Source organism: Micromonospora qiuiae, assembly GCF_016863555.1.
Classification (GTDB): domain Bacteria; phylum Actinomycetota; class Actinomycetes; order Mycobacteriales; family Micromonosporaceae; genus Micromonospora; species Micromonospora qiuiae.
Map to the genome: position 1 here is coordinate 1 of NZ_BOPC01000038.1, position 57,671 is coordinate 57,671.

Annotated in this window: 42 protein-coding genes, 1 pseudogene and 1 riboswitch (1 of these 44 running past the window's edge); of the genes and pseudogenes, 21 read left to right on the plus strand and 22 right to left on the minus strand. The window is 70.8% G+C overall.

All coding sequences use genetic code 11. The features are described from left to right. The 3 genes from Vqi01_RS14830 to Vqi01_RS14840 all read right to left on the minus strand — a co-directional run. Positions 1-2,316, minus strand: a 2,316-nt coding sequence (locus Vqi01_RS14830) for a condensation domain-containing protein (RefSeq protein WP_239098405.1), incomplete at its 3' end; no start/stop codon positions are given. Beyond that, entirely contained in the window at positions 2,313-4,094 is a 1,782-nt protein-coding gene (locus tag Vqi01_RS14835; RefSeq protein WP_204035373.1) for a carbamoyltransferase family protein, read from the minus strand. The genes Vqi01_RS14835 and Vqi01_RS14830, both read right to left, overlap by 4 nt. Further along, positions 4,091-6,067, minus strand: coding sequence for an amino acid adenylation domain-containing protein (locus tag Vqi01_RS14840; protein ID WP_204035374.1), 1,977 nt, complete (start codon positions 6,065-6,067; stop codon positions 4,091-4,093). The genes Vqi01_RS14835 and Vqi01_RS14840 overlap by 4 nt, the downstream gene beginning before the upstream one ends. A 416-nt stretch (positions 6,068-6,483) precedes the next feature. Between Vqi01_RS14840 and Vqi01_RS14845 the strand changes: the two genes are divergently transcribed. From Vqi01_RS14845 to Vqi01_RS14855, 3 genes are all read left to right on the plus strand, one after another. Next, the gene (locus Vqi01_RS14845) at positions 6,484-7,734 is read left to right on the plus strand and encodes an MFS transporter (protein ID WP_204035375.1); all 1,251 of its coding nucleotides are present in this window, start codon (positions 6,484-6,486) and stop codon (positions 7,732-7,734) included. A gap of 36 nt (positions 7,735-7,770) precedes the next feature. Beyond that, positions 7,771-9,090: a cation:proton antiporter gene (locus tag Vqi01_RS14850; RefSeq protein WP_204035376.1), complete on the plus strand. Its 1,320-nt coding sequence runs from the start codon at positions 7,771-7,773 to the stop codon at positions 9,088-9,090. Positions 9,091-9,534: 444 nt separating this feature from the next. After that, positions 9,535-9,677: riboswitch (cyclic di-AMP (ydaO/yuaA leader) on the plus strand. A 65-nt stretch (positions 9,678-9,742) separates the two neighbouring features. Then, positions 9,743-10,603, plus strand: coding sequence for a C39 family peptidase (locus tag Vqi01_RS14855; RefSeq protein ID WP_204035377.1), 861 nt, complete (start codon positions 9,743-9,745; stop codon positions 10,601-10,603). A gap of 57 nt (positions 10,604-10,660) precedes the next feature. Here the strand turns inward: Vqi01_RS14855 and Vqi01_RS14860 are convergent, their stop codons facing one another. Then, complete coding sequence (locus Vqi01_RS14860) at positions 10,661-11,314, minus strand: TetR/AcrR family transcriptional regulator (protein WP_239098406.1); 654 nt, start codon at positions 11,312-11,314, stop codon at positions 10,661-10,663. 105 nt (positions 11,315-11,419) lie between these two features. On the opposite strand from Vqi01_RS14860, the gene Vqi01_RS14865 reads away from it, so the two are divergent. Continuing rightward, on the plus strand, positions 11,420-12,442 hold the full coding sequence (locus Vqi01_RS14865) for a glycoside hydrolase family 113 protein (RefSeq protein ID WP_204035378.1): 1,023 nt from the start codon (positions 11,420-11,422) through the stop codon (positions 12,440-12,442). Positions 12,443-12,504: 62 nt separating this feature from the next. Here Vqi01_RS14865 and Vqi01_RS14870 read toward each other — a convergent pair whose 3' ends face one another. The 4 genes from Vqi01_RS14870 to Vqi01_RS14885 form a co-directional block, all read right to left on the minus strand. Further along, the gene (locus Vqi01_RS14870) at positions 12,505-14,202 is read right to left on the minus strand and encodes a CDP-glycerol glycerophosphotransferase family protein (protein ID WP_204035379.1); all 1,698 of its coding nucleotides are present in this window, start codon (positions 14,200-14,202) and stop codon (positions 12,505-12,507) included. A gap of 34 nt (positions 14,203-14,236) precedes the next feature. Next, entirely contained in the window at positions 14,237-15,742 is a 1,506-nt protein-coding gene (locus Vqi01_RS14875) for a bifunctional cytidylyltransferase/SDR family oxidoreductase (protein ID WP_204035380.1), read from the minus strand. Between the two features lie 146 nt (positions 15,743-15,888). After that, positions 15,889-16,689: an ABC transporter ATP-binding protein gene (locus tag Vqi01_RS14880; protein ID WP_204035381.1), complete on the minus strand. Its 801-nt coding sequence runs from the start codon at positions 16,687-16,689 to the stop codon at positions 15,889-15,891. 10 nt (positions 16,690-16,699) lie between these two features. Further along, on the minus strand, positions 16,700-17,596 hold the full coding sequence (locus Vqi01_RS14885) for an ABC transporter permease (RefSeq protein ID WP_204035382.1): 897 nt from the start codon (positions 17,594-17,596) through the stop codon (positions 16,700-16,702). 156 nt (positions 17,597-17,752) lie between these two features. Here Vqi01_RS14885 and Vqi01_RS14890 point away from each other — a divergent pair, with 156 nt between their 5' ends. The 5 genes from Vqi01_RS14890 (at position 17,753) to Vqi01_RS14910 (ending at position 25,149) form a co-directional block, all read left to right on the plus strand. Continuing rightward, entirely contained in the window at positions 17,753-18,382 is a 630-nt protein-coding gene (locus Vqi01_RS14890) for a TetR/AcrR family transcriptional regulator (protein WP_204035383.1), read from the plus strand. Positions 18,383-18,528: 146 nt separating this feature from the next. Continuing rightward, positions 18,529-19,638, plus strand: coding sequence for a DegT/DnrJ/EryC1/StrS family aminotransferase (locus tag Vqi01_RS14895; RefSeq protein ID WP_204035384.1), 1,110 nt, complete (start codon positions 18,529-18,531; stop codon positions 19,636-19,638). Then, a complete protein-coding gene (locus Vqi01_RS14900; protein ID WP_204035385.1) occupies positions 19,635-20,675 on the plus strand; it encodes a Gfo/Idh/MocA family protein in 1,041 nt (346 codons plus the stop codon). The genes Vqi01_RS14895 and Vqi01_RS14900 overlap by 4 nt, the downstream gene beginning before the upstream one ends. A gap of 117 nt (positions 20,676-20,792) precedes the next feature. After that, positions 20,793-23,327, plus strand: a complete 2,535-nt coding sequence (locus Vqi01_RS14905) for a glycosyltransferase family 4 protein (protein ID WP_239098407.1) — start codon at positions 20,793-20,795, stop codon at positions 23,325-23,327. Positions 23,328-23,346: 19 nt separating this feature from the next. Further along, positions 23,347-25,149 (plus strand): DUF6311 domain-containing protein, encoded by a 1,803-nt coding sequence (locus Vqi01_RS14910; protein WP_204035387.1) that lies wholly within the window; start codon positions 23,347-23,349, stop codon positions 25,147-25,149. A gap of 14 nt (positions 25,150-25,163) precedes the next feature. Here the strand turns inward: Vqi01_RS14910 and Vqi01_RS14915 are convergent, their stop codons facing one another. Next, positions 25,164-26,348 carry a putative hexosyltransferase gene (locus Vqi01_RS14915; RefSeq protein WP_204035388.1) on the minus strand — a complete coding sequence of 395 codons (1,185 nt, stop codon included), beginning with the start codon at positions 26,346-26,348 and terminating at the stop codon, positions 25,164-25,166. Between the two features lie 448 nt (positions 26,349-26,796). Here Vqi01_RS14915 and Vqi01_RS14920 point away from each other — a divergent pair, with 448 nt between their 5' ends. Together Vqi01_RS14920 and Vqi01_RS14925 are read left to right on the plus strand one after the other, a co-directional pair. Further along, the gene (locus tag Vqi01_RS14920; protein ID WP_204035389.1) at positions 26,797-28,368 is read left to right on the plus strand and encodes a glycosyltransferase family 2 protein; all 1,572 of its coding nucleotides are present in this window, start codon (positions 26,797-26,799) and stop codon (positions 28,366-28,368) included. A gap of 4 nt (positions 28,369-28,372) precedes the next feature. Further along, the gene (locus Vqi01_RS14925; protein ID WP_204035390.1) at positions 28,373-29,656 is read left to right on the plus strand and encodes a nucleotide sugar dehydrogenase; all 1,284 of its coding nucleotides are present in this window, start codon (positions 28,373-28,375) and stop codon (positions 29,654-29,656) included. A 138-nt stretch (positions 29,657-29,794) separates the two neighbouring features. On the opposite strand, the gene Vqi01_RS14930 is transcribed toward Vqi01_RS14925, so the two are convergent. Further along, on the minus strand, positions 29,795-30,337 hold the full coding sequence (locus Vqi01_RS14930) for an acyltransferase (RefSeq protein WP_204035391.1): 543 nt from the start codon (positions 30,335-30,337) through the stop codon (positions 29,795-29,797). Between the two features lie 128 nt (positions 30,338-30,465). Between Vqi01_RS14930 and Vqi01_RS14935 the strand changes: the two genes are divergently transcribed. From Vqi01_RS14935 to Vqi01_RS14950, 4 genes and pseudogenes are all read left to right on the plus strand, one after another. Continuing rightward, on the plus strand, positions 30,466-31,122 hold the full coding sequence (locus Vqi01_RS14935) for a response regulator transcription factor (RefSeq protein ID WP_204035392.1): 657 nt from the start codon (positions 30,466-30,468) through the stop codon (positions 31,120-31,122). 10 nt (positions 31,123-31,132) lie between these two features. Beyond that, positions 31,133-32,557 (plus strand): sensor histidine kinase, encoded by a 1,425-nt coding sequence (locus Vqi01_RS14940; RefSeq protein WP_204035393.1) that lies wholly within the window; start codon positions 31,133-31,135, stop codon positions 32,555-32,557. Positions 32,558-32,750: 193 nt separating this feature from the next. Further along, positions 32,751-33,179, plus strand: a pseudogene (locus Vqi01_RS14945) (ATP-binding cassette domain-containing protein); the annotation flags it as partial. A 234-nt stretch (positions 33,180-33,413) separates the two neighbouring features. Further along, positions 33,414-33,668 carry a helix-turn-helix transcriptional regulator gene (locus Vqi01_RS14950; RefSeq protein WP_204035394.1) on the plus strand — a complete coding sequence of 85 codons (255 nt, stop codon included), beginning with the start codon at positions 33,414-33,416 and terminating at the stop codon, positions 33,666-33,668. A 15-nt stretch (positions 33,669-33,683) separates the two neighbouring features. Here Vqi01_RS14950 and Vqi01_RS14955 read toward each other — a convergent pair whose 3' ends face one another. The 4 genes from Vqi01_RS14955 to Vqi01_RS14970 all read right to left on the minus strand — a co-directional run bounded on the left by Vqi01_RS14955 (position 33,684) and on the right by Vqi01_RS14970 (position 37,927). Further along, positions 33,684-34,673, minus strand: coding sequence for a TAXI family TRAP transporter solute-binding subunit (locus tag Vqi01_RS14955; RefSeq protein ID WP_204035395.1), 990 nt, complete (start codon positions 34,671-34,673; stop codon positions 33,684-33,686). A gap of 47 nt (positions 34,674-34,720) precedes the next feature. Further along, entirely contained in the window at positions 34,721-35,392 is a 672-nt protein-coding gene (locus Vqi01_RS14960; RefSeq protein ID WP_204035396.1) for a hypothetical protein, read from the minus strand. Between the two features lie 97 nt (positions 35,393-35,489). After that, complete coding sequence (gene yaaA / locus Vqi01_RS14965; protein WP_204035397.1) at positions 35,490-36,284, minus strand: peroxide stress protein YaaA; 795 nt, start codon at positions 36,282-36,284, stop codon at positions 35,490-35,492. A gap of 62 nt (positions 36,285-36,346) precedes the next feature. Next, the gene (locus Vqi01_RS14970) at positions 36,347-37,927 is read right to left on the minus strand and encodes a glycosyltransferase family protein (RefSeq protein WP_204035398.1); all 1,581 of its coding nucleotides are present in this window, start codon (positions 37,925-37,927) and stop codon (positions 36,347-36,349) included. A gap of 260 nt (positions 37,928-38,187) precedes the next feature. Here Vqi01_RS14970 and Vqi01_RS14975 point away from each other — a divergent pair, with 260 nt between their 5' ends. After that, positions 38,188-39,228 (plus strand): App1 family protein phosphatidate phosphatase, encoded by a 1,041-nt coding sequence (locus tag Vqi01_RS14975; protein WP_204035452.1) that lies wholly within the window; start codon positions 38,188-38,190, stop codon positions 39,226-39,228. A gap of 226 nt (positions 39,229-39,454) precedes the next feature. On the opposite strand, the gene Vqi01_RS14980 is transcribed toward Vqi01_RS14975, so the two are convergent. The 4 genes from Vqi01_RS14980 to Vqi01_RS14995 all read right to left on the minus strand — a co-directional run bounded on the left by Vqi01_RS14980 (position 39,455) and on the right by Vqi01_RS14995 (position 44,979). Beyond that, complete coding sequence (locus Vqi01_RS14980; protein WP_204035399.1) at positions 39,455-39,985, minus strand: hypothetical protein; 531 nt, start codon at positions 39,983-39,985, stop codon at positions 39,455-39,457. Between the two features lie 147 nt (positions 39,986-40,132). Next, positions 40,133-42,235 carry a 1,4-alpha-glucan branching protein GlgB gene (gene glgB, locus Vqi01_RS14985; protein ID WP_204035400.1) on the minus strand — a complete coding sequence of 701 codons (2,103 nt, stop codon included), beginning with the start codon at positions 42,233-42,235 and terminating at the stop codon, positions 40,133-40,135. Next, positions 42,223-44,346 (minus strand): alpha-1,4-glucan--maltose-1-phosphate maltosyltransferase, encoded by a 2,124-nt coding sequence (locus tag Vqi01_RS14990; protein ID WP_204035401.1) that lies wholly within the window; start codon positions 44,344-44,346, stop codon positions 42,223-42,225. The genes glgB and Vqi01_RS14990 overlap by 13 nt, the downstream gene beginning before the upstream one ends. A gap of 405 nt (positions 44,347-44,751) precedes the next feature. Then, the gene (locus tag Vqi01_RS14995) at positions 44,752-44,979 is read right to left on the minus strand and encodes a winged helix-turn-helix domain-containing protein (RefSeq protein WP_204035402.1); all 228 of its coding nucleotides are present in this window, start codon (positions 44,977-44,979) and stop codon (positions 44,752-44,754) included. Between the two features lie 416 nt (positions 44,980-45,395). On the opposite strand from Vqi01_RS14995, the gene Vqi01_RS15000 reads away from it, so the two are divergent. After that, on the plus strand, positions 45,396-46,583 hold the full coding sequence (locus tag Vqi01_RS15000; RefSeq protein ID WP_204035403.1) for a helix-turn-helix domain-containing protein: 1,188 nt from the start codon (positions 45,396-45,398) through the stop codon (positions 46,581-46,583). A gap of 168 nt (positions 46,584-46,751) precedes the next feature. On the opposite strand, the gene glgA is transcribed toward Vqi01_RS15000, so the two are convergent. Further along, complete coding sequence (glgA, locus tag Vqi01_RS15005) at positions 46,752-47,948, minus strand: glycogen synthase (protein ID WP_239098408.1); 1,197 nt, start codon at positions 47,946-47,948, stop codon at positions 46,752-46,754. 72 nt (positions 47,949-48,020) lie between these two features. Here glgA and glgC point away from each other — a divergent pair, with 72 nt between their 5' ends. Both glgC and pgm read left to right on the plus strand, forming a co-directional pair. Then, on the plus strand, positions 48,021-49,253 hold the full coding sequence (gene glgC, locus Vqi01_RS15010; protein WP_204035404.1) for a glucose-1-phosphate adenylyltransferase: 1,233 nt from the start codon (positions 48,021-48,023) through the stop codon (positions 49,251-49,253). A gap of 52 nt (positions 49,254-49,305) precedes the next feature. Beyond that, positions 49,306-50,964, plus strand: a complete 1,659-nt coding sequence (gene pgm, locus Vqi01_RS15015) for a phosphoglucomutase (alpha-D-glucose-1,6-bisphosphate-dependent) (RefSeq protein WP_204035405.1) — start codon at positions 49,306-49,308, stop codon at positions 50,962-50,964. On the opposite strand, the gene Vqi01_RS15020 is transcribed toward pgm, so the two are convergent. Genes Vqi01_RS15020 through gmd form a run of 3 tightly spaced genes read right to left on the minus strand, consistent with a single transcriptional unit; the run spans position 50,939 to position 54,275 of the window. Beyond that, positions 50,939-52,036, minus strand: coding sequence for a DegT/DnrJ/EryC1/StrS family aminotransferase (locus Vqi01_RS15020; RefSeq protein WP_239098409.1), 1,098 nt, complete (start codon positions 52,034-52,036; stop codon positions 50,939-50,941). The two genes, pgm and Vqi01_RS15020, sit on opposite strands and share 26 nt — an antisense overlap. Positions 52,037-52,068: 32 nt before the next feature. Continuing rightward, a complete protein-coding gene (locus tag Vqi01_RS15025) occupies positions 52,069-53,265 on the minus strand; it encodes a glycosyltransferase (protein ID WP_204035407.1) in 1,197 nt (398 codons plus the stop codon). Further along, the gene (gene gmd / locus Vqi01_RS15030) at positions 53,262-54,275 is read right to left on the minus strand and encodes a GDP-mannose 4,6-dehydratase (RefSeq protein WP_204035408.1); all 1,014 of its coding nucleotides are present in this window, start codon (positions 54,273-54,275) and stop codon (positions 53,262-53,264) included. The genes Vqi01_RS15025 and gmd overlap by 4 nt, the downstream gene beginning before the upstream one ends. Before the next feature lie 379 nt (positions 54,276-54,654). Here gmd and Vqi01_RS15035 point away from each other — a divergent pair, with 379 nt between their 5' ends. Beyond that, entirely contained in the window at positions 54,655-55,848 is a 1,194-nt protein-coding gene (locus tag Vqi01_RS15035; RefSeq protein ID WP_204035409.1) for a hypothetical protein, read from the plus strand. Positions 55,849-55,886: 38 nt separating this feature from the next. Continuing rightward, positions 55,887-57,671 carry the 5' portion of a glycosyltransferase gene (locus Vqi01_RS15040; protein ID WP_204035410.1) on the plus strand. Its footprint extends 618 nt past the window's final position, so 1,785 of the gene's 2,403 nt are visible here — the first part of the coding sequence; its start codon is at positions 55,887-55,889; its stop codon lies beyond the right edge, outside the window.

A 57,671-nucleotide genomic window follows, 5' to 3' on the forward strand; every position in this document is an offset into this window, starting at 1 on the left:
CTGCCCGGCGGGGTAGTCGCGGGCGCGGCCGGCCCAGCCGAGAACCAGCCGTTCCTCCTCAGGAGGCAGGGCGGATACCGACGTCACCGGAGCATCGACGTCGGCGAGCAGGCGGTTGAGCAGGACGAGCCACTGTCGGGCGAACCGGTCGGCCGTGGACTCGTCGAACAGGTCGGTCGCGTACTCGAGCTCCACGCCCATGTCGGGACCGCCGGTGTCGACCACTGCGAGGGTGAGATCGAACTTGGCCGTACCGGTATCGACCGAGTCCAACTCGGCGACGACGCCGCCCGGCTCCCACCGCCCGCGCGCGTGCTGGTTCATGCCGAAGGCGACCTGGGCGAGCGGCGCGCGACCCTGATCGCGATCCGGGTCCAGGGCAGCCACCAGTGAGTCGAACGGGATCTGCTGGCGTGCCTGCGCGGCGGCCGAGACGCCACGGACTCGGGTGACGAGGTCAGCGAAGGCGGGGGCGCCACTGAGGTCCGCCCGCAGCACGACGGTGTTGACGAAGAAGCCCACCAGGGTGTCGAGTTCGGGCAGTGGACGCCCGGCGGCCGGAGTCGCCACCACCACGTCGGTACGCCCCGACCAGCGGCCGACCAGCAGCAGGTACGCCGTGATCAGCAGGTCGAAGACGGTGACCGAGTGGCTTCTCGCGGTGGTACGCAGCGCCGACACCGCCGACTCGGGCAGCCGGTAGCGCAGCGTCCGACCGGCGTGGCTCGCCACCGCCGGTCGGCGGCGGTCGGCGGGTAGTTCCAACAGAGCCGGCGCACCGGCCAGCCGCTCCCGCCACCAGGCGACCCCGTCGGCGATCACCTCCGGGGTGAGCACGGCGCGCTGCCACGCCGCGAAGTCGGCGTAGGACAACCCGGTGGCGGGCCGGTCGGCGGGCCGGTCCGCCGAGTATCCGGCGAAGATTTCGGCGAGGAGGATGTCCAGGGACCAACCGTCGCAGGCCACGTGGTGGATCGATATCCAGAACAGCCACTGCTCGTCCGCGATGCGGACCAGTCCGGCCCGCAGTAGTGGGGCCGCCGCCAGGTCGAACGGCCGGGCGACTCCGGCTCGGGCCAGTCTGCGCCCCTCCTGCTCGCCATCCGCGCGGGCGTCCGACACGGTCCAGTCGATCTCGGCGGTGTCGGCGAGGCGGGGGACGGGACGACCGTTGACGGTCTTCAGCGCGGTACGCAGCACGGGATGGGCGTCCACCACCGCCTGGGTCGCGGCGCGCAGCCGCTGCGGGTCGACCCGGCCGGCCAGCCGCACCAGCACCGGGATGTTGTAGAGAGCCGAGCCGTGACGCAAGCGGTCCATGTACCACAGCCGTTCCTGCCCGAACGACACGGCGATGTCGTCGCCGGCGCGCGGGGTGAGCGCCGGCAGCGCGGCGGCCGGCTCGCCGGCGTCGACCAGGGCGGCGAAGTCGGACAACACCGGGTGCTCGAAGAGCTGGTCCACCGTGAGGGCCACGCCGTGCCTGGCCGCTACCTGGGCGACGACCTTGGCGGCCAGCAGGGAGTGGCCGCCAAGGGCGAAGAAGTTGTCGTCCGCGCCGACCCGGTCGAGCTGGAGGGCGTCGGCCCAGCTGGCGGCGACGGCGCGCTCGGTGGGGGTGCTGGGCTGGACCAGTCCGTCGGCCGGCGTGGGTCCCGCGGCCGTGGCAACCGCAGCGCTTCCTTTCACACCCGGAAGTGCTCCGGTGCCCGCAACCAGGTCCGCCAGGAGGCCGGCGAGACGTGCCAGGTGCGCGTCGATGCTCACCGCGCCGTACCGGTCCTCGTCGTGGTCGCAGCACACCGCCAGCCGGCCGTCCCGCGCCGTGATCTCCAGCGTGATGTCGCACCACATCAGCTCGTGCCCGAGGTCGGCGACGTCCCGAGCGTCGAGCCCGTCGCCGAGCGCGCCGAGCGGGGCCACGGCGATTCGGACCTCACCGTCGGCCGCCGGCGCCGCCGGCAGCGCCGTCGCGGCGCGTTCGGCGAGCCGCCGCAGCGGCAGCCCCGCCTCGACCGACGACCGCACCGCCCGCAGCGAGGCGCTGTGGTCGGCGTCCCTGACGATCACTCCGATCACGGCCGCCGTCGCGGACGTGCTTCCCCGGTCGGCGGCGACCAGTGCCTGCGCCGCGGCGACGAGGACCGCGGGCGGAGTCGTACCCAGCTCGCGCGCGAGGGCGACGACGGCCTCCGCCCCGATGTCCAGGACCCGCCGGACCTGGCCGCGACGGAACGACAGGCCGGGCATCACCTCGTCGTCTGCGGCGAGGGTCGCGGCGACGACCTGGTCGGGTTGGCTGACCTCGACGGTCATCGCCCGTCCTCCGCGGCCGGCAGCGGCGTGACGACGTACCCGCCGATGACCAGGCGGTTCAGCCCGCCCCGCAGGAGGGTGTCGACCGCTGTCTCCGGGGTCCGGACGATCGGCTGCCCGCGCAGATTGAAGGAGGTGTTGAGCAGGACCGGGATCCCGGTACGGGTGGCGAACGCGGTCAGCAGCTCCCACAGCAGGGGGTTGCCCTCGCGGCTGACCACCTGCACCCGGGCCGTGCCGTCGAAGTGGGTGACCGCGCCCAGCGAGGCACGGTGCTCCGGCCGGGTCCGGGTGGTGAAGAGCATGTGCCGGAAGCGCTCCTCATCGTCCGGCTCGACCTCGAAGTACGTCGATGCCGCTTCCGCGGTGACCACCGGCGCGAACGGGCGGAAGTCCTCCCGGCGCTTGATCAGCGCGTTGATGTGGTCGCGCATCCGTTCGTCGCGCGGGTCGGCGAGGATGCTGCGGTTGCCCAGCGCGCGCGGTCCGAACTCCATCCCGCCCTGGAACCAGGAGACGACCTCTCCGCCCTCCAGCGCCTCGGCGGTCTCGGCGAGCAGGCTGGCCCGGTCCGGCACATGCCGTACGACGACGTCGGTCCGGCCGCCGATCGCCGCGCCGATCTCCTCGTCGGTGAACGACGTGCCCCAGTACGGCATCGACATCGCCGGTACGCGGGTGCCGGGCTCCTGCTGTGCCTGCACATAGAGCGCGGCCCCGATCGCCGACCCGTCGTCCCCCGCGCCGGGCGGGATGAAGATGCGGTCGAACAGCCGGCTGCGGGCGATCACGCCGTTGGCGGAGCAGTTGAGTGCTACGCCGCCGGCGTAGCACAGGTCACGCAGGCCGGTCTCGCGGCGGAAGTGCCGGAGCACGTGCACGAGGCAGAGCTCGATGACGGCCTGCAGGGCGGCCGCCACGTCGCGGTGGCGCTGCTCGATCGGCGTTCCCGGCTGGCGTGCCGGCCCGAACCGCTCGGCGAGCATCGACAGCACCCCCCGGTGCGTCTCGCGCTCCAGCAGGTTCCGGTCGGCGGCGAGCCCGGCGACGGTGAAGGTGCCGCCGTCGAGGAGGTTGACCAGCCGCGACATCTCGGTGAAGTGCGCCCGCCGGTCACCGAAGGCGGCTAGGCCCATCACCTTGTACTCGTCCATCATCATGTCGAAGCCGAGGTACATGGTGAAGACGCCATAGAGCGTGCCGATGGAGTGCAGCGCGGGGATACGGTGCAGCACCTCGATCTTGCCGCCGGTCCCCACCGCGACGGTAAGACTTTCGGTCTCGCCCATTCCGTCAGCGACCAGGACCAGTGCCTCGTCGTACCCGCTCGGGTAGTAGGCGCTCGCCGCGTGCGCGAGGTGGTGGGGGACCGGCAGCAGCCTGTCGGCCCAGTCCACGCCGGGGAACTCCTGCCGCAGCCAGGTCAGCTGCACGTCGGGGTCGTACACCTCCGCGTACCGGGCCGCCAGGTAGGGGTCGGACAGGTCCAGGTCCGCGGCCCGGTGGGCGAAACCGTGGGCGACGACGTCGATCTCGTCGGCTTCGACGGCGACCCGTCGCAGGGCGTCGCGGATCGCGTGCACCGGGAAACTGCCGGTCGCCTTCTGCGCGGTGTACCGCTCCTCCGCCGCCGCGGCTCGCACGACGCCGTCGACCACCAGCGCCGCAGCGGAGTCCAAGCCCTGCACGATCCGGTACTCCCGGGCGCTCAGGCCCGGCAGCTCGCGTCGTTTGAAGTCCACGCTGTTGTGCAGGCCGCTGATGCCCAGAACCTTCATGACGCCTCCTCGGAACCGGTCCGACGGTGGATTTGTGCCTGTGCCGCGTCCCGCAGCGCCCGCCGGTCGACCTTCTGGCTGGGGGTGAGGGGCAGCTCTGGTAGGGCGACGATGCGTTGCGGCAGCAGCGCGGCGGGCAGCATCGCCGCCAGGTGCTCGCGGAGGACCGCGTCGGATACGACCGGCCCGTCCACGGTGGACTGGACGTACAGGACGAGGCGCTGGTCGTCCGCTGCGGCCTCGACGACGACCGCCGCCGCCTGGGCCACCGACGGATGGCGCTCGGCATACGTCTCGATCTCCTCGAGCTCGATCCGATGCCCTCGGATCTTGACCTGGTTGTCGGCCCGGCCGTGGTAGGACAGCGTGCCGTCGGGCCGCCAGGCGCACAGGTCGCCGGTGCGGTATGCGCCGTCCCCAAAGGCCGCGCCGGTGCGCTCGGGGTCACCGAGATACCCGACGGCGAGCTGCGGGCCGCCGACGTGGAGCTCGCCGACATGCCCTACCGGCACGGGCCGGCCGTCGCGCCCGAGCACGGCGGCGACGGTCCCCGGTAGCGGCGCGCCGATCGGCACCGGATCGGCGACGGGCTGCCGCAGCCGGTACGCCGTGCACCAGATGGTGGCCTCGGTTGGGCCGTAGACGTTCCAAACGGCAGCGCCGGTGTTGACCAAGCGCTGGGCCAGGTCGGCGTTGACCGCCTCGCCGCCGCAGAGCAGCGTCACACCGTCGAGATCCGGGGGCAGGTGCGGCAGGATCAGGCGCCAGCCCGAAGGGGTCGCCTGAATCAGGTCGGGTCGGCCGACGGACAGGTGCGCGCCCAGCCGCGCCGGGTCGCGGCGCAACGCGTCGTCGACCAGTAGCAGCCGACCGCCCGTGGCCAACGGGAGGAAGAGCTCCAGCAGGGAGATGTCGAAGGTCAGCGCGGTCGTGCCAGCGACGGTGGGGGCCCGGAGTTCCAGCAGTTCGGTGAAGGTCGTGACGCAGTGCGCCAGCGCAGCGTGCGACACCCCGACCACCTTCGGGCGGCCGGTCGAGCCCGACGTCGACATCGCGTACGCCAGCTCGCCGCCGGTCGGCCCGTCCTCTCCGGCGGCCGCGCGGCCGCTGCCCGGCTCATCGGTGGCCGGTAGGTCGCCGTCGAGGGAAGTGATGACCCGACAGCCGTCCCGGGTCACCGTGGCCAGGTCGGCGACGACGGCGAACCGCGCGCCCGCGGTGTCGAACAGGGTGTCCAGCCGGGCCCGCGGATGGCTGGGATCGACAGGCAGGAAGGCGGCCCGCAGCGACCAGATGGCCAGCAGCGCGGCCACCAGCTCGGCCCGGCGGGGAAGGCCGATCGCGACGACGTCGCCGGGACGCACGCCCTCAGCGCGCAGCACGTCCGCGTACCGGTCGGCCAGCGCGACGAGCGCGGCGTAGTTGACCGTACGCCGGGCGTCCTCGATCGCGATGGCGTTCGGTTTGGCGGCCGCCACCGCGCGGATGAGCGCCGGCACGCTTCCGGCCGGGGTGCTGCCCGGGCGGTGGGCGGACGCGATGATCCGGGTGTCCTCCTCGCCGCACAGGTCGATCGCGCCGACCGGGCAGTCGGTCTCGGTCGCGCCGTCGAGCACCCGGTTGACGCGGCCGGTCAACAGCGCCGCGTCCGCCGACGGCTCGACGTGGCGCCCGGTGACCAGGATGCGCGGGCCGTGACCGTGCCGGACCTCGATCGCGGTCGGGCGGCGCCCGCCGTCCGGACCGAGGCGGCGCAGGTGCCTTTCGACGGTCGCGGTGAGCACGGACAGGGGTGCCCGCCACGGCAGTGACACCGTCATGCCCGCCCCGGTCGCCGGGTCAACCAGATGTCCCGTGACGGTCTCCGCGGCCGCTGCGCGGGCGAGCACCAGCAGGCTGGCCACCACCCGGTCGACATTGACCCGGGTGCTATCCCCGGTGGGTGCGTGCGCGGTTTCCAACGATCGCGTCATCGCGCACTCCCTAAAATGCGGACGGGGCACGAAGAAAGGATTTCATCGCGCCGCCGTTCATCCCATTCATGCCCGAAGAGGGATCTCCAAGCACTATCCGTGGCCGGCAATTGATGTCCGGCCGGCCGGTCGTGAAGCAGCACGCTAGGAGTGACCGATTGAAGGTGTCAACGGGTGGAGCCAGCCATGGATCAAACCGGGCATGCCGCTGAAGATGGGGCAGATACCCCTCGCAGCGATGCATTTTCTCGCGGTTTGCCCAGTTCGGGCATTGAGGTGCCACACCGCCAGGCGGACCCACGCTGGCAGGAGTGTGCCAAGTGGAAACGGGATCATCCCTTCACATGGTCTTTTGTGTGACCCTGAAGATGCCTTTCACCGGACCGCATCGGCGCCACTCAGCCAAGGAGAAGGACATGTCACGGATCCTCGCCACGCGCAGGATGCGGCTGTACGTATTGGCCGACACGGCGTCCAACCTCGGCGACTTCGCGCTGTTTCTCGCGATGGCGATCTGGGTGAAGACGATAAGTGGGAGCACGTCGGCGGCGGCCCTGGTGATGTTCTCGTTCGCCGCCGGCAGCCTGCTGCTTCCCGCGGCGGGTCTAATCACCGACCGGGTACGCCGTCGACCCCTGCTCATCGCGGCGAACCTCGCCCTCGCCGCGGTGGTCCTGCTGCTGCTCCTGGTCGGTGGCGCGCACCACGTCTGGCTCGTGTACGCGGTGATGTTCGCCTACGGCGCGCTGGGCAGCGTGACCGGGCCGGCCCAACTGGCGCTGCTGCCCTCCCTCGTGCCCAAGGAGTCGCTGGGCGACGCCAACGGCCTGATCCAGTCGGTCCGCGGCCTGCTGCGGGTCTTCGCACCCGTCATCGGCGCGGGCCTGTTCGCCTGGCTCGGCCCGGAAGCGGTCATCGTCATCGACGCCACGCTGTTCGTGCTGGCTGCCCTGGCGCTCCTGGCGATCAAGGTCAACGAGCCGGCGCCCACGCCGTCCGAGGGGCACTGGCTGACCGAGATCACCGCTGGCCTGCGCTTCATCAGCCGTACGGTGACCCTGCGCCAGCTCGTCACCTCCTGCGGCCTGGCGATGCTGGTGCTGGGCTTCTTCGAGTCGATCGGGCTGGCGGTGGTCACCTCGGGCCTCGGGCACGCACCGACGTTCCTCGGCGTGCTCGGCGTGGCCCAGGCAATTGGGACCATCGCCGGGGGGATCTCCGCGGGCGCGGTGATGCGCAGGACCAGCGAGGGCATGATCGTCATCATCGGCCTGGTGCTGGTCGCCGTCTCCAGCATGCTCCTGATGATCCAGGTGACGGCCCTGGTGATTGCCGCGATGGCACTGCTCGGCCTCTGCATCCCGTGGCTGGTCGTCGGTGCCACCACCGCGTTGCAGCGCCGTACGCCGGAGAACCTGCTCGGCCGCGCCTCCGCCGCCTTCGAATTCGCGGTGACGGTGCCGCAGACACTGTCGATCGCCGTCGGCGCGGCGCTGATCGCCCTGCTGGACTACCGGTTGCTGCTGGGCATCGTGGCCGCCGCCGTGACGGTCTCGGCGGTCTACCTGGTCACCCGCTCCGAGCAACGCCCACGCCCCCCCGAGCAGCCCACCGATGTGCTCGTTGCGGCGGACGATTCGGTTGCCGCGCAGGAGTCGGTCAGATAGCCAGCACGGCTCACTTTCCTCGGGAGACGAACCGCGATGGCTACCCATCAGGTGTCGGCGCTACTTCTCGCCCTGGCAGCGATCTCGCTACTGGCCGCCATGGCGGGAGCGGCGGCCCGACGGCTGCGGCAACCGCCCGTCATCGGCGAGGTGGCCTTGGGTATCCTGCTCGGCCCGACGCTGCTGAACGGGCTCGTCTCGGACACGCTCTTCCCGGCCGACATCCGCCCGTTCCTCAGCGCCCTGGCGGCCCTCGGCGTCGTCCTGTTCATGTTCACCGTCGGGGCGGAACTGAACGCCGGCCTGCTCCGGGGACGACGCATGGTCGCCGGGACCGTCGCCGCCGGGTCCGTCGCCGTCCCGTTCGGGCTCGGCGCGCTGTTGGCCCTCTACCTGTTCAACAGACATCCGACCGACAACAAGACCGGGTTTGTGCTGTTCATGGGAGCCGCCGTGGCGGTAACCGCGTTCCCGGTGCTGGCTCGCATCCTCACCGACCGTGGCCTCAGCCGCACCTGGCTCGGTAGCGTCGCGCTGGCCTGCGCCGCCATCGACGACATACTTGCCTGGTCGCTGCTCGCTGTCGTCGTCGCCATCTGCACAGCCGGTTTCGGGTCGCCGTTGCTGCTGCTGTTCCTGCCGTACATGCTGCTCATGCTCACGGTCGTCCGGCCCATGCTGAGGCGCCTGCTCAAGGAAGGCGGGGCCAGCTTCGCGCGGCCGGCACCCATGGTCATCACGCTGGTGGGCCTGCTGACTTCCGCGGCCTTCACCGAGTGGATCGGCCTGCACTTCATCTTCGGTGCCTTCTTCTTCGGGGCGATCATGCCCCGCGCGGCCTCAGCGCCCGAGGACGACGTCACCGCGCAGGTGAGTGACCGGATCTCGCACCTGAACGGCCGCCTGCTGCTGCCGGTCTTCTTCGTCGTCGCCGGCCTGAGCGTCGACCTGTCCAAAATGGATGTCGACGACCTCGTCGAACTCGTTCTCATCCTGGTCGTCGCGGTGGGCGGAAAGTTCTTCGGCGCCTTCACCGCCGCCCGTCTCGGCGGCGTACCCACCCGGCCGGCGAGCGCGCTCGCCATCCTGATGAACACCCGCGGCCTGACCGAACTCGTCATCCTGAGCGTCGGCCTGGAACTCGGCATGCTCGACAGCCCGCTCTACTCCTCGATGGTCGTGATGGCCCTGATCACGACAGCGATGGCCGGGCCGCTCCTGCAGCTCATCTACCCGTTGCCGGCCGCACCCGCCACGCCCGCGAAACTCCAGGCCGCGTGGCAGCACCAGTTCCGCGGCACCGAGCGCGTCGGCGAACGTGAGCTTGGCCGGACAACACCCGCCCAGGTCGAGTAGCCGGGAGGGTGCCACTCCCGGCATTCGTCTGGCCCGGGTGGCACGCGACGGCTGTCCGGCCGCAATCCTGCTGGCCCGCCCCGCCCTGCCCGGTTGGGCTGATCGGCTGACCCCGCGGTCCTGCGGTCGGCCCGATCTCGCGTCCGCGATCGGGCCGCCGCCCCCGCACCCTGTTGGCCCGGTCGTCTCGTCTGCCGAAACGGTCACCGGACGCGCTGGGGCGGATCGGGCTGACAATGTCCAGGACATTTTTGTGCGCCGGTCCGGTTGTCGCCTGCCGGCGTGCGGATTCCCCCTAATCCCATTGAGTGGGGCCAGTGGCCGAATACCCGAAAATAATCGAGCCGGATCAGGTTTAAGCAGGTCAGCGAGGGGTGGCGTGCTCTTTGACCGGCCAGTAGCCTCAGCCCGGCCGGTGCGGTAACCGATCGCAAAAGGCGACGCCGCGCCGACCCGCTCAATCGTGATCTCACGAACCGGGGACCCACTGCAACACCTGGGGTGAATCCGCGAGCCTCGGCCCGCGGTAGGGCGATCTTCCCGCCCGAATCCGTCAGCTAACCCGGTCGGCGGTGTCGGAAGGAGTTCCATCCCCGTGCAACACGATCCCCCCGTTGATCCCACGCCTCCACGGCCCTCGTGGAGGAATGTCGTGAAGCACCACGTCAAACGTCAGCTCCGCCGCCTGGCGGCGGAGCGTCCGTACCAGATCGTCGCCGCGTCGGCGGTGGCGCTCGTGCTGGCGACCGGCTCCGGTGCGGTGCTCGCCGGCACCGGGAACGCCCCGCCCACCGCACAGATCACCACCGTCGCCGAACTGCGTGGCGACGCGGCGGCCTCCCGTGGTGAGGAGCGGGTCGCGCCGTCTCCCTCGACCACGCCGAGCGGCAAGGCTGCGCCCAGTGCCACCGCCTCGCCGTCGCGCAAGGCCACCTCGGCCGCGCCGGATCCGGACGTGACCAGTAAGAAGGTCGCGCCGAAGAAGCCGAAGAAGCCGAAGCCGCCGAAGAAGAAGGTGCTGAACTACGCCCACCAGGCCCAGATCAACGGTTACTTCTGCGGCCCGGCCGCCGTGCGGAACGCGCTCAGCGCCGGCGGCGTCGAACGCGACCAGGACACCCTGGCCACCCAGCTCCGCACCACCTACGCCGGCACCCACTCGGCGGAGGACACCACCCGCGTCCTCAACGCCGTGGTCAAGGGCAAGCCGTACCAGACCCGGTGGATCCGTGGCGCATCGGCCACTCCGGCCCAGATGGACCAGCTCCAGGCCGACGTCGTGGCCGCCGTTGCCGACGGGCGCGGCATCGTGGTGAACGTGGCCGGCAGCGCCACCGACACCAACGGCCGCTGGCACTCCTTCCCCGGCGGGCACTACGTCGCCGTGGTGGGCTACGAGGACGAGGGCCGGCTGGTGAAGATCGCCGACTCGGCCGACGCGTCCTACCCCTCGTACTGGATGACCACCATCGACCTCGCGAACTGGGCAGCCACCCGGGGCTACTCGGCCTGACCGATTTGCGACGCGCCGGGCGCCGGTCTCCGACTCGGGGACCGGCGCCCGGCCGTTTCACCTCGGGTCCGCAGCAGGTGGGCCGACCGCAGCCGCATCGAGCGCCGGTGCGAACGGCGTCAACGCGGCCCGGACGAGGTCGGGCAGCGACCCCGACGGCACCACGAAACCCGGCATCGACGGCGCCACGTCCGCCGACTGCAACCACTGCCGAAGCGCGACCTTGGCGGCCGCACCGAGCCCGGCGGCGAGGACCTGCGCGGTCAAGCGGTCGACGTCCGGGCAGCGCTCGGTGATGGCCTCGGCGAGCGGACCCTCGATCGTGGTGACGGTGTCGACGTAGCAGGCGCGCAGGGCGGGACTGGCCGCGATCATCAGCAACGCCTCAGGCGCGTGCTCACCCTGGTCGGCGTACTGCCCGACGACGGCGTCGATGACGGCGTCGGCGAGGCCGACCTCGGCGGGACGGGCGAGCACGGCCGCCGCGACCTGTGACGCGCGCTGCGCGGTGACCGCCGCGACAATCGCCTGCTCGCGGCTCGAGAAGTAGTTGTTGTACGTCCTCGGTGAGACGCCGGCCGCCTCGGCGATGTCGTCGACGCGAACGTTGTCCGGTCCGTGTTTCAGTGCGAGGCGCAGCGCCGCCGTCCGGAGCGCCTCTCTGGTCGCCTGCTTTTTCCGTTCGCGCAACGTGGGCTGGCCTGCTGTCACCCGCCCACCATCGCACACTCGATGCGTGCGCGCAAACCTGCGTGCACGCAAAAATGTGCTAGCGTCGCGCCAGCCCAACTTTCTTCAGCGAAAGGACCGACCACCATGCGCGCCAAGGGCATGACCTACGACACCGGCTTCGTCCGAGACGGCCGCAACTCGGTGCCGCGCCTCGACCCCGAACTGGTCCGACGCGAGCTGACCATCATCCGTGACGATCTGCACTGCACCGCCGTGCAGATCGTCGGGGGCGAACCCCAGCGACTGGAGCTCGCCGCCCGCGCCGCCGCCGACCTCGGGCTGGAGGTCTGGTTCTCGCCGTACCCGCTGGATCTGTCGGCCGACGAGATCCTCGCGCTGTTCCTCGACTGCGCCGAGCGGGCCGAGCGACTGCGCGCGGCCGGAGCCGAGATCGTGTTCGTCGCCGGTGTCGAGCTGAGCATCATGAACCGAGGCTTCCTGGCCGGCGACCGCATCGACGAGCGCCTCGGCAACCTGCTGGTTGCGGACGGCCGAGCCGAACGGATCGCCGAAGTCCGTGCCCGTCTCGACCGATTCCTCCGTACCGCCGTGGCGGCGATCCGCGAGCGTTTCCACGGAAAGGTCACCTACGCCGCCATCCCGTTCGAGGGCGTCGACTGGGACCTGTTCGACTTCGTGACCCTCGAACTCATCCGCTCCGCGGAGGTCGCCGACCGGTTCCGAGACGGCGTACGCGAACTCGTCGCGCAGCCCAAGCCCGTTGCCGTCACCGGCTTCGGTACCGCGACGTGGCGCGGTGCCGGCGACGTCGCGCCGCGCAGCATGGAGATCATCGAGTACGACGACGTCACCGGCGAACCGGTGCGTCTCGACGGGCGTTACCAGCGCGACGAGGCCGGCCAGGCGACCTACCTCAGCGAGCTGCTGGAGATTTTCGACAGCGAGGGCGTGGACAGTGCCTTCGTGTACCTCTTCGCGCTGTACAACCTGCCGCACCGCCCCGATGGGGATCCCGTCGACGACCTCGACCTCGCCAGCCTCGGAATCGTCAAGGTGCTCGACGGGCGCACCGGCGACACCTACCCCGGCCTGCCCTGGGAACCCAAAGCCGCCTTCGCCGCCGTCGCCGAAAGTTACTCCGGCTGACAGCGGGCGCGGTCCCGGGCCGCGATCACCGGCAGCAGGTGCGGCGGGTCCGACGACACGCCTCAGGTGGTCGGGGAGAGCGGCTCGGTGGCCGCGACGCGGGGCGTCGGCGGGGCCCAGGTCGGGTCCAGCTCGCGCCGGGCAGCGGTCAGGAACGCCTCGGCGTACGTCTCGGCGGGGAAGTCACCCAGGTAACGCCGCCGGGTCGCCCAGCGGGCCTCGGCGAGCGGGTCGGTGTCGAGCAGCCGGGTCAGCACGTCGTCCAGGTCGGCCAGGTCCCGGCGCAGCACATAGCCGGAGGCGGCCAGCGGGAACCGTTCGGTGAACCGCTCCCCGTCGGCGCCCGTGTCGGTGACCGCGTACGGCTTGCCCGAGTACAGCCAGTCGGAGACGACCCCGGAGACGTCGGAGACCAGGGCGTCGGCGCGGTTCACCGACTCGGCCAGGGTCAGCCGGGCGGCCGCGGCGCCGAACAGGTGCGCTCGGCCGGTGCGGGACCGGTCGGCGGCGAGCAGGTCGTGCAGCCGTGCCAGATGACGGGCCGAGATCGGGTTCCGCGTGGTGTAGGGGTGCGCCCGCAGGATCACCGTGGCGCCCCGGTCCAGCAGCCGCCGCAGCAGCGCCTCGGCCATCGGCAGCGAGCAGTAGTCGGCGTCGGCGTGGTGCCCGGTCCAGGTGGGGGTGTAGAGCACTGTCGGGTTCACCAGGCCACGGGCCGGTTCGGCGCGTACCTCGATCGTCTCGACCTGCGGGCGGCCGACCACGACAAACTTCTCCGCCGGGATTTCCACTCCGGCTCGGGCGTACCGGTCGATGGCCGCCTCGCCGGCCACGAAGATCCGGTCGAAGATCGCCGACACCGGGTTGGCGCTGGACGCCTTGTCGCTGTCGCCGTGATGCAGCTGGATGTGGGTGAGCTGGGTGAAGCGGAGACAATGGGCGTTCTTCGCGCCGTGGTTGACGTAGAACGCGACCCGCAGGCTGGGCACGAGCACCTCGTCCATGCTCCGCAGAGTGGGGCAGTAGAGCACCGGGGCGGTGGTGGCCGCCGCGATGGTGGCCAGCGACTCGGGCTCGCGCACCATCACCACGAACGGCCGGCCGATCCGCGCAAGGTACGGCAACCACATGGTGACCTGGTACTCCGAGCCGGGCGGGGCGGAGAAGTGCAGCACGAACTCCGGCCGGTGCCGGCGCAGCGCCCGGGTGACCGGCGATCCACCGGCGGCCGGCCGGAACCGCCGCCGGGCCACCTCGAGCGCGACCGCGCCGGCGACGGCACCCACCAGCAGGGCCGCAGCCAGCGCGACCAGGCCGGGCAGGGCCGCCAGGGCGGCCAGGGCCAGTACGGCGAGCAACCCGGCCACGGCATCGCCGAGGCTGGCGGCGACCCGCGGCACCCAGGTGCGCACCGGCAGGTTGGCCGCGCGGATCTCCAGGTTCCCGGCGTCCCGCAGCGGGCCGGCCAGCAGCAGCAACCCCAGCAGCACCAGAGCGGCGGCGGCCAGCGCCGGGTCGAAACCGGGGCCGAGCTGCCGGGCGTAGCCGACCAGGATTCCGGCCGCGATCAGGGTGGTTTCCGCGGCGCTGTCGGCGCCGGGGCGTACCCGGCGTTCCCAGACGGTGGCCGCGAGCGCAGCCACCGCCAGGCCGAGCCCCCAGCCGGTCGCGCTGGTGAACGCGACCACGAGGAACGCCAGCACCGCCCCACCGGTGGCCAACCCTCGGGCGGCCAATTTCCTGACCAGATCACCACGCATCTCGGTGTCGCCTTCGCGCTACGGTGCCGGCCGGTCAGCCGACGGCTGCGGTGTTGATCGGCCGATCGGCCTGGGCGGGCGCGGGGACGGCGAGCGGCGCCTCGCCGGGCGGCCGACGGACGTCGATCACCTGGCCGGTGAGGTCGGAGATCAGCACGTCGAGCGAGGCCTGGGCGACGGTCTCGGCGGCGAGCAGGGTGTGCTCGGGCTCCTCGCCGAAGGCCTTCGTCCGCATCGGGGTGGCGGTTCGTTCGGGGTTGATGACGTTCACCCGGACGCCCAGCTCCGCCCACTCGTCGGACAGGGCCTGGGTGAGGTTGACCAGGGCCGCCTTGGTCGCCGAGTAGAGCGCGTAGTCGGCCCGCCCCCGGGTGTACGAGCTGGAGGTGTAGAGCAGCAGCTGGCCCTTGGTGTGCTTCAGGTAGGGCAGGGACTGCCGGGCGACGGTCACCGGGCCGACGAAGTTGACCTGGAGCACCCGGTCGATGGTGTCCTGGTCCATCTCGGCCAGCGCGCCCTTCTCCAGGATCCCGGCGGTGACCACGACGTGGTCGATCCGGCCGGTGGCCTCGAAGGCGGTCCTCAACGCGGCCTCGACGTCCTCGGGCCGTTCCACGTGGGTGCCGGTGCTGGAGCGGCTGAACGGGTAGACCTGGGCGCCGTAGCGGCGGGCCAACTCGGTCAGGTCGTGGCCGATGCCGTAGCTGCCGCCGAAGACGACGATGGTGCGGCCCGCGATCTCCTCGCTGTAGGCGCGATGGTCGGCCAGCCGGGGCACCTTGGCGGCGGCCAGTTGGAACAGCTTGTCGGCCAGGTGCACGTCGACCGGGTGGGTGACCTTGATGTTCTCGTCCGAGCCGTCGATCACCTTGATCGGCGTCTCGGGCAGGTACTGCAGCACCACGCCGCAGTCGTCGGTGGCGGCGAAGTTCGGGTCGCCCTCGGCCCGGCGGTACGCCTCGCGGATGGTCGGCGAGCGGAAGGCCTGCGGGGTCTGGCCCCGGCGCAGCGTGGACCTGACCGGGATGTCGGTGATGCAGTCGTTCTCGTCGACCTGGATGATCGTGTCGGCCGACGGGATGGCCACGTCGACCGCCGAGTAGGTCCAGAGCGCGTTCACGCACTCCCGCACGATCCGGCCGCTGAGCAGCGGTCGTACCGCGTCGTGGAAGAGGATGTTGCAGTCTTCCTCGCCGACCGCGTCCAGCGCGATGCGGGTGGTGGCGTTGCGGGTGTCGCCGCCCTCGATCACCTTGGTGACCTTGCGGAAGCCGGCCTTGTCCACGATCCGCCGTGCCTCGTCGAGGTGGCCGGTGGCCATCAGCACGATGATCTCGTCGATCTCCGGCGCGGTCTCGAAGACGCACAGCGTGTGCTCGATGATCGGCTTGCCGGCGATCTTCAGGAGCTGCTTGGGGATGCCGAGGCCCAGCCGGGTGCCGGTGCCGCCGGCCAGCACCACGGCCACCGTCCGGGAGGGTCGCCACGGCGCCGGATTCTCCGGCCGGGTGCCCGGGTCGGTGGTCAGGTCCTGCGTCATTGCCGGTCCTCGCTCTCGGATGCGTCGCTTGTTTCTGAATGGCCTGGGGGAAAGGTTTCGCCAAGGTGGCGACGGGATGAACAGTAACGCGCGGACAGCATCGCCCCAACGAGGCGACGCGGCCTCGGCGGCCGTCCGCGGCGGGCCTACTTGCCGTTGGTGAATGCCTCGTAGGCGGGTAGGACCTCCTCGGTAGGGCCGTCCATCCGGATCTCGCCCGATTCCAGCCAGATGGTCCGTTCGCATGTGTCCCGCACCGAGGAGAGTTGGTGGCTCACCAGGAAGACGGTCCCGGCGCTCTCCCGCAACTCCCGCACCCGCTTCTCGCTGCGCTTGCGGAACCTCTTGTCGCCGGTGGCGAGCGCCTCGTCGATCAGCAGCACGTCGTGTTGCTTGGCTGCGGCGATGGAGAACCTCAGCCGGGCCGACATGCCGGAGGAGTAGGTACGCATCGGCAGCGAGGAGAAGTCACCGCGCTGGTTGATCCCGGAGAACTCGATGATCTCCGGCAGCTTGCGCTGCGCCTCGGCGGGGGGCATGCCCATGGCCAGACAGCCGAGCATGACGTTGCGCTCGCCGGGCAGGTCGTTGAGCAGCGCGGCGTTCACTCCGAGCAGGGAGGGCTGCCCCTGCGTGTAGACCGCACCACGCTCCACCGGCAACAGCCCGGCGATGGCCCGCAGCAGGGTGGACTTGCCGGAGCCGTTGGTGCCGATCAACCCGATCGCCTCGCCTCGGTACGCGGTGAAGGTGACGCCGCGTACCGCGTGCACCTCCCGCACGTTCGGCGCCGAGGTGCGGGTCACCATCCTCCTGAAGGCCGCCACCGGACTCTGGTTGCCGGCGGCGCCCCGGTACACCCGGTAGACGACATGGGCGTCGTCCACCACCACGGTCGGGATCCGCTCCTGGATCCGGGGCAGAGTCACCGTCACATCATTGGACATCGCGAGATGATCAACCACGGCCGTACTCCTGTTCGCCGCGCCAGAAGTAGAGGTAGCCGCCGAGGCCCATCACGATCGTCCAACCCAGCGCGATCAGCCAGGTCAGCGGCAGGGAGGGGTTGAGCAGCGGCGCGTTTTCCAGCAGGGCGACCCGGACTAGCTCGATGTAGACCAGCATCGGATTGAACTGAAGCACCGTGGTGGCCCAACCGGGCAGGGCCTCGGCGAACAGTTCGACGCTGTAGAGCACGCCGGAGCCGTACATCCAGGCCCGCAGGATGAAGGGCATGACCTGCTTCAGGTCGGTGGCCTTGGCGCCCAGCCGGGCCATCGTCATGGTCAGCCCGGCGTTGAAGATCGTCTGGAGCAGGATCGCCGGCACGAGCATCAGCCACATCAGGGTGAGCGGTTCCCCGGTGGCCAGCACGATCCCGAACAGGACCAGCAGCGAGCCGATCAGCTGCTGGAACTGCTGGACGGTGATGGCCAGCGGCAGGCAGGCCCGGGGGAAGTGCAGCGCCCGGATCAGACCGAGGTTTCCGCTGATCGCCTGGGTGCCGTTCTGCACGCTGGTCTGGGTGAAGTTGAAGATGAACACGCCGGCGGTGAGGTAGGCGAGGAAGTTGTCCATGCCCCGGTTCTGTTTGAGGATCAGACCGAAGATGAGGAAGTAGACCGCCGCGTTGGTCAGCGGGGTGAGCACCTGCCAGAGCTGTCCGAGCCGGGCGTTGCTGAACGAGGCCGTCAGCTTGGCGTGGGCGTACGCGGAGATGAAGTGCCGGTACTGCCAGAGTTGGCGGGTGTAGCGGCTCAGCGAGGGGCGCTCGCCAGCTATCCGTAGCCCGTACCGGGTGGCCAGCTGGGCTGGGGTCAGGCCGGAGTCGGGGTCGGCCAGCGCGTTGGCCATGGGGAAGAGCGCTCCGATCTTGTCGTGCCGGCGGGATGGTGCGACGTGGAATCTAGCGTGGCCAGTGCGGGGGAGCGCCGCCCCCGTCGCTGCGTGGACAGTAGTCCGAAACACGTCGGGACGCAACCGTAGCGTCGTTGCGGTACATTGTCGCACGTGAAGACCGACAAGAGGCGGGCGCCGGCCGGCGCCGCGGTGCTCCGTGATGAGATCACCACGGCGATCCGCCGCGCGGTCACGAAGGAACTGGCCGAGGTGGGTTACGGCCGGCTGTCGATCGAGGCGGTGGCGCGCCGGGCCGGGGTGAGCAAGACAGCCATCTATCGCCGCTGGCGCTCCAAGCTCGAACTGGTGCTGGACGTGGTCTCGGCCGTCGCGAGCCGCAAGCTGCCGCTGCTGGACACCGGCACCCTCGACGGCGACGTGCGGCTGCTGCTGCTCGTCGTGGCCGGGGCGCTGGGTCACCCGTTGGCGTCGCAGATCATCCCCGACCTGCTCGCCGAGGCAGCGCGCAACCCGCAGATCGCCGGCACGCTGCAGGGCGCGCTGAACGACTACCAGGACCGCATCGGCAAAATCGTCATCGGGCGGGCGGTGGAGCGCGGGGAGTTGCCCGCCGGCGCCGACCCGCGAGCCGCGGCCGACCTGATTGTCGGGCCGGTCTACTGGCGGCTGGCCATCGCCCGGGTGCCGCTGGAGCCGTCCGAACTCGCGCGGATGGCCGACGCCGTCGTGGCCGCCCTGCGGGTGGCGTCCGCCGAGCCGGGCCACGAAGATCGGCCATGAGCTGCGTGGGTGGCCACCCGCCGAGCGGATGGTGAATCCCGGGCCGGCGGCAGGCGAACGCCGATCTGCTGCCCGGTGGCCAACGGGCTAGTATCGCACCCCGAACCACCGCCGCGAATCGTTCCGTGATCACAGGAGGACCCCTCATGCCTGGGCAGCCCCCGGACTTCATACCGCCAGCCCGGCCGATCATCGGCGACGCCGAGGTCGAAGCGGCGGTCAGGGTGCTGCGCAGCGGCAAGGTGGTGCAGGGGCCCGAGGTCGCGGCATTCGAGGAGGAGTTCGGCGAGCTGGTCGGCGACCGCCACTGCGTCGCCGTCAACTCCGGCACCTCGGCGCTCCAGCTGACCCTGATGGCGCTCGGCTTCGGCCCGGGTGACGAGGTCATCGTGCCGTCGTTCTCCTTCGCGGCCAGCGCCAACGCGGTGCGGCTGGTCGGAGCCGAGCCGATCTTCGTGGACATCGAGCCGGGCAGCTTCTGCCTCGACCCGGAGGCGGTCGCCGCCGCGGTCACCGCACGGACCGTCGCCGTCATGCCGGTCCACCTGTACGGCCACCCCGCCGCGATGGACAAGATCATGGCGGTGGCGCAGCGGCACGGCCTGGCTGTCGTCGAGGACGCCGCCCAGGCCCACGGCGCCAGCCTGCACGGCACCCCGGTCGGCGCGTTCGGCACCGCCGGTTGCTTCAGCTTCTACCCCACGAAGAACATGCACTCCCTGGAGGGCGGCATGATCAGCACTGCGGACGCCGGGCTCGCCCGGACCCTGCGGCTGCTGCGCAACCAGGGCATGGAGCAGCGGTACGCCAACGAGATCGTCGGTGCCAACATGCGGATGACCGACGTGGCCGCCGCGATCGGCCGGGTGCAGCTGACGCAGCTCGCCGAGTGGACCGAGCAGCGCCGGGCCAACGCCAAGTACCTCGACTCGAAGATCACCGGCATGGTCACCCCGCCGGTGGCGGACGCCGCCCGGCACGTGTACCACCAGTACACCGTCCGCATCCGGGGCGACCGGGACGCCGCCCAGGCCCGCCTCACCGAGCTGGGCATTGGCAACGCCGTCTACTACCCGACCCCGATCCACCGGCTCAAGCCGTACCTCGGCGAGGACGGCCAACCCGGCCCGTGGGAGCTGCCGGAGACCGAGCGGGCCGCCGCCGAAGTGATCTCCCTGCCGGTGCACCCCTCGCTGAGCCCCGCCGACCTCGAGCGGATCGCCGAGGCCGCGAACCTCGTCGGCGGTGCCCGGTGAGCGGTCGGCGGGAAGGCAAGCTGCGCGCCGGCCTGATCGGCCTGGGCGCGATGGGCCGCAACCACGCCCGGGTGCTGTCCGGTCTGGACGGTGTCGAGCTGGTCGGCATCGTCGACCCCCTCGGTGACACCAACGGTCTGCTCCGGGCACCGGTCCTGCCCGACCTGAGCGACCTCCTGGCCCTCGACATCGACTACGCCGTGGTCGCCTGCCCGACCGCGCTGCACGAGCAGGTCGGGCTCGAACTCGCCGCACACGGGGTGTGCGCGCTGATCGAAAAGCCGCTCGCGCAGTCCGTCGAGGCGGCCACCCGCCTCGTCGAGGCGTTCGAGAGCCGCGGGCTGGTGGCGGGGGTGGGCCACATCGAGCGGTACAACCCCGCCCTGCAGAACCTCCGCAATCGGCTGGAGGCGGGCGAGCTGGGCGAGGTCTACCAGGTGGTGACCCGGCGGCAGGGCCCGTTCCCGCACCGGATCGCCGACGTCGGCGTGGTGATGGACCTGGCCACCCACGACATCGACCTGACCAGTTGGGTGACCGCCCAGGAGTACGCCTCGGTGTCGGCCCGGACAGTCTCCCGCAGCGGCCGGCTGCACGAGGACATGGTGGCGACCGTCGGCGTGCTCGCTGACGGCACGATGGTCAACCATCTGGTCAACTGGCTCAGCCCGCTCAAGGAACGGTCCACGGTGATCACCGGCGAGAAGGGCTGCTTCGTCGCCGACACCCTCACCGCCGACCTCACCTTCTACGCCAACGCCGCCATCGGCACCGAGTGGGAGGCGCTGCGCGCCTTCCGCGGCGTCGCCGAGGGCGACATGATCCGCTACGCCATCCCGAAGCGCGAACCGCTGCTGGTCGAGCACGAGCGTTTCCGGGACGCGGTTGAGGGCAAGGAAAGCGGTATCGTCACCCTCCGACAGGGGCTACGGACGGTCGAGGTGGCTGCTGCGCTGCTGCGCTCTGCCGCCGACGGCACCACGATCACCTTCGAGGCGCCGCGCGCTGCTCCGGCCGAGGGCGTCCCCATCCGCTGACCGAGCAGCCGCGCCAGCTCTGGCAGGCTACGGCCGTGTAGCCTTCCCGACCCGCACCTGATCACGAAGGGACCGCGCATGTCATCGCTCTCCCGCCCGCCGAGACTGGTAGTCCTCGTGTCGAACGGCATCACCGGAGACTCCCGGGTCCAGAAGACCGCCATCGCCGCCGCTCGCGACGGCTGGGAGGTCATCCTGATGGGTCGCAGCTCGGCGAAGAAAAGCAAGGAAGTCGAGCGTTCGACGATGGGCCCGATCGAGGTGATCCGGGTGCCGGTCGCGACGGTGCTGTCCCGGTCACAGGCCGACCGGCATCGGGTGCGCAGGGCACTGACCCAGTTCCGTATTCCCGACAAGTCGGCGCTGAACCGCTACCGGGCCCGGCACCAGGCCTGGCTGCGCATGCAGACCGCCAAGGACAATCCGCCGCCGAGAGCCTGGATCAAAGCACACCAGGCTCTGCACGAGCTGCGGGTCAAGGCCTGGGGCTGGGAACAGTTCCACGGCAGCAAGCCGGGGCCGCCCACCGGTGACTGGCGTTCCGACTGGCCGATTCTGCTCGACATCGACCTGGCCTTCGGGCCGGTGCTCGAGGAGTTGGAGCCGGACGTCATCCACGCCAACGACATCAACACCATTCCAACCGCAGCGATGAGCGCGACGCGGTTGCTCGCTCGCGGTAAGAAGTGTGTCTGGCTCTACGACGCCCACGAGTACGTCCAGGGTGTGGAGTGGCCCAAACCGCAGCAGGCCAGCGGCGTCAAGGCCGCCGAGCGGGAGTTCATCGCCCGCGCGGACGCGGTGGTCACCGTCTCCGACCAGATCGCCGAACTGCTCCGCAGCCACTACAAACTGCCGCAGACTCCGCTCGTGGTGGGCAACTCGCCGGTGCGGGCGGGCATTCGTAGCGGCAACGTCGACGCGTCCGTTCGGGCCCGCGCCGGCCTCGCCGAGGACGTGCCGCTGCTGGTGTACGCCGGCTGGATCGGCCCGGAGCGGGGTCTGGACACTGCCATCGCCGGCCTGCCCGAACTGCCCGAGCATCACCTGGCCGTGGTCACCGGGCGGATGACCGCGCTGCTGAAGGAGATGCTGGCGGAGGCGGAGAGGCTCGGCGTACGCGACCGCGTGCACCTGCTGCCCTACGTGGCGCCGTACGAGGTGGCCGACTACCTCAGCTCAGCCGACCTGGGACTGATCCCGTTCCGGCGGACGCCGAACTGCGAGCTGTCCCTGCCGACCAAGGTCTCTGAATACCTGCACGCGGGGCTGCCCCTGGTCACCAGCGACGTGCAGGTGGTCAGCGCGTACGTCAGGCAGCACGACATCGGTGAGGTGTTCACCTCGGGTGAGGTGGCCAGCTTCGTGGCTGCGGTCAGCCGGGCCACCGCCCGGCGGCGGGAGTTGAGCGCGAACATCACCGAATCCATCCTGGACGACCTGTCCTGGGAGCGGCAGAGCAGGAAGCTGCTCCAGCTCTACCGGGACATCTCGGGTCTCGCGCCGGCTGCCCCCCGCGCGGACATCCCGTGGTCCGTGCAGGAGCGCCCGGCGGGGGTGGTGATCGGCCAGGCCGCCGCGCGGCGCGAGCTGCCGGACTGGAAGCCCCTGTCCGACACCGCTGTCCGGCTCGGCATCGGCCCGGCGAACTACGCCGGGCAGGCCGCGGGGTTCGCCAAAGCGATCAGCCGCGACAACCCGGACGTGTCGATCGAGGTGGTGATGAACAAGCCCCCCGCCTCGTTCAACTACCCGGCCGACATCTACCTCGACCCGGGCCGCCAGAAGGAACTGGACTACCAGCTCGAGCAGGTCAAGCGGGTGCTCAGCTCGTACACCCATGTGCTGGCGGATGCTTTCCTGCCGCTGTTCGGGCACCTTAACGGCGACAACATCGGGGGCGACCTGCCGGCGCTACAGCGGGCCGGCATCAAAGTGGCGCTGCTGGCGCACGGCAGCGAGATCCGCCACCCCGACCGGCACCTGGAGCGGCACGAGTTCTCGCTCTTCGCCGACGCGCCGGAGGGCTTCGTGGACAAGCTGCGCGAGAAGGCGGAACGCAACCGGCGGGTGGCCGAGGAGTGCGGTCTGCCGGCCTTCGTGACCACCCCGGACCTGTTGGTGGATCTGCCCTGGGCCACCTGGACGCCGCTCGTGGTGGATGTCGAAGCCTGGGCGTGTGACCGGCCGGTGATGGAGCGGAGCCGCCCGCTGGTGCTGCACGCGCCGTCCAAGCGGTGGACCAAGGGCACCGACCGGATCCTGCCGATCGTGCAGGCGCTGCACGACAAGGGCATCATCGAGCTGCGTCTCGCCGAGGGCGTCACCTGGTCCGAGATGCGTGGCCTCGTCCAGAGCTGCGACATCGTGCTGGACCAGTTCACCAGCGGCAGCTTCGGCACCTTCTCGGTGGAGGCGATGGCTGCCGGCAAGCCGGTAGTGGCGTACTTGAGCGATCAGGTCATCAAGACCGTCGGCGGTGACCTGCCGATCGTCAACGCCAACCCGAGCAACCTTGGCGAGGCTCTGGAGTCGCTGCTCGACGACCGGGAATCTACTGTCAAGATCGGTCTGGCGTCCGCCGAGTACGCCCGGACCTACCACGACGGCTCCTGGACGGCACGTCAGCTAGCTCCGTTCCTGAAGAGCTGATTCAATCCCCACGCGCCACATGACCACGCCCGACACTCGCGATCGCGAGCCGGTCTCCACCGGCTCCGAGCCAGCGGCCGGTGGCGGCCGTCGTGCCAGCCGGCGGTGGCGGGTCGACGCGCTGGTCGCCCTGGTCTTCCTCGTCGGCGCAATCTGGGTCACCGGTCGCGGGTGGCGCGACCCCGACGGCCGGCTGCTCGGCAGCCGCCCCGACGACCAGGGCTTCAACGAGTGGATGCTGGCGTACGCGGCGCACGCGGTCAGCCACCTGGAGAACCCCTTTTTCACCACGCTTCAGAACGCCCCGAACGGGGTCAACCTGATGGCCAACGTCGGGATGCAACTGCCCGGGCTGGTGCTCAGCCCGGTCACCCTGCTGTTCGGCGCGCCCGTCTCCTACCTGTTGCTCATCACCCTGAACCTGGCCGGTACCGGTTACGCCTGGTACCACGTGCTCTCCCGGCACCTGGTCGACTCCCGGGCGGCGGCCTTCCTGGGCGGCCTGTTCTGCGCGTTCGCCCCGGCGCTGGTCTCGCACAGCAACGGCCACCCGCACATCACGGCCCAGTGGCTGGTGCCCTACATCGTCTGGCGGGTGGTCGCGCTCTACCGGGGCGGGCACGTGGTCCGGGACGGTTTGGTGCTGGGCGCGCTGATGACCGCGCAGTTCTTCGTCAGCCTGGAGATCCTCTTCCTCACCGCGTTCGGCTGCCTGCTGCTGGTCCTGGCGTATCTCGCCGTCCGGCCCCGGGACGCGGTGCGACGCTGGCGTGGGCTGCTGTCGGGCCTGGCGATCGCCGCCGGGCTGGTGGCGGTCGCGGCCGCGTATCCGCTCTGGATGTATTTCGCCGGTCCGCAGCACCGCACCGGTCATCCGGGCACCCCGGACATGTACGCCCTGAAGCTCGGCTCGTACGTTCGGTTCGCCACCCAGTCGGTCGCCGGCGGCCCGACCAGCGCGGTGGGCTGGGCGCCGAACACCACAGAGCAGGCGAGTTTCTACGGCTGGCCCATGCTGGTGCTCGCCCTCGGCGCGCTCTGCTGGCTGCGCCGTCAGGTCGTCGCGTGGGTGCTCGGAATCATCGGGCTGGTGACGGCGCTGCTGGCGATCGGCACCACCTGGACCGTCGGCACCCGCCGCACCGACATCCCGGCACCGTTCGCGCTCGTGCAGCACCTGCCGGTGTTCGACGCCCTGGTGGTAGCCAGGTTCGCCTTGATCACCACCGTGGCTCTCGGCGTGCTGCTGGCGGTGGCCGCGGACCGGCTCGTCGCCCGCCGGGCTCGGCCCCATGGTCGGCTCGCCCTCGGGGCGGGTGCCGTGGCCGTGGCCGTCGCGCTCCTGCCCATCCTGCCGGTGCCCCTGCCGGCGCAGGGGCGGCCACCGGTGCCGGACTTCGTCACCAGTGGCGCCTGGCGCGATCACGTGGCGCCCGGCCGTACCCTGGTGCCGGTGCCGGTCGCCCAGATGACCTCGGTCTACTGGGGTTCCGCCGGGCTGACCGGCTTCGCCGTGCCCGAGGGTTACTTCCTCGGGCCGATCTCCGCGACCGACGCCACCGGCCGCTGGGGGGTTGATCCACAGCCCACCGCCGACCTGCTCACCGCGGTGTCCAAGGGTGAGCGGGACACCACGGTGGGCCCCGCCGAAATCACCCAGGCGCGAGCCGACGTCCGCTACTGGAAGGCCGACGCGGTGGTGCTTCCCGACCGGGGGGCCCGGCGGCACGAGGCGCTGAAGACCGTGCTCGACGCCCTGTACGGCCCGGGCCGGCGGGTCGACGACGTCTGGCTGTGGGATGTCCGCCCGTTCACCCGCTGATCCCGGTCACCTGGTCAGGGCGACCACTTCCAGATCAACAGCAGGTACCCCCCGAAGTAGGTGGAGAAGGCGGCCATCGTCACCAGCACGGTGACGGCCCGCGCCCGGCCGGCGCGGGCCAGCGCCACGGCCGCCGGCAGCAGCAGCGGGAAGGCCGGCAGCAGGAACCGGGCCTTGGCGTGGTAGTAGCCGGCCGAGCCCAGCGTGGTGACCAGCAGCAGAGCGCTGTAGAGCAGCAACTGCCACGGCTGCCGGTCGAGCACGCTCAGCACGAAGAACATCAGCGCCAGCAGGACCACCACGGTCACCACGAAGAAAGTCAGCACGCTCGGGTCCGCCAGCACCTCCCGGCCCCGGCGAAGGGCTTCGGCGCCGAAGTCGAAGGTGCTGCCCCAGCCGGCGGACTGGATGTGGAACCAGCCGTCCGGCCGCCCGACCTCGCTGCCCACCCAGGCCAGGTAGCCGAGCCAGCCGGCCGGAGCGAGCAGCGCGGCGGCCCAGGGACGCCAGCCGTCCCGCCGTCGGATGATCGCCACCAGTGCGGCCAGCCCCACCACCGGGATCAACGAGGAGGCGGTCGGCCGGGTCAGGCCGGCGAAGAGGCAGACCACGCCGGCGGTGACCCAGTAGCCGCGCAGCACGGCGTAGAGCGCCCAGGCGGCGAGGGCGGTGAACAGGGTCTCGCTGTACGCCATCGACTGGACGACGGCGTGTGGCACGGCGGCCCAGAGCGCGGCGAGCAGCACGCCGGTGCGCCGGTCGTGCAGGTACGAGCCGATCGCGAACAGCCCCCAGGCGGCGGCCAGACCGGCCAGCCAGGCCACGATCAGCGCCGCGTCCCGGGCACTGAACGGGGAGATTCGGTCCAGCGCGGCGATGAGTCCGGGGTAGAGCGGGAAGAACGCCATGTCGCTCTGTGTCTTTTCGAACCCGTCGTACCCCTGCTGGGCGATTCCGAGATACCGGATCCCGTCCGAACTCGCCAGCCGGGAACCGGGGGAGCGGCCGGTGCTCCGGGCCCAGACGTAGAGCGTCACCACACCCACCAGGCGGATCACCGCGTAGGCGACGAGCGCGGGAAGCACGTGCCGGGCGGCGTCGCGCAGCCGCCGGTTCCAATCGGGCCGATCCGGGCCCGAACCTGCCGTCGACCAGACCGACGCCGAGCGGTTCGACTCCTCGGTCATCACGACGTTCATCGGTGGTGGTCTCCGTTCGCCCTGAGCCAGATGATCGGTTGGTTCGCGTGGCCGGCCCCGGCGCGCGACGCTGACTTGCGGCCGGTTGCTGAACCCGGGTGGAGGGTAACAATCAGCGTGGTAGGTCGCAGACCGCGTACGGCGGCGCGTATCAGGCGGAGATCTCTGTCGTAGACTCGCACCGGTCCGGGGGCGCGGCGCCTGTCTGAAAGCCGGGCAGGGCGGGGCGTTCGCGCCCAGGAATGCTGACTTCGTTGCGGGCATCGTGGTGTCCGCCGACGCGGCCCGCTACCCGCGCCGCGTACGACCGGCCCGGTCCCCGGGTCGGCTGGTCTTGGGAGGCGCAGGCGCAGGTGCTCGACGACATTTTCCTCAGGCCGCGCCAGTCGCGGCCCCGGCCGGCTGCGCTGACGGCGGGCCCGGCCCCGATCTCTGCGAGAGTGAGCGGGTGAGCACGCCAGACGTGACGGTGGTGGTCGCCGTCTACAACACCATGCCGTACCTGACGGCCTGCCTGGACTCATTGGTCGGCCAGAGCATCGGCCTCGACCGGCTCGAGGTGGTCGCGGTGGACGACGGCTCGACCGACGGCAGCGGCGAGGAACTGGACCGCTTCGCCAAGCAGTACCCGGGCACGGTCACCGTGCTGCACCAGCCCAACTCGGGCGGGCCGGCGGTGCCGAGCAACCGCGCGCTGGACGTCGCACGGGGGCGCTACGTCTTCTTCATCGGCTCCGACGACTACCTGGGCCCAGAGGCGTTGGAGCGGCTGGTGGACGCCGCCGACCGGTGGGGCTCGGACGTGGTGCTGGGCCGGATGGTCGGCACCAACAAGCGCTACGTCCACCAGGCGATCTACGCGAGCACCCAGGAGCAGGTCGACCTTTTCGACAGCGAGCTGCCCTGGTCGCTGTCGAACACCAAGCTGTTCCGGCGGGATCTGATCGAACGGCACGGCCTGCGGTTCCGCGAGGACATGACGATGGGCAGCGACCAGCCCTTCACCCTGGAGGCCTGCGTCCGTGCCGGAAAGATCTCCGTCCTGGCCGACTACGTCTACTACTACGCGGTCAAGCGGGACAACGCGCAGAACATCACCTACGCCAGCCGGTTCGAGCAGCGGCTGCGCTGCGCCGAGGATCTGATCGACTTCGTGGCGGGGCTGATCGAGCCCGGCCCACGCCGCGACGCGATCCTGCTGCGGAACTTCAGCTGGGAGGTGGCGAAGCTACTCAAGGCCGACTTCCTGGATCTTGAACCGCAGGTACAGGTGCAGGCCCACCAGCGGATCCGCAAGCTGGTCCAGAGCTACCTCACCGACGCCATCATCGAGCGGCTCGCTGCCGACGTACGGCTGCGCCTGCTGCTCGCCCGGGACGCGGATCTGGACCGGCTGTGCCAGCTGATCCGCCAGCAGCGCGACAAGAAGCTGCCTCCGCTGACGGCCGGCGACGGCCGTTGCTACGCCCACTACGCCGGCTTTCGGGACGCCGACCTTGGATTCCCCGACGAGTGGTACGACGTGACCGGGCAGACCGCCAAGCGCATGGTCAAGCTCACCGCTACGGAGCTGACCTGGGGGCGAGACGCTTCCGGCGCTCCGGCACTGGTGATCACGGCTGACTGCGGCTGGGCGCCACTGGCCGAACTCCCCGCCGACGTGGTGCAGGTCAACATCGGTGAGTTGGCCGTCGCCGCGAGCTCCTTGCGTCCCGGCGGACCGGGTACCGTCGTACGGGCGGAAGTCGCGGTGGCTCAGCTGCTCACGGCCCTCGCGTCCGGCGGACGCCGGTGGCAGGGCAAGGGCAAGGTTACCGCGCTGGGCGGTGTCGCCTCGGCGCCGCTGCGGGCCGACCAACGCCTCGCCGCGACCCGTCGGGTGGCGCGCCACGGCCTCCGGTTCCACCTCGTCACGGCCAGCACGGACCGCAAGGGCCAAGTGACCGTGACGATCACGCCGATGACGCCCGGTCGGATCCTCGCCCGTCTTCGCCGTATGCGGTCCTCGAGAGGAAAGTAGTCCCATGAACATCTGCGTCGTCGCCCTCGGGAAGATCGGTTTGCCGTTGGCCGTGCAGTTCGCCTCGAAGGGGCACCGGGTGATCGGCGCCGACGTCTCCGAGCGGGTCGTCCAGCTGGTCAACGACGGGGCCGTGCCTTTCCCCGGCGAGACGGACCTGGACGTCAAGCTGAAGGAGGCGGTGGCCGCCGGGCTGCTGTCGGCCACCACCGACACCACGGCCGCAGTCGCCGAGTCCGAGGCGGTCGTGGTGGTCGTGCCGCTCTTCGTGGACGCCGAGGGAGTGCCGGACTTCGGCTGGATGGACGACGCGACCCGGGCGATCGCCGCCGGCCTCAAGCCGGGCACCCTGGTCAGCTACGAGACCACCCTGCCGGTCGGCACCACCCGCAACCGCTGGGCGCCGATGCTCCAGGATGGCTCCGGGCTCACCGCCGGTACGGACTTCCACCTGGTCTTCAGCCCGGAGCGGGTGCTCACCGGTCGGGTCTTCGCCGACCTGCGTCGCTACCCGAAGCTGGTCGGCGGCATCGACGAGGCGTCGGCCGCGCACGGCGTGCGCTTCTACGAGGCGGTGCTGGACTTCGACGAGCGGCCCGACCTGGGCCGCCCCAACGGCGTCTGGGATCTGGGCTCGGCCGAGGCGTCCGAGCTGGCCAAGCTCGCCGAGACGACCTACCGGGACGTGAACATCGGCTTGGCGAACCAGTTCGCCCGGTTCGCCGACACGGTGGGCGTCGACGTCACCAAGGTGATCGAGGCGTGCAACACCCAGCCGTACAGCCACATCCACTCGCCGGGCATCGCGGTCGGCGGGCACTGCATTCCGATCTATCCGCGGATGTACCTGTGGAACGACCCGGCGGCCACCGTCGTACGGTCGGCCCGGGAAGCCAACGCCGCCATGCCGGAGTACGCCGTCGACCTGCTGGCCGCCGCGTACGGCGACCTGACCGGCGTCGGTGTGCTGGTGCTGGGCGCCGCCTACCGGGGCGGCGTCAAGGAGACCGCCTTCTCCGGCGTCTTCCCGACCGTGGAGGAGCTGCGGAAGCGGGGCGCGAAGCCGTACGTCTCCGATCCGATGTACACCAACGAGGAGTTGGTGGCGCACGGCCTGCCCGGCTACGACGGCGAGCCGGTCGGCGCCGCCGTCATCCAGGCCGACCACGCCGAGTACCGGACGCTCGGCCCCGACGACCTGCCCGGCGTGACGGTGCTGGTCGACGGGCGTCGGGTCACCGACCCGGCCCGCTGGGTCGGGGTGCGTCGGGTGGTCATCGGAGGCTGACCGTCAGCTGCGACGCGAGGGGCCCGGCGCGCGCAGCGCGCCGGGCCCCTGGTCCGTGTGGGTTGCGCCGGAACTTCGCCGGAACCGGCTCCCGCCGGCGCTCCCACCAGAACCGGAGCCGGCGGTCGCCGCAGGCGGTCAGTCTCGCCGGGGCGGGTTGTCCACGTCGCGCGAAACGACTTCGCCCCGCTCGTCGACCCAGCCCTTCGGCCGGGCCGGGTTGCCCGCCACCAGCTGGTACGGCGCGACGTCGCGGGTCACCACCGATCCTGCGGCGATCATCGCGTACTCGCCCACCTCGATGCCGCAGACCAGGGTCGCGTTCGCGCCGATCGAGGCGCCCCGACGCACCACGGTCGGAGTGATCTTCCAGTCCGGGTTCTGGGCGCGGGGCCGGAAGTCGTTGGTGAAGACCGCGCACGGGCCCACGAACACCTCGTCCTCCAGGGTCACGCCCTGGTAGACGGAAACGTTGTTCTGGATCTTCACGAGGTCGCCGATCGTGACGCCGGCGTCGACGTACACGTTGCGACCGATCACGCAGCCGGCGCCCACCTGCGCCGACGAGCGGATGTGGGCCAGATGCCAGATTTTGGTCCCGGCGCCGACCCGGGCTCCCTCCTCGACGTCAGCGGTCGGATGGACGAAGACCGAGGGGGAGGGGGAGTTGGTGTCAGTCATCGGATTCCTTCCGTGGAAACCCCGGTGCCGAGAGCGCGGGCGGAAACTCGGGGTAGCTTAACGACCTGTCGTCGCGGCCGATGGTCTGCCACCATTCGACAGCGACGGACCGACGAATGGGGGCCGGGGTGCGCATTCTGCTGGTCGAGGACGACCGTCGGGTGGCCGGCGCGTTGTTGTCCGCCCTGGCCCGGCGCGGGTACGAGGTGGAACACGCCGCCACCGCCGCCGCCGCCCTCTCCGCCGCCCCGTGCGACCTGGTGCTGCTCGACCTGACCCTGCCCGACGGCGACGGCACCGACCTGTGCCGCGAGCTGCGCCGCCGCAGTAACCAGCTGGGCATCATCGCGGTGACCGCCCGAGGTGAGGAACGGGATCGGGTGCTCGGGCTGCGGCTCGGCGCGGACGACTACGTGGTCAAGCCTTTCTCCATGGTGGAGCTTCAGGCCCGGATCGAGGCGGTGCTTCGCCGGGCCGCACAAGCTCCGCCGGAGCGGAACCTGATCGAGGTCGGCGCGGTCCGCGTCGACGTGGCCGCTCGCACGGTGACCGTGGCCGACCGGCCGGTCTCGCTGACCCGCAAGGAGTTCGACGTCCTGCTCTCGTTGGCTCGCCAGCCCGGTGTGGCGGTGCCCCGCGACCGGATCCTGCTCGACGCCTGGGGGACCACCTTCGCCGATCGGCACACTGTCGAGGTGCACGTCGGCTCGCTCCGCAGCAAGCTCGGTGATCCGCGCCTGGTGGAGACCGTACGCGGCGTCGGCTACCGGCTGCGAGCCGAGTGAGGGGCCAGTTGTGCGTCGGCGTCTGGTGATCAGCTACCTGCTGTTGATGGTGCTGGTGCTGGTGGCGTTGGGCACGCCACTGGCGGCGACCCTGGCCACCCGGGAAACCGACCGGGTCCGCGCCGATCGGCTCGCCGACGCCACCCGGTTCGCCTCGCTGGCCGGTCCGGCGCTGCGCAGCGGCACGACCGGCCCGCTCGACACCGAACTCAACAGCTACCAGGAGCTGTACGGCATCGACGCGGCGGTGGTCGATCGGGACCGGGAGGTCGTGGTGGGCTCACCGAACTGGCGGCCGGCGCTGGGCACCCACGAGGCGCTGGACGTCGCGTTGTCCGGCCAGCAGATCAGCGGGCCCGACTCGGTCTGGCCCTGGGTGGACGGGCCGATCGTGGTGGCGGTACCCATCAACGACGGCGGCGAGGTGCTCGGTGCGGTGGTCATCGCCAGCCCGGCCGACGCGGTCCGCCGTACCGTCACCACCTGGTGGCTGCTGCTCGCCGGGCTGGGGCTGCTCGCTGTGCTGGCCTGCGTGCTCACCGCGTTCGGGCTGGCCGGTTGGGTGCTGCGGCCGATCACCGAACTGGACGCGGTCACCCACGAGATCGCCGAGGGGGACCGTGGTGCCCGCGTGCAGCACCGGCTGGGCCCGCCGGAACTGCGCCGCCTGGCGGCGAGCTTCAACCACATGGCCGATGTCGTCTCCGACGTGATGGACCGGCAGCGGGCCTTCGTCGCGCACGCCAGTCACCAGCTGCGCAACCCGTTGACCGCGTTGCGGCTGCGGGTGGAGGAACTCGGGCCCTGCCTCACCGATCCGCAGGGCCGCGCCGAGCACCAGCTCGCTCTGGAGGAGACCGACCGGTTGGCCCTGCTGCTGGACGCGCTGCTCACCCTGGCCCGTGCCGAGCGGCGGGAGAACCAGCGGGTGGTCGTCGAAGCGACGGCCGTGGCCACGTCCCGGGTGGCGGCGTGGGAGCCGCTGGCCCGGCACCGGTCGGTGGCGCTGCGCATGGCGGCCGACCCGGTCCCGGCGTACGCCCGGACCGTGCCGACCGCGATCGACCAGGCGCTCGACGCGTTGATCGACAACGCGGTGAAGTTCAGCGGGACGGGCGGTGAGGTGACGGTGACTGTCGCGGCCCGCGACGGTGGCGTCGAGTTGGAGGTACGCGACACCGGCCCGGGCATGACCCGCAGTCAGCTCGGGCAGGCCACCGAGCGATTCTGGCGGGCTCCGGAGGTGCAGAACGTCGACGGCGCCGGGTTGGGGCTGACCATCGCCGCCGTGCTGGTCGACGCCTCCGACGGCCGGCTCACCATGCAGCCGAACTCGCCACGCGGACTGGTCGCCACCCTGTGGTTCCCCGCTGCCGCCGAAGCGCCCGCCGGCGCCGAGCAGCCGGCCGCCGGCCTGCCGTCGAGAGTGGCCTGACCGGTTGCGGTGCCCACGCCCGCCGGGTCCGCCGGCTCGCGGGCGTCGCTCGACAATGTAGTATGTGTGCTATCTTCCGCAGCACTACTGATACGGGGAGGGGTCGATGGTCGCCACTGCTGGGGCGGGCGCCCCGACCGCCGCCGGGCCACCGGCCGGCGGGCAGGTCACGCTGGACGTACGCGATCTGCGGATGCGGTACGGGACGAACGACGTGCTCGACGGGGTGTCGTTCACGGCCCGGCGCGGCGAGGTGCTGGCGCTGCTCGGCCCGAACGGCGCTGGCAAGACGACCACCATCGAGATCCTGGAGGGCTTCCGGATGCGTTCCGGCGGCCAGGTCGACGTGCTGGGGGTCGATCCCGCGCACGGCGACGAGCGGTGGCGCGCCCGACTCGGCGTGGTGCTCCAGTCCTGGCGCGACCACAGCCGCTGGCGGGTCCGGGAGCTGTTGGCGCACCTCGGCAGCTTCTACGCGCCCTACTCGACCAACCAGATCCACCGGCCGTGGGACGCCGACGAGCTCATCGAGGCGGTCGGCCTGACCGCGCACGCGGGCAAGAAGGTCGGGCAGCTCTCCGGCGGCCAGCGCCGCCGGGTCGACGTGGCGGTCGGCATCGTCGATTCGTGGCGGCACCTGGAGACGCTGCTGGTGCTCGGCGGCTGGGCGGTCCTCGGGCTGGCCCTGGCATCGGTCCTGCTGCGCCGGATGGCCCGCCGGGAGTCCGGGTCGAACGTTGCGGCCCGCCGCGAGAAGGCCCTGCAGCGAGTGACATGAGGACGCGGCATGAGCGAGCGCCAGCGAGCGAATCATCGGGCAGTGTGGTGACGCCCCATGTCGGCACGGAGTGCCGGCATGAGTGAGGTGGTTTACAACCGCATCGCCATGCTGCGGACGGAGCGGGGAATCTCCCGCCGCCAACTGGCCGAGGCACTGGGCGTGCACTATCAGACGATCGGCTACCTGGAACGGGGCGAGTTCAGCCCGAGCCTTCACCTGGCCCTACGGATCGCCCGCCATTTCGAGGTCCCGGTGGAGGTGGTCTTCTCCGCCGAGCCGTTCCCCCGGCTCGGTGACACCGCCGCCACGCCCGCCTCCCGGCCTGAGTGAGGCACTGCACCGAGCTCAGGGTTTGCTGTCGCGGTAGTACGCCGCCGCGCCCGGATGCAACGGCAGCGGCGAGGTGGCGATCGCCGAGCGGGGGCTCATCCGGCCGGCCGCCGGATGAGCGGCGGCCAACTCGGAGCGTCGCTCCATCAGCAGCCGGGTCACCTCGCGGACCAGATCCTCCGGCAGGTCGGCCCGGACCAGCAGGTAGTTGGGGTTGGCCACGGTGGTGACCGGGTCGATGCCGTACACCGAGCGGGGCACGTCCCGCGGCACGTACACCTCCGGGTTGCTCCGACGCAGCGGAACGGTCCACTCGCCGAGGTCCACGATGCGGGCGGGATTGTCCCGGGCGAACTGGGCGACGGCACGCACCGGCAGCCCGCCGGAGAAGAAGAACGCGTCGATCTCACCGTTCTGTAGCGCGACCACCGAGTCGTCCAGGCCGAGCGGTAGGCGGTGCACCTGGTCGTCCAGCTTGGCCACGGTGAGCAGCCGGCTCACCGTGATCTCGGTCCCCGACCCCGCCGCGCCGACCGACACCCGCCGACCCCGCAGGTCGGTCAACGTCCGCACGGGGCTGGCGGCGGTGGTGACCAGGTGCAGCAGGTCGTCGTAGACCCGGGCGACCGCCACCACCGGCGGGTCCGGCCCCGGATCGGCGGGCAGTACGTCGGCCTGGGTGAACCCGAGTTCGGCCGCACCGGCGTTGAGCAGCCCCACGTTCTCCGCCGAGGCGGCGGTGACCAGCACCTCCGCCCGCACGTTGGGCAGCTCCCGGTTGAGGATGGTGGCCAGCGACTGGCCGAAGGCGTGGTAGACGGCGGTCGGGCTGCCGGTGGCGATGCGGATGTGTACCGGTTGGCCGGGATCATCCCGACAGCCGCCGATGCTGGGCAGCACCAGCAGCACGGCCACGAGGACAGCCACACGGGAACCGTGCCGCCGGGATCGGGCGGCGTACCGGGTACGGGTCACGGGCAGCACTGTGCGCCGCCGGACCCCCATGACGCAACCCCGGGGCGGCGGGATTCATGTCGACCGCGATCGCGCGGTCAGGCGACCGGTCTCTGCCCAGCCACCTCGCTGGCGTGCCGCAGGATCCGATCGCGGTCCGGGCCGTGGGCGACACTGACCAGATAGCAGCCGGTGCCGGGGCGCAGCAGCGCCGGAACGTCGAGCAGCGCGGCACCACGGACCAGCACGGCGGCCAGTTCCCGATCGGTGATCCGCACGCCGAGGATGTGCCGGCGGACGTGTCGTCCCCCCGCCAGCAGCGCGGCCCGCCAGGCAGCGGCGGCCAACCGGGTGCGCCACTGCCGGCGCGCGGTCGAGGCGCCGGGCACCGGGCCGCCGAGCAACTCCCGCCGGCCACGCCGCCAGCCGTTCTCCATCATCGCCGTGTACGCCAACCGGCGCTCGCCGGGCACGTACAGCCGGTGCAGTTCGTAGCGGCGGCGCAGCCCGCCGACGGCCAGCTCGTGTCGGGCCGGGATGTCGAGTCGGTCGAGCAGTTGCCGCGTCCGTCGCGCCGCCTCCTCCCGGTTGAACTCGATCGTCGCCGGAAAGCCGGGCTGCTGTCCGCCGTGCCGCTGGCCGGGGATCGCCGGCGGCGGCATGCAGCGCAGCAGGCAGGCTGTTTCGAATGCGTCGGCGAGGGTCGTCCAGTCCAGTGGCGGCTGGGTCGCCGGCGGACGGGGCCGGGCGAGCAGGGTCGGTTCAACCACCGGAGGCCTCCTTGCGGCGTCGGTTCCCCTTACGGTGACCCGTGACGCCCGCCGGTGGTACCGATCCGGCCCAGCCTTGAGCAAATCTTGCGACTGGTTACAGCTCGGCAACCACGACGTCGACCTGGCGGGGGCGGCCCGGGGACACCGGTTGCTCACACACGGCGTACTTCAGGTCACGAAGGGCGGCCACCAGGGCGTCGGCGGTGCGCGGCCGGGCGCCGGCGAGCAGCAGGTCACGGACCAGCCGCCCCTTGGTGGCCTTGTTGAAGTGGCTGACCACCGAACGCACCGGTACGCCGTCGACCTCCCGCTCGTGCAGGATCCGCACGGTGACGGTGCGGTCGGCGACTTCGCCGCGGGGGGTCCAGGCGGCGGCATACGCGCCGGAGCGCAGGTCCAGCACCGGTCCGGCGCCGGTCGCCGTGGTCAGCACGGGGCCCAGGACCCGCCGCCACAACGCCGGCAGCGCGCCGATGCCGGGTATCCGAGCCCCGATCGGGCAGCGGTACGGCGGGATCCGATCGGTCAGCCGTACCGCCCCCCACAGGCCGGAGCTGACCAGGATCTGCCGCCCGGCGGCGCGTTGGGCCGGCGGTGGCAGGGTGGCCAGGTCGAGGGCCTCGTAGAGCACGCCGGTGTAGATCCGGCCGGCCGGTGCGGTGGCGGCCTGTTCCAGCCGGGCGTTGCGGCGCAGCTCGCCGTGCTGGCCAGCGCCGAGTCCCAGTGCGGCCAGCGCCACCTCCGGCTCGGCGGCGCTGAGCGCGACCAACGCGGCCAACACCTGCGCGCGCACGGGATTCAGCTCCGGCAGCGAGAGCCGCTCCAGGTCCAGCCGGCGGCCGGTGCCGGCGTCGGCCTTGCCCTCCGAGGGCGGCAGCAGGATGAGCATGGTGACTCCTCGACGCCCGGTCCGCACCACGCGCCGGGCCCGGCCAGGGTACGGCCACCGCCCTACCGCCACGGCCGCACGGGCGTCGCCGGGTGGTACACGCGATACCCACCGACCTCGGCGAGCAACGCCGCGTCGGCCCGGTCGCCGAGCAGTTCCCGCAGCCGCCGGTCGGCCGGCGTGTCGACCGCCAGCACGTACCCGGGCCGCGCGGCACGGGCCAGCCGGGTCCAGTACGCCGGATAACGGTTGAAGCCGGGCAACAGGTCGCCGTCGAGAACTCCGCAGACCACCTGCTCGGCAGTGTTGAAGACGAGCCGGTTGCAGGTCCAGTACTCGCCGTACACCTCACGCAGCCCGATGCCTCGGACCGTAGCGGCCATCGCCTGTGCCTGCCACTCCTCCCGGCGGCCCGGCATCGTGCCGACGGTGGCGAAGAGCACCGTCGCCGCCAGCGACGCCGCCGCCAACGCGGCCAGCACGGCGGTGGCCAGCGCGCCGGCCAGCCGGCCCACCACACCGACGGCACCCCGCCAGCCCGCCACCGCCCAGCGCCACAGCGGCCACAGCACCGCCGGCAGCGACAGTTGCAGCACCGACAGGTAGCGGGCGTTGCCCACCGGATCGGTCGCGGCGAGCGGGCTGCGCACGTACGACAGCAGGGTCAACGCCGCACCGGCGACCAGCGCGAGATGCACCACCGGCGCGACCCGCTCGTCCCGCCCGCCGGCCCGGCGGTACGCGACCACCGCGACCACCGCCGCGACGACCAGCAGCACCGGGTAGAGCAGGCCGAACCACTCCTGCCACCGGCCGCAGCCGGTCAGCGGGCAGAGCCCGCTGGCCAGCGGCACGCCCTCCAGCAGCCCGCCGTCCAACCGGCGCGACCACCCGGGGACCGCACCGGTGCCGCCGCTGATCGAGCGCAGCACCGACAGGGAGTCCTTGCCGGGCGGGGCGACGAGATTGTCGTAGATCATCGGGGCGACCCCGACGGTGAACCCGGCGACCAGCAGCAGCCCGGCAACGCCGAGCAACTCCCGGCGGAGCACCCAGACCAGCGCAAGGGCGACCGCCGCCAGGTACGGCACGATCAGCCAGTCCGACCAGAGAGCCAGCCCGGCGAGCAGCCCGAAGCCGCCGACGGCCAGCCACCGGCGCCGGACGGTCCGCTGGGCCAACCCGAGCACGAGCAGCAGCATCACCAGCACCGCGACCTTGACCTCCGGCCGGCCGCCGACAGTGGTCACCTGGTCGCGGATGACCCGCTCGGTGCCCAGCGCCAACAGCCCGACGACCAACGTGGCGAACCACGGCGAGCCGATGCGCCGGGTCAGCCGATGCATCAGCCAGAGGAACAGCGCGTAGAGCGCGAGCACCGGCAGCCGCAACACCGGCCAGCTCGGCCCGGTCACCGCGAGCAGCGGCGCGGCCAGGTAGGACTGCAACATGCCCATGTAGTGCTGGCCGTAGAGAAAAACGGGATACTCCCGGCCCTGCGCGATGTGCAGCGCGGCCAGCCCGAAGGTCGCCTCGTCGCTGTTGCCCGGCGGCACGGTGTCCAACATCAGGAACAGTCGGTAGCCGATTCCGGCCAGCCCGAGCAGCAGCGCGACGAACGCCGCCCGGTCCAGCCCCCGCACCCAAACCCCCTCCGCTGTAAGGAAGGGCCCCCTATTAACGCCTCGTGTATAGGAAGGGCCCCTTCTTAACAACTGGCGTACGGGGATCGCGGATGCGGCGGTGTGGCGCCCGAGCCGGGCGGCGGTGCGGCCGACGCGAGCCGTCGGTGCCGGGCGGCCGTGGGCGGCGGTGCGGCCGACGCGAGTGCCCGGTGCCGGTGGCCGTGGGCGGCGGTGCGGCTCGCGTGGCCGAGGTCGCCGGGGTGTGGCAGGGTTGCAGCGTGCCACCCACTCCCGCTGGTCAACTGGCCGTACCGAACCTGCACCGGGCCGCGCGGATCGAGGACGCCGTGCACGCGCTCGTCGAGCGCCGGTTGCGACGGACCGGCTGGCGGATCAACATCATCGCGTACACCGGTTACGGCGCGCCCGGTTGGCTGCGGGTGATGTGCCGGGTGCTGCTGGGACGGCCGGACACCCGCCAGCGGGGCCGGCTGGAGAAGGTACGGGGCTGGCGCAGCTTCGCCACGCTGCCGGCCAAACACGTCACCGTGACCATCGAGACCGGTGGGGTGGTCCACGAAGCGCAGGCGGATCGCAGCGGCTTCGTCGACACCGTGGTGGAGGCGGACCTGCCGCCCGGTTGGGGTTCGGTACGGCTCAGCACGCCGGACGCCGAGGCGGTCGAAGCCCCCGTACGCATCCTGGACCCGGAGGTCCGCTTCGGCATCCTCTCCGACATCGACGACACGGTGATGGTGACCGCGCTACCCCGTCCGCTGCTCGCCGCGTGGAACACCTTTGTCCTGGACGAACACGCTCGGACGGCGGTGCCCGGCATGGCGGTGCTGTACGAGCGGTTGGTGACCGCCCACCCCGGCGCCCCGGCCTTCTACCTGTCCACCGGCGCGTGGAACGTGGCCCCGACGCTGACCCGGTTCCTGTCCCGGCACCTCTACCCGGCCGGGCCGCTGCTGCTGACCGACTGGGGGCCCACCCAGGACCGCTGGTTCCGCAGCGGGCGGGAGCACAAGCGGGCCACCCTGGCCCGACTGGCCAAGGAGTTCCCCGACGTACGCTGGCTGCTCGTCGGCGACGACGGGCAGCACGACCAGGAGATCTACCGGGAGTTCGCCGCCGCCCATCCGGACAACGTGGCCGGCGTGGCGATCCGCCGCCTCTCGCCCACCCAGGCGGTGCTTGCCGGGAGCCTGCCCGTCCCGCACGACCGTCCCAGCGAGGGGCCGGTGGGGCAGAAGTGGCTCTCCGCCCCCGACGGCGCCGGCCTCTGGACCCTGCTGCGCGACGCCGGCCTGGTCTGAGCTTGCCTCCCGCCTCGCCGATCGCGGCCACCCGGTCCTTGTGCGGGCGGGTCTCGCCGGTGCGGGGGTCTCCGTGGTGCGGGCGGGTCTCGCCGGTGCGGGGGTCTCCGTGGTGCGGGGATCTCCGTGGTGCGGGGATCTCCGTGGTGCGGGGCGGGCGGGGCCTTGCGTCCGGCCCTGCCCGCCCGCGCTCGCCGGCGTCAGCCGTCGGTCCCGGGCGCCGGCGTCAGCTGCCCGGCGTCAGCTCGACCGCGCCCGTGCAGCCGGCCAGCGTACGCCGATCTTCGAGCAGGTCGATGACGGCCTGCCGGTTGGCGATCCGGGCTTCCGACAGCGCGTCCGGGTTCTGCCGCTGTCCCGCGATGAAGGCGAGGTTGTTGCGGACCGCGCCGTCCAAGCCGTCGCAGTCCTCCGCCGCGCCACCGTTGAGCGCCGCGTTCGGATCCGCGTCCGGCACCTCCACCTCGCCGGTGCAGCCGGCTGCCGCGCGGCGCTGTTCGAGCTGGTCGATCACGGCCTGGCGGTTGGCGATGCGGGCTTCGGAGAGCGCGTCGGGGAACACCAGCTGATCGGCGATGAACGCCAGGTTGTTACCGACGGCGGTGTCGAGACCCTCGCAGCTCTCACCCGCCTGGCTCGTGCCGGTCGCCACCGCGAAGGCCACTGCCAAAGTCACCCCGATCGCCGCGACCCCGGCGATCTTTCGTTGCCGGGGTGAGGTCCCGCCCCTCCCGGTCGTACGTCTGCTGCTCGCCATCAATCCTCCGCCTCGTCGCGTCCCTAGCCCTCCGAGGTACGGACACAGACGGCTGCCGGTTCACGTACGGCGGTGCGCGCGCGTTGATCGCGCGTGTTAATAAGGGGCCCTTCCTCTACACGAGGCGTTAATAAGGTGCCCTTCCTTTCACGTCGGGCGGAGCCAGAGGGCGGCGAGTGGGGGGACGCGGAGGGCGGCGGAGGCGGGTTGGCCGTGCCAGGGGAGGGGCTCGGCGTGGACGGTGCCGAGGTTGCCGACGCCGGAGCCGCCGTAGTGGTGGGAATCGGTGTTGAGGATCTCCGCCCAGGCCCCGGCGGCCGGCAGGCCGAGCCGGTAGCCCTCCAGGGGGCGCGCGGAGAAGTTGGCCACGCAGACCAGGGCCGTGCCGTCGGGCGCGATCCGGATGAAGGAGACGGTGTTGTTGGTGACGTCGTCGCCGGCGAGCCAGCGGAAGCCGGCGGGGGAGGTGTCCTGCGCCCACAGGGCGGGGCTGTCCCGGTAGGCCCGGTTGAGGTCGGCGACGAGACGCTGCACGCCGGCGCGGGCCGGGTCGTGCAGGAGATGCCAGTCGAGGCCGCGCTCCTCACTCCACTCCCGGTCGTCGGCGAGCTCGCAGCCCATGAAGAGCAACTGCTTGCCCGGGTGCGCCCACATGTACGCCAGCAGCACGCGTACGTTGGCCAGCCGTTGCCACATGTCGCCGGGCATCTTGCCGAGCAGCGAGCCCTTGCCGTGCACCACCTCGTCGTGGCTGATCGGCAGCAGGTAGTTCTCACTGAAGGCGTACGCCAGGGAGAAGGTGAGCTGATGGTGGTGGTGCTGCCGGTAGATCGGGTCCTTCGAGGTGTAGAGCAGGGTGTCGTGCATCCAGCCCATGTTCCACTTGAACCCGAAACCGAGCCCGCCGTCGCTGGTCGCCCGGGTCACCCCAGGCCAGGCGGTGGACTCCTCGGCGATCATCACCACCCCGGGGTGGTGCTTGTAGACCGTCGCGTTGACCTCCTGCATGAACGCGATGGCTTCCAGGTTTTCCCGGCCGCCGTACTGGTTGGGCGCCCACTGCCCGTCGGCGCGGGAGTAGTCCAGGTAGAGCATCGAGGCGACCGCGTCCACCCGCAGCCCGTCGACGTGGAACTCCGTCAGCCAGTACAGCGCATTGGCGACCAGGAAGTTGCGCACTTCCCGCCGCCCGAAGTCGAAGACGTACGTGCCCCAGTCGGGGTGCTCGCCGCGACGCGGGTCGGGGTGCTCGTACAGCGGAGTGCCGTCGAAGCGTGCCAGGGCCCACTCGTCGCGCGGGAAGTGCGCCGGCACCCAGTCCAACAGCACCCCGATGCCGGCGGCGTGCAGTCGGTCCACCAGGTAGCGGAAGTCGTCCGGGTCGCCGAAGCGCGACGTCGGGGCGTAGTAGCCGGTCACCTGGTAGCCCCAGGAGCCGCCGAAGGGATGCTCCATCACCGGCAGGAACTCCACGTGGGTGAAGCCCAACTCGAGCACGTACGCGGTCAGCTGCTCGGCCAACTCCCGGTAGCCCAGGCCGGGCCGCCACGAGCCGAGGTGCACCTCGTACACGCTCATCGGCTCCTGGTGGGGTTGGCGCTTCGCCCGCCGCGCCAGCCAGTCCGCGTCGCCCCACTCGTACGTCGAGCGGTGCACCACCGAGGCGGTGGCCGGCGGCACCTCCGCGTACCCGGCGAGCGGGTCGGCCTTGTCCCGCCAGTGCCCGTCGGCACCGAGGATCCGGAACTTGTACCGGGCGCCGACGGACGCCTCGGGCACGAAGATCTCCCACACCCCGGTCGAGCCCAGCGAGCGCATCGGCCAGCCGTCGTCGGGCGCCCAGCCGGTGAAGTCGCCGACCACGCGTACGCCCCGGGCGTTCGGCGCCCAGACCGCGAACGCCACGCCGCCGTCGAGCACCCGGGCGCCGAGCGCCTCCCACAACCGTTCGTGCCGGCCTTCGCCGATCAGGTGCAGGTCCAGCTCGCCGAGGGTCGGCGGGAATCGGTACGGGTCGTCGTGGCGCACGCCGTCGACGTCGAGCCGGTAGTCGAGCACCTCGCCGGGGACGCTCGCCTCGAAGACGCCGGTTTCGTGCACCCGCGTCATCGGGTGCCGCTTGTCGCCGACCAGCACGTTGACGTCGCTCGCGCCCCGGCGCAGGGTGCGGATCACCGTACGCCCGCCGGCCGGGTGCGCCCCCAGCACAGCGTGCGGGTCGTGGGTCTCCCCGGAGATCAGCTGCTCCATCGGGTGTCGTCCTTCTGGGCGGGAGCGGTCGGTGCGGTGCCGCCGAACAGGTCGACGGGCACCTCCTGAACGGTGGCCGGCTCGGCGCCGGCCGGACCCGGCGCCCCGGCGTCCGCCGGCCCGGACGCCGCCGCCGTGGCCGCAGCGGTCGGACGGCGCAGGGTGAACACGTGGGCGGGTTGCAGGTACGGGTCGAGGCGTACCGCGTTGCGTTGCCCCCAGTCGTAGCTCGCCCCGGTCAGCTCGTCGTGCACGGTGAACCGGTCGTGCCAGCCCAGCCCCAGCGCCGGCATGTCCAGCGTGGTGTTGCCCCACTGCACGGTGTGCGAGTCGAACGAGCAGACCACCAGCACCGTATTGCCGCTGGTCGGATCCCGTTTGGACCAGCAGAGCAGCGCCGGGTTGTCGATGTCGTGGAAGACCAGGTTGCGTAGCCAGCGCAGGGCCGGGTTGTCCCGGCGGACCCGGTTGAGGGTGGCGATGAACGGTGCCAGGGACCGCCCCTGCGCCTCCGCGTCGGCCCAGTCGCGAGGTCGCAGCTGGTACTTCTCGTTGTCCAGGTATTCCTCCGCGCCCGGCCGGGCCACGTGCTCGAACAGCTCGTAGCCGGCGTACATGCCCCACGAGGGGGAGAGCAGCGCGGCCAGCACCGCCCGGATCTTGAACATCGGCGGGCCGCCGTGCTGCAACGTCTCGTGCAGGATGTCCGGGGTGTTGGGCCAGAAGTTCGGTCGCATGTAGTCGGCCGCCGCGACCAGCTCCGCGCAGTACTCGCGCAGGTCGGCGGCGGAGGTCCGCCAGGTGAAGTACGTGTACGACTGGGTGAAGCCGACCTTGGCCAACCCGTGCATCATCGCCGGTCGGGTGAACGCCTCGGCGAGGAAGAGCACCCCGGGGTCGAATTTCTTGACCTCCCAGATCAGCCAGTGCCAGAAGTCCACCGGCTTGGTGTGCGGATTGTCCACCCGGAAAATCTTCACGCCCTCGCCGACCCAGTGCCGCACCACCCGCAGGACCTCCGCCCGGATGCCCTCCGGGTCGTTGTCGAAGTTCAGCGGGTAGATGTCCTGGTACTTCTTGGGCGGGTTCTCCGCGTACGCGATGCTGCCGTCGGCCCGGGTGGTGAACCACTCCGGGTGCTCGGTCACCCAGGGGTGGTCCGGCGCGCACTGCAACGCCAGGTCCATCGCCATTTCCAGGCCGTGCTGTGCGGCGGCGGCGACGAAGGCGCGGAAGTCCTCCGGCGTACCCAGGTCGGGGTGGATCGCGTCGTGCCCGCCCTCGGCGGCGCCGATCGCCCACGGCGAGCCCACATCGTCCGGCCCGGCGACCAGACTGTTGTTGGGGCCCTTGCGGTTGACCCGGCCGATCGGGTGGATCGGCGGCAGGTAGAGCACGTCGAAGCCCATCGCCGCCACCCCGGGCAGCCGCTGGGCAGCGGTGGCGAAGGTGCCGGAGCGGGCCGGTTCGTCGTCCGTGGCGAGGACCGCGCCTTCGGAGCGGGGGAAGAATTCGTACCAGGCGGAGAAGAGGGCCCGCTCCCGGTCCACCCAGATGCGGTACTCCTCGCCGGTGGTGACCAGATCCCGCACCGGGTGCTCCCAGAGCAGGTCGGCCAGCTCCAGCGCCGGGCCGGTTCGTTCCGACAGCGGCCGGTCGGCGTCGCGCAGGGCCTTGATGGCCTCGTCGAGGCTTGTCCGGTCGGCTTTGGGTATCAGTTCGGCGGCGGCGCTCAGCACGCGTACGCCCTCGGCCAGGTCGTTGGCCAGATCCACCGCGCCCTGGCCGGCGGCGATTTTCTTGGTCACCGCGTTGTGCCAGGTCAGATAGGGATCGCTGAACGCCTCCACGGTGAAAATCCACTCGCCGACCGTGTCGGGTGTGATGGTGGCGTGCCAGCGGTCCTGGCCGGGCTCACCCGGCCGCATCCGGGTGAACGGCCGCGCCCGCCCGTCCGGGCCGAGCCACACCACGTTGCAGCCGAGCGCGTCGTGCCCCTCGCGATAGGCAAGTGCCGACACCGGCACCAGCTCGCCGACGACAGCCCTGGCCGGGTAGCGCCCGCAGGAAACGACGGGGGAGACGTCCTCGATCGGAAACCGTCCACTCACCCGGTCCAACCTACTGCGGCAGCCCGCCTCCCGCTCGTCTGACCACCAAACGAGATCTTGGACCCCCACGACCCACCGAAGGGCTGAACAGCCCCCGGAGGGGCGTCCTTAACGGTAGACCGAACCGCCTCGCCCGATATATCCCGACCGTCACCCCTACTACGGTGGATCTTGGACTCGGAAGGCCCCTCTGGGGGCAGAAAGTGTCCAAGATTGCCTGCTGGGAGTGATGCGACGATCCGCGCGCTCGCAGGCCGCGTGCTCCGCGTTCGCGGCGGCGCGATGATCCACACAACTTCGCCGAAGTTGCTGCTTCCTTGGTGGATTGACACCGCAACTTCGCCGAAGTCGTGTGGATCAACCGATCCGGCCGGGTTGAGGAGCGCGTCGGGCGAGTGGGCGGGATCAGGCGGGTGGTTCGTCCGCCACGAAGGAGCCCTTGCCCTGGTGCACCTCGATCCAGCCCCGCTCGTCGAGGATCCAGAGGGCTCGCTTGATCGGGTTGTCGGACGAGTTGTACTGGCGAGCAAGTTCCGCGATCGTCGGGAGCTTGTCGCCGGGCTTGAGCGTGCCGCTTCGGATCGATGCGGTGACGTCATTGATTACCTGTTCGTACACAGGCTTGCGGGGCATGTGAACCGCCTCTCGTCAGCCCGTCCAGATTCTCACCAACTGCGATCTGCCATGGACCCTGTGTTGACTCTGGATCCTCAGGGTCCTAAGTTGCTCTGTGTCAGGAGCGCTCTCGTCAGCAGCGGAGTGCCTTCAAGTGGGCGGGCTGGCTCCCCGTGCTGCCCCGCCCTGAGCTGCACATTTCCTCCAACCGTTAGGAGGCACAGATGCGTGAACGCCCGCACGACGGGCCGTTGCCGTCGGCGAGCTCGGTTCCCGGGGCGCGGCCCCCGCACCCCGACGGCGCGATCGGGTGCCCTGTCCGCCCCGCCCCGCCCGAGCACCGCTCACCCGCCGGCGGTACGCCTACCGTCTCGGCGCGGCGGTGCTCGTACTCCTGCTGCTCGCGATCTGGGTCGTGCGGTGAGGGGCAGGCGGTGAACGAGTTGCCGGTGGGCCGGCGGGTCGCGCAGTGGCGGGTCCGGCGCAACATGACGCAGCAGCAGTTCGCCGACCGCCTCGGCAAGTCCAAGAGCTGGGTGGACAAGGTCGAACGTGGGGTACGCCGGCTGGAGCGGGTGTCCAACCTCCGGGAGATCGCCGACGCGCTCCGGATCGACGTGCAGGTCCTGCTCGCGGAGCGGCCCGCGCATCCGGCACCCGCCGACGCCGGTGTGGAGCGGATCCGGGCCGCCCTGGCGCGGTACCACGTCGAGGGAGCACCCCGGCCGCCCGACCTCGCGCAGTTGCGGGCCAGCCTGGAGCACGCGAAGCAGAGCTACCGGCACGCCCGGTACCCGGCGCTGCTCGCCCTGCTGCCCGGCCTGCTTGACGCCGTGCGGGTCGCCCGACCCGGTCGGGCCACCGACGCGCTGCTGGTGCCGGTGTACGGCCTCATCGCCCTGACGCTGATCAAGGTGGACCAGGGCGAGTTGGCGTGGCTGGCCGCCGACCGGGGGATGGCCGTCGCCCTGGCCACGGAGGATCCGCAGGTGAGTGCCGTCGCCACCGTACCGCTGTGTCAGGCCCTGCGCTACTGCGGCCGCAACGGGGCCGCGCTGCGGGCCGCCGTCGTGGCCGCCCACCGCCTCGTGCGGTCCGACTCGGGAGCCGTTGCCGGGCTGGACCGGGCGGCAACGCGCGAAGCCGGTGCCCGGTCATTGCGCGGGACGCTGCTGCTCCAGGCCGCCCTGGCCGTCGCCGACCGGACCGACCACGACAGCGCCCGGAAGCTGGTCGACCAGGCTGTCGAGGCCGCCGAGGTCGGCAGCTACGGCGGCGGGGGGTTCGGCCCCGCGGCAGTGCAGGCGGTCCGCGTGCTCGTCGAGGCCGCCCGTGGAGATCTTCCGACGGCGACGGTACGTCACGAGCGGCTGCTGGCCGGCGAGCGATGGCGGTGGCTGCCGCCCGAGCACCGGGCCGCGTACCTGCTCGACGTGGCCCGAATGTACGCCGCTACCGGGGAGATGGCTTGTGCGGGCCGGACGCTGCTCGAGGCGGAAGGCACCGCCCGCAGCGAGGTGCACGAGCGTCCGGCTGCCCGCGATCTGGTCGCCCTCGTGGCCGGCTCCACCACTGCCCCCGCTGCCCTGACCCGCCTCGCCGCAACCCTCCGCGCCACCTGATTTCCGTACAGATCTTGGACACTTACCGTTATGCGTGGCCGTGGCGGCGGCGTGACGCAGACCGGGCACATGTCCACCGACGCCCTGATGGAGTTGCTGCGCGGCGAGCGGTGCCGGTGTTAAGAAGGGGCCCCTTCTCTACCGCAGGCGTTAAAAGGGGGCCCTTCCTTACCCGCGCACCGCGCGGTAGAGGTCGAGGGTGCGGGCGGCGATGGCGTCCCAGGAGAAATGCTCGACGGCCCGTCGCCGGCCGGCCCGCCCCAGCGCCCCCGCACGGTCCGGATTCGCCAGCAGCTCGGTCATCCGCGCCGCCAGGTCGGCCTCGAAACGCGCCGGATCCACCGGCGTGCCGTCGCGGCCGGTCTGCTCGATCGGGACCAGCAGGCCGGTCTCGCCGTCGGCGACCACCTCCGGGATGCCGCCGGTGGCGGTGGCCACCACCGGCGTCTCGCAGGCCATCGCCTCCAGGTTGACGATGCCCATCGGTTCGTACACCGACGGGCAGACGAAGATGGTGGCGTGGGTGAGGATCTGGATCACCTCGGCCTTGGGCAACATCGACGCCACCCAGACCACCCCGGTACGGCGGGATCGCAGCTCGGCGACCAGCCCTTCCACCTCGGCGGCGATCTCGGGGGTGTCCGGGGCGCCGGCCAGCAGCACCAGCTGGGCGTCGGGCGGCAGGTCGCGGGCGGCGCGCAGCAGGTGCGGCAGGCCCTTCTGCCGGGTGATCCGGCCGACGTAGACCACGCTGGGCAGGGCCGGGTCGATGCCGAGTCGCGCCAGCACGTCGGTGCCCGGATCCGGGGCGTACTGCGCGGTGTCGATGCCGTTGTGGATGACGTGCACCCGGTCCGGATCCACTGAGGGGTACGCGGCCAGCACGTCGCGGCGCATTCCCGCGCTGACCGCCACGATCGCGTCGGCCGACTCGTACGCCGTCCGCTCGCACCAGGAGGAGAGCGCGTAACCGCCGCCGAGCTGCTCGGCTTTCCACGGGCGCAGCGGTTCCAGGCTGTGCGCGGTCACCACGTGCGGCACCCCGTACAGCAGCTTCGCGGTGTGCCCGGCCAGGTTCGCGTACCAGGTGTGGCTGTGCACCACGTCGCTGCCGGCACACCCGGCGGCCATCTCCAGATCCACGCCCATGGTGCGCAGCGCCGGGTTCGCGCCGGTCAGGCCCGTCGGTTCGGCGTACGCCCGCACCCCCGGCTCAGTGCGCGGCGCGCCGAAGCAGTGCACCCGCACCTCGGCCAGTCGGCGCAGCTCCCGGGCCAGGTACTCGACGTGCACCCCGGCGCCGCCGTAGACCTCCGGCGGGTACTCCCGGGTGAGCAGGTCGACGCGCAGCGGGGTGTCGGTCATGCCCGGCACCCTAGTGCAGCAGTGTGCCCGTACGAGTGGTGAAGTGGCACCGGGATGGATAGCGTTTTGCTCATGGCTGCCAAGGTGCTCGCGATCGTCCTGGCCGGTGGAGAGGGCAAGCGCCTGATGCCGTTGACCACGGACCGGGCCAAGCCGGCCGTCCCGTTCGGCGGGATGTACCGCATGGTCGACTTCGTCCTCTCCAACCTGGCCAACGCCGGCTTTCTGAAGATCGTCGTGCTGACCCAGTACAAATCGCACTCGCTGGACCGGCACATCACCAAGACCTGGCGGATGTCGACGCTGCTGGGCAACTACGTCACCCCGGTGCCCGCGCAGCAGCGCCGTGGCCCGTGGTGGTTCGCCGGATCGGCCGACGCGATCTACCAGAGCTTCAACCTGATCTACGACGAGCAGCCCGATTACGTGATCGTGTTCGGCGCGGACCACATCTACCGGATGGACCCGCGGCAGATGGTGGAGGATCACATCGCCTCCGGCGCCAGCGTGACGGTGGCCGGCATCCGGCAGCCGCTGTCCACCGCCGACCAGTTCGGCGTCATCGAGGTCGCCGAGGACGGCCGGCGGATCCGGGCCTTCCGGGAGAAGCCCACCGACGCGGTCGGCCTGCCCGACGCGCCCGACCAGATCTACGCCTCGATGGGCAACTACGTCTTCACCACCCGGGCGCTGATCGAGGCGGTCGAGCGCGACGCGGAGGACAAGACCAGCAAGCACGACATGGGCGGCAGCATCATCCCGATGCTGGTGGAGCGGGGCGAGGCGAACGTCTACGACTTCCGCGACAACGAGGTGCCGGGCAGCACCGACCGGGACCGGGGTTACTGGCGCGACGTCGGGACGCTCGACTCGTTCTACGACGCGCACATGGATCTGATCAACGTGCACCCGGTGTTCAACCTCTACAACTTCGACTGGCCGATCTACACCGAGCAGCCGCCGTACCCGCCGGCCAAGTTCGTGCACCAGTGGGGTGAGCGGGTGGGCCGGGCGGTCGCCTCGATGGTCTCGCCCGGCGCGGTGATCTCCGGCTCGCTGGTGGAGAACTCCATCGTCTCGCCGAAGGTGAAGGTGCACTCCTGGGCGCACGTGGACGGCTCGGTGCTGATGGAAGGTGTCGAGATCGGCCGACACGCGGTGGTGCGCCGGGCCATCCTGGACAAGAACGTCTACGTGCCCGAGGGCGCCGAGATCGGTGTTGACCTGGAACGGGACCGGCAGCGTTACACCGTCTCGGACAACGGCATCGTGGTCATCGGCAAGGGACAGAAGGTGGAGCCGTGAGCGCGAGGAGTGAGCTTGCGAGCCCCGCAGTCGCGAACGAAAGGCAGGCACCGTGAGCAATCATCCCCGGGCCGGCCAGCCCGCCGAGCCCGCCGACCTGGTCGACGTGCCCCGGCTGGTGACCGCCTATTACGCCGAGCATCCCGACCCGACCGACCCGGCCCAGCAGGTCTCCTTCGGCACCTCCGGGCATCGCGGGTCGAGCCTGCGCAACGCCTTCAATTCCGACCACATCCTCGCGGTCACCCAGGCGCTCTGCGACTACCGACGGGAGCAGGGGGTCGACGGCCCGCTCTTCCTCGGCCGGGACACCCACGCGCTCTCCGCCCCGGCGGCGGTGGACGCGCTGGAGGTGCTCGCCGCCAACGAGGTCACGGTGCTGCTGGACAGCCGGGACGGCTACACCCCCACCCCGGCGGTCTCGCATGCCATCCTCACCCACAACCGGGGCCGCACCAGCGGGCTCGCTGACGGCGTCGTGATCACCCCGTCGCACAACCCGCCGGACGACGGCGGGTTCAAGTACAACCCGACCCACGGCGGGCCGGCCGACTCCGACGCCACGAAGTGGATCCAGGATCGCGCGAACGCGATCCTCGCCGCCGGGCTCACCCAGGTGCGCCACATCCCGTACGCGCGTGCCCGTGCCGTCGACACCACCGGCAGGTACGACTTCCTCGGCGCGTACGTCGACGACCTGCCGGCGGTGCTCGACCTGGACGCGATCCGTGCCGCCGGGGTGCGCATCGGCGCTGACCCGCTGGGCGGCGCCAGCGTCGCCTACTGGGGTGAGATCGCCGACCGGCACCGGCTGGACCTGACCGTGGTCAACCCGATCGTCGACCCGACCTGGCGGTTCATGACGCTGGACGGCGACGGCAAGATCCGGATGGACTGCTCTTCGCCGAACGCGATGGCGTCGCTGATCGCCGTGCGCGCCGACTACCAGGTCGCCACCGGCAACGACGCCGACGCCGATCGGCACGGCATCGTCACCCCCGATGCCGGGCTGATGAACCCGAACCACTACCTCGCGGTGGCGATCGCCCACCTGTTCCGTACCCGTGATCGGTGGGGCCCGGCGGCCGCGGTCGGCAAGACCCTGGTCTCCTCCTCGATGATCGACCGGGTGGCGGCCGACCTCGGGCGTCCGCTGCTGGAGGTGCCGGTCGGCTTCAAGTGGTTCGTGCCCGGCCTGCTGGACGGGGCGGTCGGCTTCGGCGGGGAGGAGAGCGCCGGGGCGTCGTTCCTGCGCCGCGACGGCAGCACCTGGACCACCGACAAGGACGGTATCCTGCTCTGCCTGCTCGCCTCCGAGATCATCGGGGTGACCGGGCGTACGCCGAGCGAGCACTTCACCGAACTGGCCGACCGGTTCGGCGCGCCCGCGTACGCCCGCATCGACGCACCGGCCACCCGGGAGCAGAAGGCGGTGCTCGGCAAGCTCTCCCCGGAGCAGGTGACCGCCACCGAGTTGGCCGGCGAGCCGATCACCGCCACGCTGACCACCGCGCCCGGCAACGGGGCGCCGATCGGTGGTCTGAAGGTGACCACCGAGAGCGGCTGGTTCGCTGCCCGCCCGTCCGGCACCGAGGACGTCTACAAGATCTACGCCGAGTCCTTCCAGGGGCCCGACCACCTTGCCCGCCTGCAGGAGGAAGCCGAGAGCATGGTGGCGAATGTGCTCAGCGAGTCAGGGGCGCATGGATGATCGCCACCGCAGCCCGGATGCGTTCCACGATCTGCTTCAGATCCGCGTCGGTGAGATCGGCGTAGGTGGGCAGATTGAGGCCGCGCCTGCCGAGGTCCCTGGCGACCGGATGGTCGACCTGGCCGGCCCGGTAGGCCGGAAGCTCGGTGATCGGGACGAAGAAGGGCCGGGTCTCGACCCCTTCCCGGTCGAGCGCGCGGGCCAGGGCGTCCCGCGAGGTGGCGTCGCCTGGTGGGCCAACCAGGAACGAGGCCATCCACGGTGCCTTCCGGACCCGGGCGGAGACCGGCTGCGGGGACAGCAGGGGAACGTCCGCCAGTTGTGCCTCGTAGGCGGACACCACCCGCTCCCGCTCGGCGATGATTTCCGGGGCGCGCTCCATCTGGGCGCAGAGGAGGGCGGCGGCGACGTTGGTCATCCGGTAGTTGAAGCCGACCACCGGGAACCAGTATCGCCGCTGCGGGTCCATGCCCTGGTTGCGCAGCAGCCGCATGCGTGCGGCGAGTGCCTCATCGGAGGTGACAACGCATCCCCCTTCCCCAGAGGTAATGATCTTGTTGCCGAAGAAGGAAAAGGTGGTGAGATCGGCAAGACGTCCGGTCGGTTCGCCGTCCGACGTCGCACCGTAGGACTCGGCGGCGTCCGCGACCAGAAGCAGACCGTGGCGCCGGCACAGTTGCGCCAGTTGGCGGTAGTCGGCGGGATGGCCGTAGAGGTCGACGGCCACGACCGCGCGGGTCCGTGGGGTGATGGCCGCCCGCACCTGTTCCGGATCGAGGCACCAGGTCTCCGGCACCACATCCACGAAAACGGGACGGCTCCCGCAGTACGTGACCGCGTTGGCCGTGGCCACATATGTCAGGGCGGGGACGATCACCTCGTCGCCCGGCCCGATACCGGCCGCGGCGAGAGCCAGGTGCAGCGCCACTGTGCCGTTCGCGGTCGCCACCGCCGTCGCGGCGCCGCACTGCCGCGCGAACTCCTCCTCGAATCGGCGCAGGTAGGGCCCCTGAGACGAGATCCAGCCACTGCGCACCGCGTCCAGCGCGTAGCGCTCTTCCAGTTCTGACAAGCAGGGACGGGCCACCGGGAAACGCTGCATGGTCAACCTTTTCCGATCAAACTCGTGCCGAACGATGCCTGTGGGACAGGGCCGGGGCGGCCCGCCGCCACCCACTCCAGCAATCGCGCGTAGTCAGTCGCCGCATCTGTCCAGGTACGACCGGACAACCGGTCACCGGCTCGTCGTGCGGCGGCGGCGAAACGGTTGCGATCGTCCAGCACCCGCCGAACGGCGTCCGCGAGCGATTCCGCATCGCGTGCGGCGAAGACTGCTGCCTCTGCCCGGCAGAACTCCAGCTGGGCCAGGAGGGGAGGGGAGTCGGCACAGACGACCGGTAAGCCCCAACTGAACGCCTCGAGCACGGCGCCGCTCGCGGCCTCCCACAGTGAGGGCACCACGACCGCGTCCGCCCGTGAGTAGAGGCGGTGCAACTCGTCAAGCGTGACGAAGCCCGGGAACGACACCCTGCCTCGCAGGTCCGGTCGCGCCGCGCGGGCGAGCAGACGGCTGGCCTCCGGTTCGACCAGCGGCCCCGGACATACCAGCCGGCAGTCGGTGAGCCTTGCCATCGCTTCCAGCAGGGTCGAGTGGTTCTTGTGTGAGGCGGTCGAGGACGGATAGAGCAGAAGACCCGGTTCCGGTCGGGTGACAGCTTGGCGCGGCGCGGGTTGCAACGCCGGCGGCGGAATGAGCGCCACTTTCTCCGCCAGCTGCGGGAAAGCGGCCAGCACTTCCCGGTAGGGGTGTGGCCAGGACACGGCGACTGCCCCGGCTCGGGCGATGTTCTCTCGGACCACCGCGGCGAACCCGGGTGCCCAGAACTCCGGCTGAAGGTGACGTAGGTCGTGTACGACGACGACCGAGGCGCCGGTGGAGGCCGGGACGCAGTGAAACGGGTGCAGTACGACATCGGCGCGATCGGTGCGGGGACGACTTCTTTGGCGTACCGCGTTGGCCGTGCGTCGGACGGCCAGCGAGTAGCGGATGCGCGGCGGGGTCAGCCGCCGCAGGATCTGCCTGGAGCGGTTGTCGAACAGTAGCGGCCTTCTCGTTTCCGTCCACACGATCCGGTCCGTGCCGACACTTGCCCGCCAGGCGTCGATGGTTCCCGGTAGGACGGTCGCCTCGATGTCGTAGTCGGTCGCCTCCACCAGCCCGGAGAGCAGCCCGTAGGTGAAGGCCTCCAGACCGGCGGCGCCGCCGGGGCGGATCGGGGACGCGTCGACGAGCAGTCTCATCGGTCGATCCGGACGAGCCGGCCCATCCGCTCGTCCTCCAACAACTGGCGGTCGGCGTCCACCATGATGCGGACCAGGTCTCCGAACAGTGTCTTCGGTGCCCAGCCCAGGGTCCTGCGGGCTTTGGTGTAGTCACCGATCAGGGCGTCGACCTCGGCGGGCCGGAAGTACCTGGGGTCGATCATCACGTACTCCCGCCAGTCGAGTCCCACGTGCGCGAAAGCGGCTTCGACGAACTCGCGAACCGTGTGGCCTTCGCCGGTGGCGACGACGTAGTCGTCCGGCCGGTCCTGCTGTAGGGAGAGCCACATCGCCTCGACGTACTCGGGGGCGTAGCCCCAGTCCCGGACCGCGTCCAGGTTTCCCAGGTACAGCTTGTCCTGGATGCCGGCCTCGATCCGGGCCACCGCCCGGGTGATCTTTCTGGTCACGAAGTTCTCGGACCGGCGTGGGCTCTCGTGGTTGAAGAGAATGCCATTGGTGCAGTACATGCCCCAGGACTCGCGGTAGTTCACCGCGGACCAGTAGGCGTAAACCTTGGCGCAGGCGTACGGGCTGCGGGGATGAAAGGGTGTTTCCTCTCGTTGCGGAGGCGGCGTGGCCCCGAACATCTCCGACGAGGAGGCCTGGTAGAACCGTGCTCCGACGTTCGCTGCCCGCGTCGACTCGAGCATGTGAAGAGCGCCGAGACCGGTGATGCCGGCGGTGTATCCGGGGATGTCGAACGACACTCGGACGTGACTCTGCGCGCCGAGGTTGTAGACCTCGTCGGGTCGGATGTCGCGGATGAGGTTCGTCAACGATGCCGGATCGGAGAGGTCACTGTAGTGCAGGAAGAGCCGGGCGTCCGCGTTCCGTGGGTGAACGTCGATTCGATCGATGCGGTCGGTGTTGAAGCTTGAGGACCGCCTTTTGATTCCGTGCACGGTGTAGCCCTTGTCGAGCAGCAGTTCCGAAAGGTAACTGCCGTCCTGTCCGGTGATCCCGGAGATGAGCGCTACTCGCGACATGTGTGAAACCTCTCGTGATGCCGACTTCGGAGGCAAGGGGGGCCGCCATGCGGCTGCGGGCGTTGGATCTTCGCTCGGGTGATGCTTCGCTCTTTGTACAGCAAGAAGATGGGCCGGGTGCCTGTTTCACGTATCGCTGCAAGTAATTCCGGATCCGCGATCAGTGTTCTCACTTTCGCCTGACCGGTTTCGGGTGGCGCCGTGTCATTCGGTCGGCGCGCTCGTTCTAGAAACTGACGCATGGGCGCGATTGCGCCCGGGACGGACGGGGCGGGGCAACTGCATGGGCGGGAACGCGAGTACAGTTCGCAGCGCGGAGGCCGGCGCGGCCACCTCCCGGCACTCTGCTCACCAGGAGCAAAAGTCTCGACTGACCTGGTTGTTGCAGCTCTACCCCACCAGTCTGTTGGTTCTCGTCCCCTACGGCGTCCTGGTGGTTCCGATGGCGCTGCTGAACGGCAATCCGGAACTCTGGTTCATCGTCAAACTGCTGCTGCTGGCTCTGGCCGGCACGGTCGTTATCGAATTGGCGACTGCCCGCTGGCTGGGTAAGCGTTCCGATTGGCAGTCCGGTCTGGCTCGGGCCAACGCCGGGTACCCGCACCTCTATCTGCTCGCCCGAGCGACGACGATCGTCAGCATCATCGCCGACCTCATCGGCGGACTGGCGGGCCGCGGGTCCATCTTCGCCCAGGTCAGCGGCGAGGTGAATGTCTCTCCCGCAGTCGTCCTGACGTCCCTGTTCTCAGGTTGGCGGTACCTCGCGTTCGTGCTGCTGCTGGCGAGTCTGCTCGGCGGGCAGGCGCGGCGCCTGGGTGTTCTGTGGTGGACGACCGCTCTGCTGGCCACGCAGGTGGTGCTTGTCCTGATGACCGCGTTCTCCTCACCACTGATCAGTTACCTGTCCTTCATCCTCGGGGTGGGAGCCATCTGCGGCGTAATCCGTCCCCGCCTGGTGGTTGTTGCCGCAGTCGCGTTGTTCATGGCGTGGCCGACTCTTTACTCGGCCCGCAACGATGTGCGGACCGAAGGGGGCGTGAAGGTTTCCGAAGAGGTGACCGCCGCCGAACGCATTCGTTTCGATCTGCAGTTGACGCGGGCGAGCGCCTACGATGTGCCGGCTGCCGTGGATCATCCCGGCCTACCGGGGATTGTCCGCTACGGCCTGCTTCCCCGGGCTCTGGACGCCGAGCGGCCTCCCCTCACCACCGGTACGCGTATCAACGAATACCTCGGCGGCAGCTCCCACTCCGCCTACAACTTCCTCACCCTTGGCACGGTCTACTTCCTTGAGGGCCCCTGGGGAGTGGTGCTCTTCTATGGCGGTTGGGCACTCGTCGTCGTGCTGCTGTTACGGACAGGGGGCACGCCGGGGCCGGTGCGCCTGTCGCTCTTCGGTTTTGCCGTGGCCGGTCCGCTCATCTGGACGAGGACGTACCCGGAGAACGTGGTCGGGTTCCTGCAACACACCGTGGCCGCGTTACCGATCCTGCTGGTCCTGTTCCTTCTTCGGCCGCGCGAGCGATCGGCACCGTCAGGCAGCCGGGTGGCGGCCGACCGGTTCGACACGTGACGGCGTCAACGCCGACAATGTTCGGCCGTGTCCGTCGGGTGACCCGGCTCGGGGGCGAGGGCAGATTCGGTGCCCGCGCCCTGGCGGCCTTTTCGGTGAACGGACTGTCGAGCATCGGGAATCTCGTTGTCTCGGTCACCGTCGCCCGGGGTGAACCGCTGGCCCGGCTGGGGCAGTTCGCGCTGGCACTTTCCATCTACGTACTGGCCACCGGGCTGATCCGTACGAGCATCACGGAGGCGGTCCTCGCCCCACGGCCGGGATCGAGGCCGGCGGAGGTGGGGGCAGGAGCGGGACGGGCCTGCCTGGTCGGCTCGGTGACCGGCGGCGCGGTTGTCGTGGTCGGTGCGGTCCTCGGCTCTCCGTACCTCGTCATCGCCGGCCTGGCGCTGCCCGGCCTGGTGCTCTGCGACTACATCAAGGCGATAAACCTCGGCGTGGGCCAGACACGTGTGGCGTTGGTGCAGGAGTGCATCTGGACCGGTTGCAGCGTGGCCGCCGTACTGTCGGCTCTTCTCGCGCCCGTCGCTCCGGTCGTGGTCTTCGGCGCGTGGGCCGCCGCCGGAGCGCTCACCGGATTCGGGGTCGCCGTCCAGCAGGACTACCCGGTGCTGCCCCGATGGGGGCTCGACCGACACGACACCCGCGTCGCCGGTAACTTCGCCGCTCAATTCCTGGTCACGATCGGATCGTCACAGGTGGCGCTGAGCGCCCTGGCTGCGGCCGGCGGGGTCGTCGGCGTCTCGATCGTCGGTGCCATCGGGGCGGCTCGGACCATTTTCGGCCCGGTGACCCTCCTGATGGCCACCCTCTCATCGCTGATCGTGCCGTATCTCGCCCGGGCCCGACCGGTTACGCGCCGTGCTCGGCTACGTACGACCGGGCTGGTCAACGCGTTGGCGGTCGGTCTGATCGCTCCGGCGGCGCTCGCCGTGTGTCTGCTTCCGGACGGCATCGGTGAAGCCATGCTCGGCGCGAACTGGAGCGCCGCCCGACCGCTACTGCTCCTGCTGGCAGTCGAGGCCGTCCTGGCCCCCATCGCCACCGTCGGTTTCGCCGGACACCGCGTGCAGGGGGCGGCCGGTCGCGCGTTGCTGATCGGCTGCGTGCTGGGACCGATGCGGATCCTCCTGTTCGTCTCCGGCGGTGTCCTGTACGGAGCCCAGGGGGCCGTGGCAGCACTGGCCGTGCTGGCAGCGCTGACCGCCGCCTGCTGGTGGCTCAGTTATCTGACGGTCGATGCGAGCGGCGGACACTCCGCGGCTGGTCGGCCGAGCGGTACCACGGATTCCCCGGCGTGCTCGACCTACCGGGTGCTGGCGACCGTCGGCGCGTTCGAACCCGGATTCCGCGGCGGCGGTCCAGTCAGATCCGTCGCGTGGATCGCAGACACGCTGCCCGCCGACATCGAACTGCTGCTGGTGACAGCGGATCATGATCTCGGATGCGCAGAACCCTATCCGGAACTGTCCGGCCGATGGATTCGCCGTAACGACGAATGCGACGTCTTCTACCTGAGCCCGAAGAGCTTGCCGGGGTGGCTACGTGCCGCGCGCCGAATCCGGAGCAGGCCCCTCGACCTGCTCTACGTCAACAGTCTCTGGTCGCGCTATTCGATCGTCGCGATCCTGGCTGCCGCGTCCCGGCTCGTGCGCGTACGCGCGATCCTCGTCGCGCCCAGGGGGGAGCTTCTTCCCGGATCGCTCGGCCTGAAGCGGCCGAAGAAGCAAGCCTTCCTGCGGATCTGGGCACCGCTGCTGAAAAGGCTCGACGTGCGATGGCACGCGTGCAGCGAACTGGAGCGCGATCACATCAGAGCAATT

Coding starts and splice junctions, on each gene's coding strand:
- Vqi01_RS14980 (WP_204035399.1), bottom strand. CDS start 39,985: ATGGCGAGCAGCAGACGTACGACCGGGAGGGGCGGGACCTCACCCCGG.
- Vqi01_RS14845 (WP_204035375.1), top strand. CDS start 6,484: ATGTCACGGATCCTCGCCACGCGCAGGATGCGGCTGTACGTATTGGCC.
- gmd (WP_204035408.1), bottom strand. CDS start 54,275: ATGTCGCGAGTAGCGCTCATCTCCGGGATCACCGGACAGGACGGCAGT.
- glgC (WP_204035404.1), top strand. CDS start 48,021: ATGGCTGCCAAGGTGCTCGCGATCGTCCTGGCCGGTGGAGAGGGCAAG.
- glgB (WP_204035400.1), bottom strand. CDS start 42,235: ATGGAGCAGCTGATCTCCGGGGAGACCCACGACCCGCACGCTGTGCTG.
- Vqi01_RS14895 (WP_204035384.1), top strand. CDS start 18,529: ATGCCTGGGCAGCCCCCGGACTTCATACCGCCAGCCCGGCCGATCATC.
- glgA (WP_239098408.1), bottom strand. CDS start 47,948: ATGACCGACACCCCGCTGCGCGTCGACCTGCTCACCCGGGAGTACCCG.
- Vqi01_RS14955 (WP_204035395.1), bottom strand. CDS start 34,673: ATGGGGGTCCGGCGGCGCACAGTGCTGCCCGTGACCCGTACCCGGTAC.
- Vqi01_RS14875 (WP_204035380.1), bottom strand. CDS start 15,742: ATGACGCAGGACCTGACCACCGACCCGGGCACCCGGCCGGAGAATCCG.
- Vqi01_RS15025 (WP_204035407.1), bottom strand. CDS start 53,265: ATGAGACTGCTCGTCGACGCGTCCCCGATCCGCCCCGGCGGCGCCGCC.
- Vqi01_RS14950 (WP_204035394.1), top strand. CDS start 33,414: ATGAGTGAGGTGGTTTACAACCGCATCGCCATGCTGCGGACGGAGCGG.
- Vqi01_RS14915 (WP_204035388.1), bottom strand. CDS start 26,348: ATGAACGTCGTGATGACCGAGGAGTCGAACCGCTCGGCGTCGGTCTGG.
- Vqi01_RS14865 (WP_204035378.1), top strand. CDS start 11,420: ATGCGCGCCAAGGGCATGACCTACGACACCGGCTTCGTCCGAGACGGC.
- Vqi01_RS14840 (WP_204035374.1), bottom strand. CDS start 6,067: ATGACGCGATCGTTGGAAACCGCGCACGCACCCACCGGGGATAGCACC.
- Vqi01_RS14910 (WP_204035387.1), top strand. CDS start 23,347: ATGACCACGCCCGACACTCGCGATCGCGAGCCGGTCTCCACCGGCTCC.
- Vqi01_RS14925 (WP_204035390.1), top strand. CDS start 28,373: ATGAACATCTGCGTCGTCGCCCTCGGGAAGATCGGTTTGCCGTTGGCC.
- Vqi01_RS14930 (WP_204035391.1), bottom strand. CDS start 30,337: ATGACTGACACCAACTCCCCCTCCCCCTCGGTCTTCGTCCATCCGACC.
- Vqi01_RS14850 (WP_204035376.1), top strand. CDS start 7,771: ATGGCTACCCATCAGGTGTCGGCGCTACTTCTCGCCCTGGCAGCGATC.
- Vqi01_RS14880 (WP_204035381.1), bottom strand. CDS start 16,689: ATGTCCAATGATGTGACGGTGACTCTGCCCCGGATCCAGGAGCGGATC.
- Vqi01_RS14835 (WP_204035373.1), bottom strand. CDS start 4,094: ATGAAGGTTCTGGGCATCAGCGGCCTGCACAACAGCGTGGACTTCAAA.
- yaaA (WP_204035397.1), bottom strand. CDS start 36,284: ATGCTCATCCTGCTGCCGCCCTCGGAGGGCAAGGCCGACGCCGGCACC.
- Vqi01_RS14885 (WP_204035382.1), bottom strand. CDS start 17,596: ATGGCCAACGCGCTGGCCGACCCCGACTCCGGCCTGACCCCAGCCCAG.
- Vqi01_RS14995 (WP_204035402.1), bottom strand. CDS start 44,979: ATGCCCCGCAAGCCTGTGTACGAACAGGTAATCAATGACGTCACCGCA.
- Vqi01_RS14870 (WP_204035379.1), bottom strand. CDS start 14,202: ATGCGTGGTGATCTGGTCAGGAAATTGGCCGCCCGAGGGTTGGCCACC.